The sequence below is a fragment of the Neisseria arctica genome (assembly GCF_022870905.1).
GTDB lineage: Bacteria > Pseudomonadota > Gammaproteobacteria > Burkholderiales > Neisseriaceae > Neisseria > Neisseria arctica.
In genome coordinates, this window is sequence record NZ_CP091510.1 from 173,015 (window position 1) to 230,685 (window position 57,671).

Annotated in this window: 52 protein-coding genes and 5 tRNA genes (2 of these 57 running past the window's edge); 37 read left to right on the forward strand and 20 right to left on the reverse strand. The window is 48.0% G+C overall.

Going from position 1 to position 57,671, the window contains the following annotated elements; translation table 11 throughout:
- From dprA to LVJ86_RS00830, 21 genes are all read left to right on the forward strand, one after another.
- Nucleotides 1–106 carry the end of a DNA-processing protein DprA gene (dprA, locus tag LVJ86_RS00730; RefSeq protein WP_047761918.1) on the forward strand. 1,079 nt of this gene lie to the left of the window's left edge, so 106 of the gene's 1,185 nt are visible here — the last part of the coding sequence; its start codon lies off the left edge, out of view; the stop codon is at nt 104–106.
- Nucleotides 107–124: 18 nt separating this feature from the next.
- Complete coding sequence (locus LVJ86_RS00735; protein ID WP_047761922.1) at nt 125–580, forward strand: Smg family protein; 456 nt, start codon at nt 125–127, stop codon at nt 578–580.
- 226 nt (nt 581–806) lie between these two features.
- Complete coding sequence (topA, locus tag LVJ86_RS00740; RefSeq protein WP_047761919.1) at nt 807–3,116, forward strand: type I DNA topoisomerase; 2,310 nt, start codon at nt 807–809, stop codon at nt 3,114–3,116.
- A gap of 189 nt (nt 3,117–3,305) precedes the next feature.
- Entirely contained in the window at nt 3,306–3,866 is a 561-nt protein-coding gene (rsmD, locus tag LVJ86_RS00745; RefSeq protein WP_047761920.1) for a 16S rRNA (guanine(966)-N(2))-methyltransferase RsmD, read from the forward strand.
- A gap of 128 nt (nt 3,867–3,994) precedes the next feature.
- Nucleotides 3,995–4,246 carry a YfhL family 4Fe-4S dicluster ferredoxin gene (locus LVJ86_RS00750; protein WP_047761921.1) on the forward strand — a complete coding sequence of 84 codons (252 nt, stop codon included), beginning with the start codon at nt 3,995–3,997 and terminating at the stop codon, nt 4,244–4,246.
- A gap of 98 nt (nt 4,247–4,344) precedes the next feature.
- Nucleotides 4,345–4,428 (forward strand) — tRNA-Tyr (locus tag LVJ86_RS00755).
- 40 nt (nt 4,429–4,468) lie between these two features.
- Nucleotides 4,469–4,542: transfer RNA gene (locus tag LVJ86_RS00760), tRNA-Gly, on the forward strand.
- Nucleotides 4,543–4,558: 16 nt separating this feature from the next.
- A tRNA-Thr gene (locus LVJ86_RS00765) sits at nt 4,559–4,633 on the forward strand.
- 51 nt (nt 4,634–4,684) lie between these two features.
- Nucleotides 4,685–5,869, forward strand: coding sequence for an elongation factor Tu (gene tuf, locus LVJ86_RS00770; RefSeq protein WP_047761939.1), 1,185 nt, complete (start codon nt 4,685–4,687; stop codon nt 5,867–5,869).
- A 9-nt stretch (nt 5,870–5,878) separates the two neighbouring features.
- Nucleotides 5,879–5,954, forward strand: a tRNA-Trp gene (locus LVJ86_RS00775).
- A gap of 57 nt (nt 5,955–6,011) precedes the next feature.
- Nucleotides 6,012–6,464: a preprotein translocase subunit SecE gene (secE, locus tag LVJ86_RS11025; RefSeq protein WP_082131274.1), complete on the forward strand. Its 453-nt coding sequence runs from the start codon at nt 6,012–6,014 to the stop codon at nt 6,462–6,464.
- A 2-nt stretch (nt 6,465–6,466) separates the two neighbouring features.
- Nucleotides 6,467–7,000: a transcription termination/antitermination protein NusG gene (nusG, locus tag LVJ86_RS00785; RefSeq protein WP_047761762.1), complete on the forward strand. Its 534-nt coding sequence runs from the start codon at nt 6,467–6,469 to the stop codon at nt 6,998–7,000.
- Nucleotides 7,001–7,127: 127 nt separating this feature from the next.
- Nucleotides 7,128–7,556, forward strand: a complete 429-nt coding sequence (gene rplK, locus LVJ86_RS00790; protein ID WP_047761761.1) for a 50S ribosomal protein L11 — start codon at nt 7,128–7,130, stop codon at nt 7,554–7,556.
- Nucleotides 7,557–7,558: 2 nt separating this feature from the next.
- A complete protein-coding gene (gene rplA, locus LVJ86_RS00795) occupies nt 7,559–8,254 on the forward strand; it encodes a 50S ribosomal protein L1 (RefSeq protein WP_047761760.1) in 696 nt (231 codons plus the stop codon).
- A 247-nt stretch (nt 8,255–8,501) separates the two neighbouring features.
- Nucleotides 8,502–9,002 carry a 50S ribosomal protein L10 gene (gene rplJ, locus LVJ86_RS00800; protein WP_047761759.1) on the forward strand — a complete coding sequence of 167 codons (501 nt, stop codon included), beginning with the start codon at nt 8,502–8,504 and terminating at the stop codon, nt 9,000–9,002.
- 52 nt (nt 9,003–9,054) lie between these two features.
- Nucleotides 9,055–9,423 carry a 50S ribosomal protein L7/L12 gene (gene rplL / locus LVJ86_RS00805; protein ID WP_047761758.1) on the forward strand — a complete coding sequence of 123 codons (369 nt, stop codon included), beginning with the start codon at nt 9,055–9,057 and terminating at the stop codon, nt 9,421–9,423.
- A 164-nt stretch (nt 9,424–9,587) separates the two neighbouring features.
- Complete coding sequence (gene rpoB / locus LVJ86_RS00810) at nt 9,588–13,769, forward strand: DNA-directed RNA polymerase subunit beta (protein ID WP_047761757.1); 4,182 nt, start codon at nt 9,588–9,590, stop codon at nt 13,767–13,769.
- Nucleotides 13,770–13,846: 77 nt separating this feature from the next.
- Nucleotides 13,847–18,025: a DNA-directed RNA polymerase subunit beta' gene (gene rpoC, locus LVJ86_RS00815; protein ID WP_047761756.1), complete on the forward strand. Its 4,179-nt coding sequence runs from the start codon at nt 13,847–13,849 to the stop codon at nt 18,023–18,025.
- Between the two features lie 164 nt (nt 18,026–18,189).
- Complete coding sequence (locus LVJ86_RS00820; protein ID WP_047761755.1) at nt 18,190–18,555, forward strand: roadblock/LC7 domain-containing protein; 366 nt, start codon at nt 18,190–18,192, stop codon at nt 18,553–18,555.
- Between the two features lie 53 nt (nt 18,556–18,608).
- Entirely contained in the window at nt 18,609–19,127 is a 519-nt protein-coding gene (locus LVJ86_RS00825) for a PAS domain-containing protein (RefSeq protein ID WP_235284624.1), read from the forward strand.
- On the forward strand, nt 19,120–19,863 hold the full coding sequence (locus LVJ86_RS00830; RefSeq protein WP_047761754.1) for a phosphate/phosphite/phosphonate ABC transporter substrate-binding protein: 744 nt from the start codon (nt 19,120–19,122) through the stop codon (nt 19,861–19,863). Before LVJ86_RS00825 ends, LVJ86_RS00830 begins: the two co-directional genes overlap by 8 nt.
- A gap of 100 nt (nt 19,864–19,963) precedes the next feature.
- Here the strand turns inward: LVJ86_RS00830 and LVJ86_RS00835 are convergent, their stop codons facing one another.
- From LVJ86_RS00835 to LVJ86_RS00860, 6 genes are all read right to left on the reverse strand, one after another.
- Nucleotides 19,964–20,758, reverse strand: a complete 795-nt coding sequence (locus tag LVJ86_RS00835) for a thiazole synthase (protein ID WP_047761753.1) — start codon at nt 20,756–20,758, stop codon at nt 19,964–19,966.
- Nucleotides 20,755–21,156: a GFA family protein gene (locus LVJ86_RS00840; RefSeq protein WP_047761752.1), complete on the reverse strand. Its 402-nt coding sequence runs from the start codon at nt 21,154–21,156 to the stop codon at nt 20,755–20,757. The genes LVJ86_RS00835 and LVJ86_RS00840 overlap by 4 nt, the downstream gene beginning before the upstream one ends.
- Nucleotides 21,157–21,177: 21 nt before the next feature.
- Nucleotides 21,178–21,372 (reverse strand): sulfur carrier protein ThiS, encoded by a 195-nt coding sequence (gene thiS / locus LVJ86_RS00845; protein WP_047761751.1) that lies wholly within the window; start codon nt 21,370–21,372, stop codon nt 21,178–21,180.
- A gap of 284 nt (nt 21,373–21,656) precedes the next feature.
- The gene (locus LVJ86_RS00850; RefSeq protein ID WP_047761750.1) at nt 21,657–22,760 is read right to left on the reverse strand and encodes an FAD-dependent oxidoreductase; all 1,104 of its coding nucleotides are present in this window, start codon (nt 22,758–22,760) and stop codon (nt 21,657–21,659) included.
- 25 nt (nt 22,761–22,785) lie between these two features.
- Nucleotides 22,786–23,076: a hypothetical protein gene (locus LVJ86_RS00855; protein ID WP_047761749.1), complete on the reverse strand. Its 291-nt coding sequence runs from the start codon at nt 23,074–23,076 to the stop codon at nt 22,786–22,788.
- Between the two features lie 221 nt (nt 23,077–23,297).
- Entirely contained in the window at nt 23,298–24,728 is a 1,431-nt protein-coding gene (locus tag LVJ86_RS00860; protein ID WP_047761748.1) for a cryptochrome/photolyase family protein, read from the reverse strand.
- Nucleotides 24,729–24,890: 162 nt separating this feature from the next.
- On the opposite strand from LVJ86_RS00860, the gene LVJ86_RS00865 reads away from it, so the two are divergent.
- The gene (locus LVJ86_RS00865) at nt 24,891–25,292 is read left to right on the forward strand and encodes a YiiD C-terminal domain-containing protein (RefSeq protein WP_280520239.1); all 402 of its coding nucleotides are present in this window, start codon (nt 24,891–24,893) and stop codon (nt 25,290–25,292) included.
- A gap of 60 nt (nt 25,293–25,352) precedes the next feature.
- Here the strand turns inward: LVJ86_RS00865 and LVJ86_RS00870 are convergent, their stop codons facing one another.
- The gene (locus LVJ86_RS00870; RefSeq protein WP_047761765.1) at nt 25,353–25,796 is read right to left on the reverse strand and encodes a TlpA disulfide reductase family protein; all 444 of its coding nucleotides are present in this window, start codon (nt 25,794–25,796) and stop codon (nt 25,353–25,355) included.
- A gap of 311 nt (nt 25,797–26,107) precedes the next feature.
- Between LVJ86_RS00870 and arsC the strand changes: the two genes are divergently transcribed.
- The 8 genes from arsC (at nt 26,108) to LVJ86_RS00910 (ending at nt 31,843) form a co-directional block, all read left to right on the forward strand.
- A complete protein-coding gene (gene arsC / locus LVJ86_RS00875) occupies nt 26,108–26,470 on the forward strand; it encodes an arsenate reductase (glutaredoxin) (RefSeq protein WP_047761746.1) in 363 nt (120 codons plus the stop codon).
- Nucleotides 26,471–26,482: 12 nt separating this feature from the next.
- Nucleotides 26,483–27,142, forward strand: coding sequence for a YdcF family protein (locus tag LVJ86_RS00880; RefSeq protein WP_047761745.1), 660 nt, complete (start codon nt 26,483–26,485; stop codon nt 27,140–27,142).
- 85 nt (nt 27,143–27,227) lie between these two features.
- Nucleotides 27,228–27,650: a CopD family protein gene (locus tag LVJ86_RS00885; protein ID WP_047761744.1), complete on the forward strand. Its 423-nt coding sequence runs from the start codon at nt 27,228–27,230 to the stop codon at nt 27,648–27,650.
- Nucleotides 27,651–27,677: 27 nt separating this feature from the next.
- Nucleotides 27,678–28,154 (forward strand): CYTH domain-containing protein, encoded by a 477-nt coding sequence (locus LVJ86_RS00890; protein WP_047761743.1) that lies wholly within the window; start codon nt 27,678–27,680, stop codon nt 28,152–28,154.
- A 325-nt stretch (nt 28,155–28,479) separates the two neighbouring features.
- Nucleotides 28,480–29,997, forward strand: a complete 1,518-nt coding sequence (locus tag LVJ86_RS00895; protein ID WP_268777909.1) for a sodium-dependent transporter — start codon at nt 28,480–28,482, stop codon at nt 29,995–29,997.
- Nucleotides 29,997–30,089: a methionine/alanine import family NSS transporter small subunit gene (locus tag LVJ86_RS00900; protein WP_047761741.1), complete on the forward strand. Its 93-nt coding sequence runs from the start codon at nt 29,997–29,999 to the stop codon at nt 30,087–30,089. The genes LVJ86_RS00895 and LVJ86_RS00900 overlap by 1 nt, the downstream gene beginning before the upstream one ends.
- 174 nt (nt 30,090–30,263) lie before the next feature.
- Nucleotides 30,264–31,544, forward strand: a complete 1,281-nt coding sequence (gene hemL / locus LVJ86_RS00905) for a glutamate-1-semialdehyde 2,1-aminomutase (protein ID WP_047761740.1) — start codon at nt 30,264–30,266, stop codon at nt 31,542–31,544.
- Nucleotides 31,545–31,767: 223 nt separating this feature from the next.
- Nucleotides 31,768–31,843, forward strand: a tRNA-Phe gene (locus LVJ86_RS00910).
- Between the two features lie 329 nt (nt 31,844–32,172).
- Here LVJ86_RS00910 and glnA read toward each other — a convergent pair.
- Complete coding sequence (gene glnA, locus LVJ86_RS00915; RefSeq protein WP_047761739.1) at nt 32,173–33,591, reverse strand: type I glutamate--ammonia ligase; 1,419 nt, start codon at nt 33,589–33,591, stop codon at nt 32,173–32,175.
- Between the two features lie 451 nt (nt 33,592–34,042).
- Here glnA and aroE point away from each other — a divergent pair, with 451 nt between their 5' ends.
- Both aroE and mtgA read left to right on the forward strand, forming a co-directional pair.
- A complete protein-coding gene (aroE, locus tag LVJ86_RS00920) occupies nt 34,043–34,858 on the forward strand; it encodes a shikimate dehydrogenase (protein WP_047761738.1) in 816 nt (271 codons plus the stop codon).
- A 5-nt stretch (nt 34,859–34,863) separates the two neighbouring features.
- Nucleotides 34,864–35,547, forward strand: a complete 684-nt coding sequence (gene mtgA / locus LVJ86_RS00925) for a monofunctional biosynthetic peptidoglycan transglycosylase (RefSeq protein WP_047761737.1) — start codon at nt 34,864–34,866, stop codon at nt 35,545–35,547.
- 322 nt (nt 35,548–35,869) lie between these two features.
- Here mtgA and dapB read toward each other — a convergent pair whose 3' ends face one another.
- Nucleotides 35,870–36,682 (reverse strand): 4-hydroxy-tetrahydrodipicolinate reductase, encoded by an 813-nt coding sequence (gene dapB / locus LVJ86_RS00930; protein ID WP_047761735.1) that lies wholly within the window; start codon nt 36,680–36,682, stop codon nt 35,870–35,872.
- Nucleotides 36,683–36,694: 12 nt separating this feature from the next.
- Nucleotides 36,695–37,075: an outer membrane protein assembly factor BamE gene (locus LVJ86_RS00935; RefSeq protein ID WP_047761764.1), complete on the reverse strand. Its 381-nt coding sequence runs from the start codon at nt 37,073–37,075 to the stop codon at nt 36,695–36,697.
- A gap of 149 nt (nt 37,076–37,224) precedes the next feature.
- Here LVJ86_RS00935 and fur point away from each other — a divergent pair, with 149 nt between their 5' ends.
- The 3 genes from fur to dapD all read left to right on the forward strand — a co-directional run bounded on the left by fur (nt 37,225) and on the right by dapD (nt 39,383).
- Entirely contained in the window at nt 37,225–37,653 is a 429-nt protein-coding gene (gene fur / locus LVJ86_RS00940) for a ferric iron uptake transcriptional regulator (RefSeq protein ID WP_082131271.1), read from the forward strand.
- An 86-nt stretch (nt 37,654–37,739) separates the two neighbouring features.
- Nucleotides 37,740–38,465, forward strand: coding sequence for a leucyl/phenylalanyl-tRNA--protein transferase (aat, locus tag LVJ86_RS00945; RefSeq protein WP_047761733.1), 726 nt, complete (start codon nt 37,740–37,742; stop codon nt 38,463–38,465).
- A gap of 99 nt (nt 38,466–38,564) precedes the next feature.
- Entirely contained in the window at nt 38,565–39,383 is an 819-nt protein-coding gene (dapD, locus tag LVJ86_RS00950) for a 2,3,4,5-tetrahydropyridine-2,6-dicarboxylate N-succinyltransferase (protein WP_047761732.1), read from the forward strand.
- Between the two features lie 123 nt (nt 39,384–39,506).
- Here dapD and LVJ86_RS00955 read toward each other — a convergent pair whose 3' ends face one another.
- The 4 genes from LVJ86_RS00955 to LVJ86_RS00970 form a co-directional block, all read right to left on the reverse strand.
- Nucleotides 39,507–40,091, reverse strand: coding sequence for a uracil-DNA glycosylase family protein (locus LVJ86_RS00955; protein WP_047761731.1), 585 nt, complete (start codon nt 40,089–40,091; stop codon nt 39,507–39,509).
- Between the two features lie 74 nt (nt 40,092–40,165).
- The gene (gene alr / locus LVJ86_RS00960) at nt 40,166–41,410 is read right to left on the reverse strand and encodes an alanine racemase (RefSeq protein ID WP_047761730.1); all 1,245 of its coding nucleotides are present in this window, start codon (nt 41,408–41,410) and stop codon (nt 40,166–40,168) included.
- A gap of 184 nt (nt 41,411–41,594) precedes the next feature.
- Nucleotides 41,595–44,150 (reverse strand): tetratricopeptide repeat protein, encoded by a 2,556-nt coding sequence (locus LVJ86_RS00965; RefSeq protein ID WP_244702582.1) that lies wholly within the window; start codon nt 44,148–44,150, stop codon nt 41,595–41,597.
- A gap of 24 nt (nt 44,151–44,174) precedes the next feature.
- On the reverse strand, nt 44,175–46,469 hold the full coding sequence (locus LVJ86_RS00970; protein ID WP_047760041.1) for a Tex family protein: 2,295 nt from the start codon (nt 46,467–46,469) through the stop codon (nt 44,175–44,177).
- A gap of 230 nt (nt 46,470–46,699) precedes the next feature.
- Here LVJ86_RS00970 and LVJ86_RS00975 point away from each other — a divergent pair, with 230 nt between their 5' ends.
- Complete coding sequence (locus LVJ86_RS00975; protein WP_047760040.1) at nt 46,700–48,463, forward strand: acyl-CoA dehydrogenase family protein; 1,764 nt, start codon at nt 46,700–46,702, stop codon at nt 48,461–48,463.
- 113 nt (nt 48,464–48,576) lie between these two features.
- Here the strand turns inward: LVJ86_RS00975 and pyk are convergent, their stop codons facing one another.
- Both pyk and LVJ86_RS00985 read right to left on the reverse strand, forming a co-directional pair.
- Complete coding sequence (gene pyk / locus LVJ86_RS00980) at nt 48,577–50,046, reverse strand: pyruvate kinase (protein WP_047760039.1); 1,470 nt, start codon at nt 50,044–50,046, stop codon at nt 48,577–48,579.
- A gap of 511 nt (nt 50,047–50,557) precedes the next feature.
- The gene (locus LVJ86_RS00985; protein WP_047760038.1) at nt 50,558–51,124 is read right to left on the reverse strand and encodes a gamma carbonic anhydrase family protein; all 567 of its coding nucleotides are present in this window, start codon (nt 51,122–51,124) and stop codon (nt 50,558–50,560) included.
- 203 nt (nt 51,125–51,327) lie between these two features.
- Between LVJ86_RS00985 and argE the strand changes: the two genes are divergently transcribed.
- A complete protein-coding gene (argE, locus tag LVJ86_RS00990; RefSeq protein ID WP_047760037.1) occupies nt 51,328–52,485 on the forward strand; it encodes an acetylornithine deacetylase in 1,158 nt (385 codons plus the stop codon).
- Nucleotides 52,486–52,653: 168 nt separating this feature from the next.
- On the opposite strand, the gene dnaJ is transcribed toward argE, so the two are convergent.
- The 4 genes from dnaJ to LVJ86_RS01010 form a co-directional block, all read right to left on the reverse strand.
- Complete coding sequence (gene dnaJ, locus LVJ86_RS00995; protein ID WP_047760036.1) at nt 52,654–53,784, reverse strand: molecular chaperone DnaJ; 1,131 nt, start codon at nt 53,782–53,784, stop codon at nt 52,654–52,656.
- 426 nt (nt 53,785–54,210) lie between these two features.
- Nucleotides 54,211–55,644, reverse strand: a complete 1,434-nt coding sequence (locus tag LVJ86_RS01000; protein WP_047760034.1) for a tetratricopeptide repeat protein — start codon at nt 55,642–55,644, stop codon at nt 54,211–54,213.
- Between the two features lie 208 nt (nt 55,645–55,852).
- The gene (locus tag LVJ86_RS01005; protein WP_075968064.1) at nt 55,853–57,145 is read right to left on the reverse strand and encodes a capsule biosynthesis protein; all 1,293 of its coding nucleotides are present in this window, start codon (nt 57,143–57,145) and stop codon (nt 55,853–55,855) included.
- Nucleotides 57,146–57,193: 48 nt separating this feature from the next.
- On the reverse strand, nt 57,194–57,671 hold the 3' portion of the coding sequence (locus tag LVJ86_RS01010) for a capsular polysaccharide biosynthesis protein (RefSeq protein WP_075968063.1). The gene runs 1,556 nt beyond the window's last position; the window shows 478 of its 2,034 coding nt (coding positions 1,557–2,034); its start codon lies beyond the right edge, outside the window; the stop codon is at nt 57,194–57,196.

The following is a 57,671-nucleotide window of genomic DNA, read 5'->3' on the forward strand; positions in this document are numbered from 1 at the left end:
CTTGCCGGCAGATGAGATTTATGCACGCCTGCTTGAGTTGGAATTAGAAGGTGTGATCGCATCTATGCCGGGTGGGCGTTACCAACGTATAAAGAGAAATCATTAAGGAAATATAATGGCAGAAATGGCTGAGGTCATCGCCTTTTTAATTGAACAGTATCAGGATTTTGAGGCTTGCCCGCCTCCTGATGACTTAGGGCGGATTTTAGAAGATGTGGGTTTTGATGAAGCACAAATCCATAATGCCCTGATGTTATTAGGCGTGTTGTCCGATAGTGAAGGATCTACGGTTCATGCATATCGTTCTGATGCCTTACGTATCTATACTGCGGAAGAGGCGGATGTGTTACCCTCGGACGTGATGGGCTTGCTACATTTCTTGCAAGCCGAAGGTGCGGTAAATGGGGAGCAGCGTGAGTTTGTAATTCATGCTCTTTTGCATATGCCGCCGGAAGAAATTACGGTGGATATGGCTAAGGTGTTAACCTTGCTGGTGTTGTGGGCGCATAAATCAGAACTTCCGGTATTGATTGGTGATGAATTGATGATGGCACTGCACGGTAAAGCCGTGATGCATTAAATTTAGGTCAGGCGTCGCCTAAATACAGATAATTTCAGACGGTCTAGGTATATAAAAAGGCCGTCTGAAACCAAATTGGGTACAAGCAAAATCAAGTATTTAAAGTGCATTGGCGAAAATACCGCTGCTGCGATTGATTTGATTATATTAAAGATGTGAGTTGCGCTGCTTGATATTTCCTTCTAAAGATAAAGCAACTCCGAACGAAGAAACCTGAGAACAGAGAATGGCTAAAAAATTATTGATTGTCGAATCACCTTCAAAAGCCAAAACATTGAAAAAATATTTAGGCAGTGATTTTGAAATCCTTGCCTCTTATGGTCATGTGAGAGATTTGGTGCCGAAAAACGGGGCCGTTGATCCTGACAATGATTTTGCAATGAAATATCAATTGGTGGCTCGAAACAGTAAGCATGTCGATGCTATTGTGGCTGCGGCTAAAGAGGCCGAAAGCTTGTATCTCGCAACCGACCCGGATAGGGAAGGTGAGGCTATCTCTTGGCATTTGCAGGAAATTCTAAAAAGCAAGCGCGGTTTGAAAAATATCAAACCGCAGCGAGTAGTGTTTCATGAAATCACCAAAAATGCCGTTTTGGATGCGATTGCGAATCCTCGTGAATTAGAGGTTAACTTAGTCGATGCCCAACAGGCACGACGTGCGTTGGATTATTTGGTTGGTTTTAATCTTTCTCCGCTGTTGTGGAAAAAAATCCGTCGAGGCCTTTCTGCTGGGCGTGTGCAAAGCCCAGCCTTGCGTTTGATTTGTGAGCGCGAAAACGAAATTAAAGCATTTGAAGAGCAAGAGTATTGGAGTATTCACTTAGATAGTCATAAAGGCCGCGGTAAGTTTACGGCTAAATTGGCACAATATAAAGGCGAAAAAGTTGAGCAGTTTACATTTGTCGATGAGGCTGCTCAGGCGGGAGTATTGAAAAATCTTGAGGGATTTGATGCCCAAGTTGTTGGCGTAGAAAAGAAAAAACGCAGTCGAAATCCTTCGGCCCCTTTTACTACCTCTACTATGCAACAAGACGCAGTCCGTAAGCTAGGTATGACAACCGACCGCACTATGCGTACCGCACAGCAATTGTATGAAGGTATAGATGTCGGGCAAGGGGCAATCGGTTTGATTACCTATATGCGTACCGATAGCGTAACGCTGTCTGATGAAGCGCTCACCGAAATCCGCCATTACATTGAAAATAAAATAGGTAAGGATTATCTTCCCAGTAGTGCCAAACAATATAAAACTAAGTCGAAAAATGCCCAAGAGGCACATGAGGCTATCCGTCCGACATCGGTATACCGTACCCCTGAAAGCGTAAAACCTTTTTTGAGTGCAGATCAATTCAAATTATATCAAATGATTTGGCAGCGCACTGTCGCTTGTCAGATGGCTCCGGCTAAGTTTGATCAAACTACAGTTGATATTGCTGTAGGTGAAGGTGTGTTCCGCGTAACCGGCCAAGTACAGACATTTGCAGGTTTTCTGAGCGTTTACGAAGAAGGTACTGATGAAGGTAATGAAGGTGAAGATGAGAAAAAGTTGCCTGAAATGAAAGAAGGCGACAAGTTGCCGGTTGACCGCCTTTATGGAGAGCAGCATTTCACCAGCCCGCCTCCGCGTTATAACGAAGCGACTTTGGTGAAAGCATTGGAAGAATTCGGTATTGGTCGCCCTTCTACTTATGCCAGTATTATTTCAACGTTAAAAGAACGTGAATATGTTACGCTCGATCAAAAACGTTTTATGCCTACGGATACTGGAGATATCGTCAACAAATTCTTAACCGAGCATTTCGCCCAGTACGTTGATTACCATTTTACCGCTAAGCTTGAAGACCAATTAGATGATATTGCTAACGGTAAACGCAAGTGGGTGCCGGTCATGAGCCAGTTTTGGAAAGGCTTCAGTAAACAAGTTGAAGAAAAAGAAGGTATCGAGCGAGCTAAATTTACAACCGAAGAGTTGGATGAGATCTGTCCTAAATGCGGCAACCACAAATTGCAAATCAAATTTGGGCGTATGGGGAGGTTTGTTGCCTGCGCGGGTTACCCCGAATGTAGTTATACCCGTAATGTTAATGAAAATGCGGAACAGGCGGCGGAACGTATAGCCAAAGAAGCTGAGGAGCAGGCCGAATTAGACGGACGTGAATGCCCGAAATGCGGAGGCGGTTTAGTATATAAATACAGTCGAACCGGCAGTAAATTTATCGGGTGTTCAAACTATCCGAAGTGTAAGCATATAGAACCTTTAGAGAAGCCTAAAGATACTGGTGTTGCTTGCCCGCAATGTCAAAAGGGCCACTTGGTTGAGCGGAAGTCGCGCTATGGCAAATTGTTTTATAGTTGTAGCACTTATCCTGATTGTAACTATGCAACATGGAATCCGCCGATTGCGGAGTCTTGTCCAAAGTGTAATTGGCCGGTGTTGACGATTAAGACAACGAAACGTTGGGGAGTTGAAAAGGTTTGCCCGCAGAAAGAGTGTGGTTGGAAAGAACAGATAGAAGCTCCTGAATCGAAAGAATAAATAACCACGTATTATAAGGCCGTCTGAAATTTCAGACGGCCTCGTTGTGAAAGCAGTATGCCAGTAAAAATTGGTAAGTAATTTTTCAATATGAAATATGAGGGGTTGATGAATGTGCTAAATAGTGCATCAAACTGTTTGGCAGGCAAAAGCCCCTTTCTGATTCGTTGTTTAAGCGAGTAGTTTATTATGAAAAATATTAAACATAACAATCAAGTGCGAATTATTGGAGGCCAGTGTAGAGGGAGGAAATTAAATTTTTCTGATGCAGAGGGATTGCGCCCTACCCCGGATATGGTGAGGGAGAAGTTGTTTAATTGGTTAGGACAGGATTTAACTAACAAGCGTGTTTTAGATCTTTTTAGTGGTAGCGGAGCTCTTGGCTTTGAAGCCGCATCTCGTTGTGCCAATACAGTGGTGATGGTAGAAAAGAATCAGAAAACTGCCGCACAGTTACGAAAAAGCATAGTGGATTTGCAACTGCATCAAGTCGAAATAGTATGTGCAGACGGGTTAGATTATTTAAAAAGACCTACTATAGGAAAATTTGATATGGTGTTTTTAGACCCTCCGTTCAGCTGGTCTCGGTGGCCATTGCTATTTAACTTGCTAAACAACTGCTTGAACGAGGATGCCATGGTATATATTGAGGCGGGGAGCTTTCCGGAATTGCCTGGATATTTGCAAGCGTACCGTCAAGGGCGGTCTGGGAAAAGTTTTTTTGAGTTATTAATCTATAGCGGCAAGTGACTGAATAAATAGCATTTAATAACTATTCTCAAATTGAAATAATCATTAAATCGAGCTATTGGCTAGTTAGAATATGATATAATCCACCGTTAATCGGTTTTGAATTATTTCTATAAAAAGGAAAAGCAATGTCGCTTTTTATTACAGACGAATGCATTAATTGTGATGTATGCGAGCCAGAGTGCCCTAATGATGCTATCTATCAGGGTGAGGAAATTTACGAAATTAACCCTAATTTGTGTACTCAATGTGTGGGGCATTACGATGAGCCTCAATGTCAGCAGGTGTGTCCGGTTGATTGTATTTTAGTGGATGAAGAGAATCCGGAGACTCCGGAGCAACTTCAGGCTAAATATGAACGCATCGTGGCGGAAAAATAAATTATTTAAAAATATTGAGTTATAAAGTTTCTTTGTTGAAATTTAAAAAACATACTTGACGTGTGTTTTAAGAGTCTATATTATTGCGTTTCTCTTTTGGAGGGATTCCCGAGCGGTCAAAGGGGGCAGACTGTAAATCTGTTGCGTAAGCTTCGAAGGTTCGAATCCTTCTCCCTCCACCAAAATCCAATCTAGTTTTGGAGCAGAGAAACTGGTAAGTATGCGGGTGTAGCTCAATGGTAGAGCAGAAGCCTTCCAAGCTTACGGTGAGGGTTCGATTCCCTTCACCCGCTCCAAATTACAGCATAGAATGCCCATGTAGCTCAGGGGTAGAGCACTCCCTTGGTAAGGGAGAGGTCGGCAGTTCAAATCTGCCCATGGGCACCATCAAGATTATAAATTTATCCAAACTTAAAGCTTAGGAATAGGAAGATTGCCATGGCTAAAGAAAAATTCGAGCGGAGCAAACCGCACGTAAACGTTGGCACCATCGGTCACGTTGACCATGGTAAAACCACTCTGACTGCTGCCCTGACCACCATTTTGGCTGAAAAATTCGGCGGTCAAGCCAAAGGTTACGACCAAATTGACAATGCCCCGGAAGAGAAAGCCCGTGGTATTACCATTAACACTTCTCACGTAGAATATGAAACCGAAACCCGCCACTACGCACACGTAGACTGCCCGGGTCACGCCGACTATGTGAAAAACATGATTACCGGTGCCGCTCAAATGGACGGCGCTATCTTGGTAGTATCTGCTGCCGATGGTCCTATGCCGCAAACTCGCGAGCACATTTTGTTGGCCCGCCAAGTAGGCGTTCCTTACATCCTCGTGTTCATGAACAAATGCGACATGGTAGACGATGCCGAGTTGTTGGAATTGGTTGAGATGGAAATCCGCGACCTGTTGTCAAGCTACGACTTCCCCGGTGATGACTGCCCGATCGTTCAAGGTTCTGCATTGAAAGCTTTGGAAGGTGATGCTGCTTACAAAGAAAAAATCTTTGAACTGGCAGCTGCTTTGGACAGCTACATCCCGACTCCTGAGCGTGCTGTGGACAAACCGTTCCTGTTGCCGATCGAAGACGTATTCTCTATTTCAGGCCGCGGTACAGTAGTAACCGGTCGTGTAGAGCGCGGTATCATTCATGTAGGCGACGAGATTGAAATCGTTGGTTTGAAAGAAACCCAAAAAACCACTTGTACCGGTGTGGAAATGTTCCGCAAACTGCTGGATGAAGGCCAAGCCGGTGATAACGTAGGCGTATTGTTGCGCGGTACCAAACGTGAAGAGGTTGAGCGTGGCCAAGTATTGGCTAAGCCCGGCACCATCACTCCGCACACCAAGTTCAAAGCCGAGGTGTATGTATTGAGCAAAGAAGAAGGTGGTCGTCATACTCCGTTCTTCGCTAACTACCGTCCGCAATTCTACTTCCGTACTACTGACGTTACCGGTGCGGTAACTTTGGAAGAAGGTGTGGAAATGGTAATGCCGGGTGAAAACGTGGCTATTACCGTAGAGCTGATTGCTCCGATCGCGATGGAAGAAGGCTTGCGCTTTGCGATTCGCGAAGGTGGCCGTACTGTAGGTGCAGGTGTTGTTTCTACCGTAATCGCTTAATCTAGTTTGAGGCCAGTAGCTCAATTGGTAGAGTATCGGTCTCCAAAACCGAGGGTTGGGGGTTCGAGACCCTCCTGGCCTGCCAAATAAAAAACTAACCGGCCTTATGCCGGTTAGTTTTCTTTTTATAAATGGGTGCAGAATGACAGACAATACGCCGCCGGAAGATGGTTTGGTACCTAGAGGCCCAGTGAGAGTTGATAGTCGGTCAGTAGATCGACAAGAACCTCGGGGGGCGGGCAAACTGGTTGATATCTTTAAGCTTGGTATTGCAATTGCTTTGGTTTTGGGTGGTTTGTGGGCTTTTTATGGTTTTGCAAATTATCCAAATTATATTAGGGCATTATTTCCTGTATTTGGTGTAGTGCTTGGTTTGATTATAATTTTTTATTGGTGCGGTTTTGGCCGAAGCTTTATCCGGTATGTACATGATTCGGTATCGGAGTTTAAAAAGGTTGTTTGGCCGGCGCGTAATGATGCAGTTCGAATGACTATGTTTGTCATTGCATTTGTTGCCGTGTTGTCAGTCTTTATCTACTTGGTAGATGCGCTGATTTCTTGGTTATTTTTTGATATTCTGTTGAAGAGGGGATAAAAATGTCTAAACGTTGGTATGTTGTGCAGGCTTATTCCGGCTTTGAAAAAAATGTGCAAAAAACCTTAAAAGAACGTATTGCTCGAGAGGGTATGGAGGATTATTTCGGGCAGATTTTGGTTCCTGTTGAAGAAGTTATTGATATTAAGAATGGCCGTAAAACCATTAGTGAGCGTAAATTTTTCCCGGGTTACGTACTTGTGGAGATGCAAATGACTGATGATTCTTGGCACTTAGTGAAGAGCACACCTCGAGTTTCAGGTTTTATTGGCGGTACGGCTAATCGACCTACTCCGATTTCTCAGCGTGAAGTTGATGCTATTTTGCAACAAGTACGTTCCGGTGTTGATAAGCCGAAACCTAAAGTTGAGTTTGAAGTTGGGCAGCAAGTGCGTGTCAATGAAGGACCTTTTGCAGACTTTAATGGCATAGTTGATGAAGTTAATTACGAGCGTAATAAATTGCGTGTATCTGTACAAATTTTTGGGCGAGAAACTCCTGTTGAACTTGAATTTAATCAAGTTGAAAAAATTTGAACTAAAAGTTTGTTTGAATGAGTAGTTGTTTTGCTTGAAAAAAGATTGAATATATTCTATAATTTTCGGTCTGTTTTTGGGGAGCGAGTGTCTCGCGTTATACCCGTTTATTTAGGAGTAATTTAAAGTGGCAAAAAAAATTGTAGGCTACATTAAGCTGCAGATCCCTGCAGGCAAAGCCAATCCATCACCTCCGGTTGGTCCTGCTTTGGGTCAGCGTGGTTTGAATATTATGGAGTTTTGTAAAGCATTTAATGCTGCAACTCAAGGTATGGAGCTTGGCTTGCCAATACCTGTTGTGATTACTGCCTTTGCGGATAAATCATTTACTTTTGTAATGAAAACCCCTCCCGCTTCTGTTTTGTTGAAAAAGGCAGCAGGTTTGCAAAAAGGCAGCTCTAATCCGCTAACTAATAAAGTTGGTAAGGTAACTCGTGCTCAGTTGGAAGAAATTGCTAAAACGAAGCAGCCTGATTTGACTGGTGCTGATTTAGATGCGTGTGTGCGTATCATTGCAGGTAGCGCCCGCTCAATGGGCTTGGATGTGGAGGCTTAATCATGGCGAAGGTATCTAAACGCTTAAAAGCATTACGCGCTTCTGTTGAAGCAAATAAGCTGTATTCGATTGATGAAGCTATTTCATTAGTAAAATCAGCAGCAACTGCCAAGTTTGATGAATCTGTAGACGTTTCGTTTAATTTGGGTGTTGATCCGCGTAAATCTGATCAAGTTATCCGTGGTTCGGTTGTGCTGCCTAAAGGTACGGGTAAAACCACTCGTGTCGCTGTATTTACTCAAGGTGCTAATGCTGATGCAGCTAAAGAAGCTGGTGCAGATATTGTAGGTTTTGAAGATTTGGCGGCTGAAGTAAAGGCTGGTAATCTGAATTTTGATGTTGTAATTGCTTCTCCAGATGCAATGCGCATTGTAGGTCAGTTGGGTACTATTTTAGGCCCCCGTGGCTTAATGCCGAACCCTAAAGTAGGCACGGTAACGCCTAATGTTGCAGAAGCAGTTAAAAATGCGAAAGCTGGCCAGGTTCAATACCGTACTGATAAAGCAGGTATTGTGCATGCAACTATTGGTCGTGCGTCTTTTGCCGAAACTGATCTGCGTGAAAACTTTGATGCCTTGCTTGATGCTGTTGTTAAAGCCAAGCCAGCTGCAGCTAAAGGTCAATACTTGAAGAAAGTGGCTGTATCTAGCACTATGGGTTTGGGTGTTCGTGTTGATACTTCAAGTGTTAACAGTTAATTTCTTAATTTAAGAATTTTCAAGCGGCTTTTTCATTGGATAGAGTCGCTTGTTATGGGCTACTTAAAAATTTTAAGTAGATGTCCAAGACCGTAGGGATCTTTCTTTGATTTAATTGCTTGCGCCCTACGCAGACGGTAGTCCTGAATCAAACCACTTCACTTGTGAAATGTCAAATTTAGGTTGCCGCGCTGGTGAAATACTATAAAAAATGGTATTTCTTTTTTTAAACAGTGGGAGGTAGACCTTGAGTCTCAATATTGAAACCAAGAAAGCAGCCGTAGAAGAGATTAGCAATGCTATTGCAAATGCTCAAACTATGGTGATTGCTGAATATCGCGGTATCAGTGTTGCCAATATGACTGAGCTCCGCGCTAATGCTCGTAAAGAGGGTGTATATTTACGCGTCCTAAAGAATACATTAGCTCGTCGTGCGGTTGAGGGTACTTCATTTGCAGCTTTGGCGGATCAAATGACTGGTCCGTTGGTGTATGCTGCATCAGAAGATGCCGTGGCAGCAGCAAAAGTACTGCATCAGTTCTCGAAAAAAGACGATAAAATCGTTTTGAAAGCAGGTTCTTACAATGGTGATTTGCTGGATGTAGCTCAAGTAACAGAGCTTGCATCTATCCCGAGCCGTGAAGAGCTGTTGTCGAAACTGTTGTTTGTTATGCAAGCTCCTGTTTCTGGCTTTGCACGTGCATTGGCTGCGTTGGCTGAGAAAAAAGCTAGCGAAGAAGCTGCATAATCGTTTGTTACACTGAGATTATTTTTAATACAATATTTGGAGTTTAAATAGCATGGCTATTACTAAAGAAGACATTTTGAATGCAGTTGAATCTTTAACCGTAATGGAATTGAACGAGCTGGTTAAAGCTTTTGAAGAAAAATTTGGTGTTTCTGCTGCTGCCGTTGCAGTTGCTGGCCCTGCAACTGCTGGTGCTGCTGCTGAAGAGAAAACTGAGTTCGACGTGATCTTGGCTTCTGCTGGTGATCAAAAAGTTGGCGTAATTAAAGTAGTACGTGCAATTACTGGTTTGGGCTTGAAAGAAGCTAAAGATATGGTTGACGGTGCTCCTAAAACTGTTAAAGAAGGTGTTTCTAAAGCTGAAGCTGAAGATATTCAGAAACAACTGGAAGAAGCAGGCGCTAAAGTCGAAATTAAATAATTTGATTTTATGTATTGAGGCTGGCAGAAATCTGCCAGCCTTCTTTCGCTTTTAAATAATAAATATTCGGATATTTACATTTATTTACGTTTAAATCAGTTTTAGATTGTAAATAAATGTAAGTGTCTGTTTGTTGTTATTCTTTCTCTTTTGGAGAGTTGTCCATGAGTTATTCGTTTACCGAGAAGAAGCGTATTCGTAAAAGTTTTGCGAAGCGTAAAAATGTTTTGGAAGTTCCGTTTCTGCTGGCAACCCAGTTAGATTCTTATGCTAAATTCTTACAATTAGAAAAGCCTTTTGACCAGCGTACCGATGAGGGTTTGCAGGCTGCATTCCAGTCAATTTTTCCAATTGTCAGCCACAATGGTTATGCACAACTAGAGTTTGTACATTATGTTTTGGGTGAGCCGCTATTTGATATTCCTGAATGCCAATTGCGTGGCATAACTTATGCGGCTCCTTTGCGCGCCCGTATTCGTTTGAAGATTTTTGATAAAGAAACTTCTAAGCCGAATGTTGTAAAAGAAATCCGTGAAAATGAAGTATATATGGGTGAGATTCCATTGATGACACCCAGTGGTTCATTTGTAATCAATGGTACGGAGCGTGTGATCGTGTCTCAGTTGCATCGCTCGCCTGGTGTATTTTTTGAGCATGACCGCGGTAAAACACATTCTTCAGGTAAGCTGTTGTTTTCTGCACGCATTATTCCTTATCGTGGTTCGTGGCTTGATTTCGAGTTTGATCCGAAAGACTTACTGTACTTCCGTATCGACCGCCGCCGCAAAATGCCGGTAACAATTCTTTTGAAAGCGTTGGGTTACTCCGACGAGCAAATTTTGGATACTTTTTACGATAAAGAGAATTTCTATTTATCGAAAAATGGTGTGCAAACGGATTTTATTGCAAGCCGTCTGAAAGGTGAAACAGCTAAATTAGATATCGTTGATAAAGACGGTAATGTATTAGTTGCCAAGGGTAAACGTATCACGGCTAAAAATATCCGTGATATTACCAATGCTGATTTGAGCCGTTTGGATGTAGATGCAGAAAGTTTGCTGGGCAAAGTATTGGCGCGTGATGTTATTGTTTCAGATACCGGTGAGGTTTTAGCTACAGCCAATGAGGAAATTACGGAAGAGTTATTGGCCAAGTTGGATATCCACGGTGTATCTGAAATTCAAACTTTGTATATCAATGAATTGGATCAAGGCGGTTATATTTCCAATACGTTGCGTACCGATGAAACTGCAGATCAACAGGCAGCCCGTGTTGCGATTTATCGTATGATGCGCCCAGGTGAGCCCCCTACTGAAGAAGCTGTTGAATTGTTATTTAACCGCTTGTTCTTTAATGAAGAGAGTTATGATTTGTCTCGTGTGGGTCGTATGAAGTTTAATACCCGCACTTATGAACAAAAACTAACTGAGGCACAAAATGCTTCATGGTACGGGCGCTTGCTGAATGAAACATTTGCAGGAGCTGCCGATAAAGGTGGCTATGTACTGAGCGTTGAGGATATTGTTGCTTCAATTGCGACTCTGGTGGAGTTACGCAACGGCCACGGCGAAGTGGATGATATTGATCATTTGGGTAATCGACGCGTCCGTTCGGTGGGTGAGCTGGCAGAAAATCAATTCCGTAGTGGTTTGGCGCGTGTAGAGCGTGCAGTTAAAGAGCGTTTGAATCAGGCTGAGTCTGAGAACCTGATGCCTCATGATTTGATTAATGCGAAGCCGGTATCTGCTGCAATTAAAGAGTTTTTCGGTTCAAGTCAGTTGAGCCAGTTTATGGATCAAACCAATCCCTTGTCTGAGATTACCCACAAACGCCGTGTGTCTGCCTTGGGACCGGGTGGCTTAACTCGGGAGCGTGCGGGCTTCGAGGTACGCGACGTACATCCGACACACTATGGTCGCGTATGTCCGATTGAAACACCTGAGGGTCCCAACATTGGTTTGATCAACTCGCTGTCTGTCTATGCGCGCACCAATGAATATGGTTTCTTGGAAACCCCGTACCGCCGTGTGGTAGATGGTAAGGTAACCAATGAAATTGACTATCTGTCGGCAATTGAAGAAGGTCGTTTTGTGATTGCACAGGCCAATGCCGAGTTGGATGCGGAAGGTCGCTTGGTAGACGAATTGGTCACTTGCCGTGAAAAAGGCGAAACCATTATGTCAACTCCTGATCGCGTTCAATATATGGATGTGGCAACAGGTCAGGTTGTATCGGTAGCGGCTTCATTGATCCCCTTCTTGGAGCATGACGATGCGAACCGTGCATTGATGGGTGCAAACATGCAACGTCAGGCAGTTCCTTGTTTGCGTGCTGAAAAACCAATGGTAGGTACCGGTATCGAACGTTCGGTAGCAGTTGACTCTGCAACTGCCATTGTTGCCCGTCGCGGCGGTGTCGTGGAATATGTGGATGCTAACCGCGTGGTTATCCGTGTACATGATGATGAGGCAGTTGCCGGCGAGGTTGGTGTAGATATCTATAACTTAGTGAAGTTTACCCGTTCCAACCAATCTACCAATATCAATCAGCGTCCTGCAGTCAAAGCAGGTGATGTACTGCAACGTGGTGATTTGGTGGCCGACGGTGCATCTACCGACTTGGGAGAACTGGCGCTTGGTCAAAACATGACTATCGCATTCATGCCTTGGAATGGTTACAACTATGAAGATTCGATCCTGATTTCTGAAAAAGTTGCTGCAGATGACCGCTACACTTCTATTCATATTGAAGAATTGAATGTGGTGGCACGTGATACAAAACTGGGTGCGGAAGATATTACCCGAGATATCCCGAATCTCTCAGAGCGTATGCAAAACCGTTTGGATGAGAGTGGTATTGTTTACATCGGTGCGGAAGTTGAGGCCGGTGACGTCTTGGTTGGTAAGGTAACGCCTAAAGGCGAAACCCAGCTTACGCCTGAAGAAAAATTACTGCGTGCGATTTTCGGTGAGAAAGCGTCCGATGTAAAAGATACATCGTTGCGTATGCCTACCGGTATGAGCGGTACGGTAATTGACGTACAAGTATTTACCCGCGAAGGTATTCAGCGTGATAAACGTGCCCAATCAATTATTGATGCTGAGTTGAAACGCTATCGCCAAGACTTAAGTGACCAATTGCGTATTTTCGATAACGATGCTTTCAGCCGTATCGAGCGCATGATTGTTGGGCAAAAAGCTAATGGCGGCCCGATGAAGCTTGCGAAGGGAAGCGAGATCACTGCCGAATATTTGGCAAGCTTACCGAGCAAGCACGACTGGTTCGATGTGCGTGTTGCAGATGAAGAACTGGCTAAGCAACTGGAGTTAATTAAACTGAGCTTGCAGCAAAAACGCGAAGAGTCGGATGCATTGTATGAAGTTAAGAAGAAAAAACTGACCCAAGGTGATGAATTGCAGCCTGGCGTACAAAAAATGGTGAAAGTATTTATTGCCATCAAACGCCGTTTGCAAGCCGGTGACAAGATGGCTGGCCGTCACGGTAATAAAGGTGTGGTATCGCGTATTCTACCGGTAGAAGATATGCCTTATATGGCGGATGGCCGTCCGGTTGATATCGTATTGAACCCGCTGGGCGTACCTTCCCGTATGAATATCGGTCAGATTTTGGAAGTGCATTTGGGATGGGCGGCCAAAGGCATCGGACAACGCATCGATGCTATGTTGGCTGAGCAGCGTAAAGTTGGCGAAATCCGTGAATTCCTTAACAAACTGTATAACAGCAGTGGTAAACAGGAAAATCTGGATGAGTTAAGTGATGAAGAAATTCTCGCTTTGGCACACAACTTGAAACGCGGTGCGACTTTTGCATCTCCGGTATTCGATGGCGCGAAAGAAGCAGAGATCCGGGAAATGCTAGATCTGGCTTATCCGAGTGATGATCCGGAAGTACAAAAATTGGGATTCAACGATACTAAAACCCAAATTACCCTATACGATGGCCGCTCAGGCGAAGCGTTTGACCGCCGCGTTACTGTGGGTGTGATGCACTATTTGAAACTGCACCATTTGGTTGATGAAAAAATGCACGCCCGTTCTACCGGCCCGTACAGTTTGGTAACACAACAGCCGTTGGGTGGTAAAGCACAATTCGGTGGCCAGCGTTTCGGTGAGATGGAGGTGTGGGCATTAGAGGCATACGGTGCGGCTTACACGCTGCAAGAAATGCTGACTGTGAAGTCGGATGATGTAACAGGACGTACTAAAATGTACGAAAACATCGTTAAAGGCGAACACAAAATTGATGCAGGTATGCCCGAATCCTTCAACGTATTGGTTAAAGAGATTCGCTCATTGGGCTTGGATATCGATCTGGAACGTTACTAAATACCGGAACGGTTTTCAGACGGCCTATATTGAAAACTTAGGCCGTCTGAAAACAGGCCGTTCCACAAGGAGCAAAAATGAATTTGTCAAACTTATTTAATCCGTTGCAGTCCGCAAGCATGGAAGAAGAGTTTGATGCCATTAAAATCGGCATCGCTTCTCCTGAAACCATTCGTTCGTGGTCATACGGTGAAGTTAAAAAACCGGAAACCATCAACTATCGTACTTTCAAGCCCGAGCGTGACGGTTTGTTCTGTGCCAAAATCTTTGGCCCGGTAAAAGATTACGAATGTTTGTGCGGTAAATACAAACGCTTGAAGTTCAAAGGCGTAACTTGTGAAAAATGCGGTGTTGAAGTTACTTTGTCAAAAGTGCGCCGCGAGCGCATGGGCCATATCGAATTAGCCGCACCGGTTGCACATATTTGGTTCCTGAAATCACTGCCGTCGCGCTTGGGTATGGTACTTGATATGACCTTGCGTGATATCGAGCGTGTTCTGTATTTCGAAGCATTTGTAGTAACCGATCCCGGCATGACTTCGTTGCAGCGCCGCCAACTTCTGACTGAAGACGATTATTACAACAAAATCGACGAGTTCGGTGATGACTTCGATGCGAAAATGGGTGCCGAAGGTATCCGTGATTTGTTGCGTAATTTGGATATTGCAGCCGAAATCGAAATTCTGCGCCAGGAGCTCGAAAGCACTGGTTCGGATACCAAAATCAAAAAAATCGCCAAACGTCTGAAAGTATTGGAAGCATTCCAACGTTCAGGTATGAAGCTTGAGTGGATGATTATGGACGTTTTGCCCGTATTGCCGCCGGATTTACGCCCGTTGGTACCACTGGACGGCGGCCGTTTTGCTACCTCTGATTTGAACGACTTATACCGCCGCGTAATTAACCGTAACAACCGTTTGAAACGCTTGTTGGAGCTGCATGCGCCCGACATTATCGTACGCAATGAAAAACGCATGTTGCAAGAGGCCGTCGATTCGTTGTTAGACAATGGCCGTCGTGGTAAAGCCATGACCGGTGCTAACAAACGCCCGCTGAAATCATTGGCAGATATGATTAAAGGTAAGGGCGGCCGCTTCCGTCAAAACCTGTTGGGTAAACGTGTGGACTATTCAGGCCGTTCGGTGATTACCGTAGGCCCTTACTTGCGTTTGCATCAGTGCGGTTTGCCGAAGAAGATGGCTTTGGAATTGTTTAAGCCGTTTATTTTCCATAAATTGGAAGTGCAAGGCTTGGCCAGTACGGTGAAAGCTGCGAAGAAGTTGGTAGAGCAAGAAGTGCCTGAAGTGTGGGATATTCTCGAGGAAGTAATTCGCGAACATCCGATTATGCTTAACCGTGCGCCGACTTTGCACCGTTTGGGTATTCAAGCTTTCGAACCGATTCTGATCGAAGGTAAAGCGATCCAATTGCATCCGCTCGTATGTGCGGCATTCAACGCCGACTTCGACGGTGACCAAATGGCAGTACACGTTCCGTTGAGCTTGGAAGCGCAAATGGAAGCCCGTACTTTGATGTTGGCTTCGAATAACGTATTGTCACCTGCTAACGGCGAACCGATTATCGTGCCGTCGCAAGATATCGTATTGGGTCTGTACTACATGACCCGCGACAAGATCAACGGTAAAGGCGAAGGTAGCTTGTTTGCCGATGTGAAAGAAGTACACCGTGCTTACCATACCCAACAAGTCGAATTGGGTACTAAAATCACTGTGCGTTTGCGTGAGTGGGAGAAAAACGATCAGGGCGAATTCGAGCCGGTGGTGAAACGTTATGAAACTACCGTAGGCCGCGCGTTGCTGAGTGAAATTCTGCCCAAAGGCTTGCCGTTCGAATATGTAAACAAAGCTTTGAAGAAAAAAGAAATTTCTAAGCTGATTAACGCATCGTTCCGGTTGTGTGGCCTACGTGATACTGTTATTTTCGCCGACCATCTGATGTATACCGGTTTCGGCTTCGCTGCTAAAGGTGGTATTTCGATCTGTGTTGACGACATGGAAATTCCGAAAGAGAAAGCAAGCCTATTGGCCGAAGCAAATGCCGAAGTGAAAGAAATCGAAGACCAATACCGCCAAGGTTTGGTAACAAACGGTGAGCGTTACAACAAAGTTGTAGATATCTGGGGTCGCGCCGGTGACCGCATTGCTAAGGCGATGATGGATAACCTCTCGAAACAAAAAGTATTGGATCGAGATGGTAACGAAGTCGAGCAAGAATCATTCAACTCGATTTATATGATGGCCGATTCCGGTGCGCGTGGTTCTGCCGCCCAGATTAAACAGCTTTCCGGTATGCGTGGTTTGATGGCCAAACCGGACGGATCGATTATCGAAACGCCGATTACTTCTAACTTCCGCGAAGGCTTGACGGTATTGCAATACTTTATTGCGACCCACGGTGCGCGTAAAGGTTTGGCGGATACGGCATTGAAAACCGCTAACTCGGGTTACTTGACTCGCCGCTTGGTAGACGTAACCCAAGATTTGGTAGTAGTTGAAGATGATTGCGGTACTACCGATGGTTTCATTATGAAAGCCGTAGTACAAGGCGGTGATGTAATCGAGGCTCTGCGTGACCGCATTTTAGGGCGCGTAACCGCTGCCGATGTGGTAGATCCTTCTACTAATGAAACGTTAGTGGAGGCAGGTACGTTGCTCAATGAGCAATTAGTTGATCTGATTGACCAATCCGGTGTGGACGAAGTTAAAGTACGTACGCCGATTACTTGTAAAACCCGCTATGGTTTGTGCGCGCACTGTTACGGTCGCGACTTGGCACGCGGTAAACTGGTCAACGCGGGTGAGGCTGTAGGTGTGATTGCCGCCCAGTCTATTGGTGAGCCGGGTACTCAGCTGACAATGCGTACATTCCACATTGGTGGTGCGGCGTCTCGAGCTGCTGCTGCAAGCCAAGTAGAAGCCAAATCAAACGGTACCGCGCGTTTCAGCAGCCAAATGCGTTATGTTGCCAATAATAAAGGCGAGTTGATTGTTATCGGCCGTTCGTCTGAAGTAGTTATTCATGATGATATCGGTCGTGAACGCGAGCGTCACAAAGTTCCTTACGGTGCCATTTTGCTGGTGCAAGACGGAGAAGGTGTGAAAGCAGGCCAAACTCTGGCTACTTGGGATCCTCATACCCGTCCGATGATTACCGAGCATGCCGGCTTGGTACGCTTCGAAAACGTCGAAGAAGGCGTAACTGTTGCCAAACAAACCGATGATGTAACCGGTTTGTCTACATTGGTGGTTATTGACGGTAAACGTCGCGCATCGAGCGCCAGCAAGCTGTTGCGCCCGACCGTGAAACTATTGGATGAGAACGGCCTGGAAGTTTGTATTCCCGGCACCAATACCCCGGTATCTATGGCATTCCCTGTAGGTGCTGTGATTACCGTGCGTGAAGGCCAGGAAGTAGGTAAGGGTGACGTATTGGCCCGTATTCCGCAGGCTTCTTCGAAAACCCGCGATATTACCGGTGGTTTGCCGCGTGTGGCCGAGCTGTTCGAAGCGCGCATCCCGAAAGATGTCGGCATGTTGGCGGAAGTAACCGGTACTATTTCGTTCGGTAAAGAGACCAAAGGCAAGCAGCGTTTGATTATTACCGACGTAGACGGTGTGGCTTATGAAACGCTGATTTCGAAAGAAAAGCAGATTCTGGTCCATGACGGCCAAGTGGTAAACCGTGGTGAAACCATTGTAGATGGCGCTGTAGATCCGCATGATATTTTGCGTTTGCAAGGTATTGAAGCGTTGGCGCGCTATATCGTACAAGAGGTACAAGAGGTTTACCGCTTACAAGGCGTGAAGATCTCCGATAAGCATATTGAGGTGATCATCCGCCAGATGTTGCGCCGCGTAAATATTGTGGATGCAGGCGAAACAGGCTTTATTACCGGTGAGCAGGTAGAGCGCGCCGATGTAATGTTGGCAAATGAAAAAGCATTGGCAGAAGGTAAAGAGCCGGCACGTTTCGAAAATATCCTGTTGGGTATTACCAAAGCGTCGTTGTCTACTGACTCCTTCATTTCAGCCGCTTCGTTCCAAGAAACTACGCGCGTATTGACTGAAGCTGCCATTATGGGCAAACAAGACGAATTGCGCGGCTTGAAAGAGAACGTGATTGTAGGTCGTCTGATTCCTGCCGGTACCGGTCTGACTTATCACCGTACCCGCCGTCAGCAATGGCAGGCGCATCATGAAGCAGAAGTAGCCGAACAGGTTGAGGAAGCAGAATAAGGTAAATCTAGTTACCTAGTAAATGCCCCGTGTGAATAACACGGGGCATTTTTTTATCACTATAGAAGTGATTTTTTAAGCTAAATCAAATAAATTTTGCAGAGAGAGCTATATTATTGCGTAAATAGTAACAAGTGTAATTAAATTATATAAAGGTATTCAATATGGATATGCAAAAAGTAGAAGAGACGTTGAGAAGCCTCATCCGCCATAGTGGCATTTCGGCATCCGTACTTGTCTCCAGTGACGGTTTACCTATTACCTCGGCCTCAAATAAGGCCATAGATGAAGAATTAATCGGTGCTATGGTCGCGGCCATGATGGCGGTGGGAACACGTTCATCTAAAGAAGTTCTTCATGGCGTTTTGGAATATTCCATTATCCATACAGATAACGGCTATATGCTGCTGTTCCAGGTAACCGATTCGATACTTTTGGTTATTACAACAAATCCCAATACCAAGCTGGGTATGGTATTGCTTGCTGCAAAACATGCGTTATCGAAGTTGGTGCCTCAATTTGATTTTTGAGTACTGAATTTTTAGATAACGTTGGCCACATAATATTTTTAGAGAGGGTCTGTATGATGGTAAGTATTCATGACGAAAAGCTAAAAGTACCGTATCCGGGCGGTAGCGAAGTTGTAGAACATATACAGCAATACCATGATGATCCCGGTGAGCGGATTATTTACACTACTGATAAAGAGCACATGTTTCCCGAAGGTGCATTAATTGTTTCCCGCACTGATTCGAACGGCATCATTACACATGCTAATGATGTTTTTGTAGAAATTAGCGGCTGGTCGCGGGAAGAATTAATCGGAGCCCCCCATTCGATATTGCGGCACCCCGATATGCCGCAGGCGGCTTTTGCAGATTTATGGGCCACTATCAGAAGAGGAGAACCATGGGTCGGTTACGTCAAGAATTTATGTAAAGACGGAGGATTTTACTGGGTATACGCCAGTGTTTTACCGAATATCCGAAAAGGTAAACTGCTTGGATACAGTTCGATTCGCCGTAAGCCCTGCCGCGATAAGATACGAGAACTAGAGCCAGTTTATGCGGCGATGTTGGCAGAGGAGAAAAGCCATGCTTAGTCTGATGGTAGTTCCCAACTATATGCCTGAAGAATTTGGCGCTTGGTATATGCTGAATACTTGGTTGCAGGGGCAAAGCGGCCTGCCTATTAATTTAGTAATGCCGGAAAGTTTTGCAGCAGTTGCCCAGCATCAGCAAACCAAACCGAGTGCAATGGTTTATGTGAACCCTTTCGCCGCAAAAACATATGTAAGGCAACAAGGCTACTTACCATTGGTACGCCCTAATACAACCGATGAAATTGTTTTGATCTGCCGGGCAGACTCTGAAATCAATCGCGTAGAAGACTTAAAAGAAGCATTTACACTTGCGGTTAGCGCCAACGAAGATGCCAATTATGTAGCTTTACGCCTGCTTGAGCCGGCAGGCGTGGATGAAGCAAATATAAAATTGGTGCAACAAGACAATTATTTGGCAGTTGCTCTGGCGGTTGCACGCAGTATTGCTGATATCGGTGTGGTATCTGCGAGGGTGGCCGCACACTTCAGCAGCATTACTCTTAGCCGTTTAAAAATTATTTTGCACAGCCGTATTAATGAAATCCATCATGTATGGCTGTATCAGCCGCAATGGCAGAGAGAGGCCGACAAACTACGCCCCTTGCTGGTAAATCTGAATAAGCATCCCAAAGGCTTGGCGCTCTTATCTTCGTTAGGTATTCCGGAAGGTTTTTCTACGCTGCAAGAGGAGGACTTGGAATTCATGATTGATGTAGTCGACACTTTGCGGAAATAAATATTTATTCATGTTGCCCGTTTAAGAGCTTCAATAGATAGGCCGTCTGAAATATATTTCAGACGGCCTATGTGTGTATTAAGAGCATCAAAAGAAAATTTTAATATTCTGCCGAATGCCAAAACGGTTGTCCTACCGTGGGCGTGCTGGCTTGGGCTTGCTCGCGAGGTATAATCGGTGCGGCTTCATATGCCAAGCGGCCGGCTTCGACCGCACAGGCAAACGCACGCGCCATATCAATGGGATTACCGCTGCGAGAAACGGCGGTATTCAGCAAAACGGCGTCATAGCCCCACTCGATAACTTGGGTGGCTTGAGAGGGCAGTCCTAAGCCCGCATCAATAATCAAGGGCGTATCGGGCAGGCGTTCGCGCAATACCCGTAAAGCATACTCATGTACTACGCCCAAGCCGGTGCCGATAGGGGCTGCCCAAGGCATAAGAGCCTCGCACCCGGCATCCAACAGTCTGCGGCAGGCGATCAAGTCTTCCGTGCAGTAGGGTAGTACTTTGAAACCCTCTTTAATCAAAATGGATGCCGCCTCTACCAGCTGGAACACATCCGGTTGCAGCGTATCGTCATCACCTATCAGTTCAAGTTTAACCCAGTCGGTTTCGAATACTTCGCGCGCCATTTGTGCGGTGGTTACCGCTTCTTGTACGCTTTGGCAGCCGGCGGTATTGGGCAGAATAGGAATCCGCATTTCTTGCAGCAGCTGCCAAAAAGCCTGACCGTGTGCTTGTCCATCGCTGCTTTGCCGTCGTAACGATACGGTAATCATAGCCGGAGAAGCGGCCTCGATAGAGGCGCGCAGGATTTCCATAGTCGGATATGCCGCCGTACCCAGCAATAGGCGGCTGGTGAAATTTTGCTGGTAAAGAGTCAACGTACTCATGTTTGTTTTTCAGGCGGCCATTGTGTGTGTTGGGGAAGATCGCTTGATGAGGCCGTCCAAGGACAGTCGTCTTGCGTCCAGATGTGATAGGAAGGGCGCAAACCCGGATCTTCATCAAGCGTAGTAACTCGCAGAGCGATATGGGGCAGGCTTTCGCGGTCGCTCATAATCGGTGTGCCGCATACGGAGCAGAAGCGGCGGTATTTTCCCGGGCTGGATTCGTAGGCCGACAGTAAGTGTTCGCCGGAGAGCCAGCGGAAATCGCTACGCAGTACCGCGCCGCCGGCGATATAAGGCGCACCTTGGGCTTTTTGGCAAGTACGGCAATGGCAGAGTTGGATGTATTGGATACGGTCTGCTTCATATCGCACCGCACCGCACAAACAGCTTCCTTGCATATTTTTCTCCCGAGAGGACGTTCAGCCACCGACAACCGGACGCACAATATCTACATGGTCGCCTTCGCAAAGCGGATGTCCGTGATAGTTGCTTTTAGGAACAAAGGCCGTATTGACGGCAACGGCAAAGGGAAGGGCGGGCTGCCGCTCTGCCAGCAGGTCGGCAACGGTATGCCCTGAAAAATCAATGATTTCACCATTGAGTAGGATATTCATAGTTCACCCGAGTGAATGGATGGTAGACGCAAATACAGAGTTTGTTTGAGGTAACGATTAATCCCCGATTTTTTTTGGGCTTTTTCTAGTTGTGGGTGGCTTTTTTATTTATATAAATTAATGCTTTGTAAATTTAATTTCCAAGAAAATCCATTTTAACAAAGAGAACCATTTTTTATATTTTCAAACTTTTAAAAGGTCTATGCTATTGGCGTGAGCCGATTGGTATTATAAGACAATAATCGGTTGTATTCTAATAATTTTTTCTGTACTTATTTTGTGCCCTATGGATTGTTCCGATTACGTATGGGAATATAAAGCAGCCCGCTTTCGGAATCTTGTTCAGGTATGTTTTGCTGATGTTGTAATGCGCCAATCAGGCGGGCGGCGGCGGCGGTAACGGCGGGGGCAATCATAAAACCATGTCGGAAAAGGCCGTTGATTTCTACTAGGCTGCGATCGGTTCGGTAGCGGATTTCGGGATTATGGTGGTTGAGGGTGGGGCGTAGTTTGGCGGCAAATTCTAAGATTTGCGCTTCTCCGAATGCGGGGTGGACGGCATAGAGGGCCGATAGTAATTCCAAGCCTGAGCGTACGCTGGCGGGCGCTTCGCTTTCACTTTCGATTTGGGTGGCGCCGATAACGAATACGTTGTTTTGTTTGGGGGCAATATATAGAGGATAGCGCGGATGCAGTAACCGAACGGGGCGGTTGAGCGATACTTCGGGCGCATATACCCGTGCTACTTCGCCGCGTACACCGCGTAGGCGGCTGCCGTTTTCAGACGGCCTGTTCCATGAAGATTTGGCACCTATACCCCGGCAGTCGATAACGCAGGCGAATTGTTTTTGTAAAGTTTCGATATCGGTTGTCCGGTGCCAATGGCATTGTACGCCGAGTTGTTCCGCCTGATTTGCAAGTGCGGCGAGTATTTGGCGGTTGTCTAGCTGGCCTTCTTCGGGCAGATAGAATCCGGCTTGAAAACGCCCGCGCAATTGGGGTTCGGCAGCGGCAATATCGGCGGCCTGCCAGTATTGTAAGCCGGTGCCTGCACGGTGAAGGTGTTGTTCGAATTGTCGGGCCAGCGGTTTGTCTTGGCTGTGCCAGACAATCAGGCTGCCGTTTTGCTGCATAAAAACGGGTGTGTCCAAACGTTCGATGATAGCGCGCCATATAGGCAGACTTTGGTATCCGAGCGCAATCACCTCCGGGGTTGCCTCTACTGATTCGGCGGCAGGCGCCAGCATGGCGGCGGCGATGTAGGCGGCGGCATTTTCTCCGTTTCGGCTGCCTTGTTCGAATAAGGCCGTCTGAATCCCTTGTTCGGCTAATCGGATGGCGAGAAGCCGGCCGCAAAGGCCGCCGCCGAGAATCGCGGTTGTAGGCATGGTATTTCCTTCGGGAATGTTTGAATCAGCCGGCCTGATGGTAAATTTTAGCCATCAACACCAGCGGGAAGCCGATTTGCCAAAGCATCAGCAACAGGCTTTGGATGGCCGTACCGCTGTCGCGCAGCCGTAGGGCCAATACGACGGCCGCAATGGCGACAATAGCGCCGGCAAAGAGAAATACGACTGCCGCAAAAGCGGCGATGTCTTGGCTTTGGCTGTGCCGTGCTAACAGTAGGGTGCCGGTAACGGCGGTAAATACGGCGATATTTCTGTAGAGTTTCGGTTGCAGCCAAATCGGGGCGGGTGAATTCATGGGCTTTCCATTATCGGTGGTTACAAGGCGGGAAGGCTTATTTTAACCTGTCTGAAAATGGTGTTAACACGGTTGCCAGTGTTTTTTGCCGGTTGTTGGCTTGCCTGTTTTCAGACGGCATTGTAAAAGCCATGGCTTATGCCGCGTGCTCTTGATATGGCCGGTACGGGGCGGCTGGTTTGGTTTCTTTTAAATATTTTTTAACAACATGAAACATGAGTTTATGCGTCAGATGCCGTCTGAAAACGTTGGGCAGCATCTTTAAATAAGGCAAGGGCTTTTTCGCGCTGGGTGGCATGGTCGACTATCGGGGCGGGGTAGCCGTGGGTATTGATGCTGTTTTTGGCTAGCCAAGGGGCATGGATAACATCTTTCCCCAAGTGGGCGAGTTCCGGAACATAACGGCGGATAAACGTGCCGTCGGGGTCGAATTTTTGCGATTGGGTAACCGGGTTGAAAATACGGAAATAAGGCTGGGCATCGCAGCCCGTACCGGCCGCCCATTGCCAACCGCCGTTGTTGGCCGCCAAATCGAAGTCGAGCAGGTGGCGGGCAAACCAGGCTTCGCCCAGCCGCCAGTCGCATAATAGGTCTTTCACCAAAAAATTGGCGGTAATCATGCGCAGGCGGTTATGCATATAGCCGCTGGCAGCCAGTTGGCGCATGGCGGCATCAACAATCGGATAGCCTGTTTGCCCGTTTTGCCAACGTTCTAAAAAACCTTCGGGATTCGGCCAATCGATATCACGGTATTCGTCCCGCCAGCTCTCGTGTGCGACGCGGGGATGGTGGAACAGGAATTGTTGGTAAAATTCGCGCCAAATCAGTTCGGTGAGCCAGGTTTGCGCACCTTCGTTATCGGCTTGGCGTGCCAGATAAACCAAATGGCGGATCGACAGTGTGCCGAAGCGTAGATGCGATGCCAGATAGGAAACGCCTTTTTTCGCCGGAAAGTCGCGGCTGATATGATAAAGGGCGATGCGCTGCATAAAATCGGTCAACATGGTTTGTGCGGCGGTTTCCCCGCCGGTTATTGCCAGAGGTTGGGGAGTAAACCCTAAGTCGGCTAATTCGGGTATCGGTGGCGTGCGTTGCGCGGCTTCGGGTAAGCGGGACTGAAGTTGCGACAGTGTTTGCCAGTCGTCTGCGGGCTGCCAGCCGGCGTAATGTTGCGCATAAGCGGCCAGCCAAGCTTTTTTATAAGGTGTGAATACACTGTAAGGGCGGCCTTGTTGGTTCATGACGGCGGCTTTGGCCAATACGACCTGATCGGTTACCCGTATCAGGCTGCGTCCTTCGGCATCAAGTTTGCGCCAAACATGGTTATCACGCATGATGGCCTGGGGTTCGTAGTCTTCGGCGCACACAACCGAAGCCGCTTGAAGCCGTTCGGCAAGGGCGGGAATTTCATCCTCCGCACGTCCGTATAAAACCCATAGGGGAACATTTTTTTCAGCCAGCGATTGGCGCAGTTCTGTCAGACATTGGCGGATAAAGGTGAGGCGGCGGTCATCGGCGGGCAGGCCGTTGAGAATATCGGTATCGAATACGAAAACACCCACCAGCGGTAAGCCTCGGCGGATGGCGGTTTGTAGGGCGGTGTGGTCGAAAAGGCGCAAATCTCGCCTGAACCAAACAAGTGTGGTGTTCATCAACTGCTTGCCGTGGGCGGAAAAATATTTTTATTTTAGCGTAAAATAATGACTTATCAAGTATTCAGACGGCCTTCGGGATAAACTTCCCGAATCTTCTGGCCGGAAACGGAGTCAGCAAATGAACGCGCAGCAATTGGAATATTTTTTCTTCATACGAACATCTCTGCCAGCCGTGCTTTAGGTATTACCGTGGGCAGTTGTGCGCCAGATAGCGTGGTGTTGGATGTTCCTTTCGTCGCCAATTGCAACCATCACCACAGCATATTCGGCGGCAGTATGGTTTTATCGGCTACTTTATGTGCGTGGGCTTTGGTGCATATCAGGCTGCCCGAGGCCGAAGGTAAAATCGTGGTGCAGGAAAGTAATATCCGTTATCTGAAACCGGCGAAGAATAATTTGCGGGTGGTGTGCAAGGTGGAAGCTAGCGATGAAGTCGCGTGGCAAAAGTGCAGGCAGATGTTGGAGGAGAAGGGAAAAGGGCGGATAGAGCTGGCGTGCGGTTTGTACGACGGGGCCGATTTGGCTGCCGAGTTTGTCGGGCGTTATGTGGTTTGGATGTAAATATTACCGATGCCGTCTGAAATAATGCAAAGTTTCAGACGGCATTGTTTAGTATTAGCCTTAGCGACATTTTTGTTTTGCAGTATTTAATGCCTCATCGAGCTTGCGGGCGTTGGCTTCTCCCAAAAAGGCTTGGCGGTAGCCGCATTTGGGAACTTCTATCAGGGTGAACGGCAGTGCGCCCGTATTATTGCCGAATTTTTTCATAAAGCCGCGGCTGTCGTTGCCGGTATAGCGCCAGATGGGATAGCTGACAGGCGTTTGGCGGAGGAAGGCTTGAATATTTTCTTGACGGTCAAGTGCGATACCGACCATATCCACGCTGCCTTTTTTCTGTTTGCGGTACCAGCCTGACATTTCGGGCATTTCTTTACGACAGGGTGCGCACCATGTTGCCCATAAATTAATAATGCGTACGGGGGCTTTGAGATGGCTCATATCGCGGGGCGTCCCGCTCTCCCATTCCTGTAGTTCCGAGGCAAAGGAGGAGCAGCTTAATGACATTAAAATGGCACATAAGGGCAGTATTTTTTTCACAGCTTCTTCCTTATTCGGATAAGAGGTTTGGGAGCTGTTATTGTAACGCTTCAGACGGCTTGTTTAGAAGCTGTTAATCATCGGTTGGATAAAAGCAGAGTAATCTCTAAGGATGATTTCGGTTGTCGGATACAGAGGATTGGTAAATATCTTTCTACAACAGTCGCTATCCTGCGATGAAGCGGTTTACAATCGGGCTGGAAAAGCGCATGATGACTAAGCGGCAGTTTTTAGAGAAAAACGGCCGGTTTGGGCGACTTGGTCGGAAAGGAATTACCATGCCTTCAGATGTAACGCTTTATCATAACAACCGGTGCAGCAAATCACGCGCGGCATTGGCTCTTTTACAGATGCGCGGTTTGCGGACTAAAGTCGTCGATTATTTAGATACACCGCTTTCAATCACCGATTTGCGCGATTTAATGGATAAACTGGGTTTGTCCGATGCCCGTGCCATGATGCGGGTGAAAGACGATCTATACCGCGAGCTGGGTTTGGAGCAGCCGGATATAGATAATCACGCTTTGTTAAAAGCCGTTGAGAAATACCCGCAATTGCTCGAACGGCCGATTGCAGTGGCCGGCTGCCGTGCCGCGATAGGCCGGCCCTTGGAAAATATCGAGGCGATTTTGCCCGAGTGAGTTTTTGGAAATATGGTTTTTTCGCTTACCCGCAGCCGTAACGGTTTGCGTTATGCCTTATTGCGCGGATTTTTACTCAGCCTTTTTTTGGTGTCGGCCACATTTGCCTATTGCGTGTGGCAGGTTTGGCACATCGGTAATCAAACGTTGGCGGCAGATGCGCGCGCAGATGCTGCGGTTGTGTTGGGAGCGGCGGCTTGGGATACGCGCCCTTCGCCTGTATTTCGCGAACGCATCAACCATGCTTTGGCACTATATCAGAGCGGCAGGGTGGAAAAGCTGGTGTTTACCGGAGGGTCCCCGAAGCCGGGCTTTATGACAGAGGCCGAAGTAGGACGCCGCTATGCGATCAAACAAGGCGTGCGCAGCCGCGATATCATTTTTGAAAACACCTCGCGCGATACTTACCATAATTTGTTCAATATCCGCCCTTTGCTACGCAGCCATGATATCCAAACCGTGGTGATTGTCAGCGATCCTTACCACTTGGCCCGTGCCGCTGCGATTGCCGATGATTTGGGTATAAATGCTTATACTTCTGCAACTCCTACCAGCCGTTACAGCGAGTCGCGAAAGAAAAGAGAATTTCTGATGCAGGAAAGCTATGCGCTTTTTTTATATTACGGCAGCAAACTGGCCGATGATATGTTGGGCTGGCTGAGGATTTCCTGAATATCAATCCGATACCCACATGCTGCTGTAATCCTATCTGTTTTAACGCTACAATACGCCCATCTTTTCCAAGAGGCCGTCTGAAATGTATCCGTGGTTTAAACTGCTGCATGTCTTTTTTATTATCGCTTGGTTTGCGGGCTTGTTTTACCTGCCGCGTATTTATGTCAACCTGGCTCAGGTGGAGGCGGGCAACCGTGGGGAATACCAACGCCTGTTGGGTATGGCGGAGCGTTTGTTTAAATTTATGACGCCTTTGGGTATCGGCGCGGTGCTATTTGGCTTTGCCATTCCGTTTGTTACGGGCTGGTGGGGTTCGGGCTGGGTACATACCAAAGTAACGCTGAGCGTCATATTGCTCGGCTATCACTTTTACTGCTACCGCTTGTTGGTAGACTTTAAAGAAAACCGTAACCGCTATTCGCATAAATGGTATCGAGTATTCAATGAGATTCCGGTAGTAGTGATGGCGTTGGCATTGTATTTGGTTATCTTTAAACCTTTCTAAATTTTTCTATCAAGGCCGTCTGAAAATATGACTGTAGAAATCGAGCGCCGTTTTTTATTGCAAAACGATCATTGGCGTACGCTGGCCGGCGCGCCTAAGATATTGCGGCAGGGCTATTTGAGCGTGGAGAAAGAACGAACCATCCGTGTGCGTATTATCGGCAACCGGGCATGGTTGACTTTAAAAGGCTATATTTCGGACGTTTCGCGCAGTGAGTTCGAGTATGAAATTCCTTTGGAACATGCCGAGGTGATGATGGATACTATGTGTCCGTTTAAATTGGAAAAATACCGTTATGAAATCGAATACGCGGGTTTTGTTTTCGAAATAGACGAATATTTTGGCGAGAACGCACCGTTGGTCGTGGCCGAATTGGAATTGCCGTCTGAAAGTACCCCTTTCGAACGCCCTGAGTGGCTGGGTGAAGAGATTACTGCAAACGGCATGTTTACCAATGCCTATTTAAGCAAACATCCTTATTCCACATGGCCTCGAAGCCAATAAATTTACGCCGACTAGTATTTGAAATTACACAAAAAACCGCCAAAGAGACGCTGCATCGTACGTTTGGCGGTTTTTTGTTGCATAATCATTTTTTTTGCTGCAAACTTTTGCAAAGAAAAGCACGGAATCTGCCGGGCAGATTCCGTGCTTTTCTTTTATGTGTGGCCGAGCAAGATACAAAGGGGAAGGTGATTCAGGCTGGCAGGATGCTAATGTAGTGCTGCATAGCCGAAAGAAGTACCGTTTGATTTTGAACGGCTATAAAAACAACAAAATTTCAAAGTGAAAGAGTGCGCTTGAAAAGGCGTAACCTCGGAGGTGTATCGTGTCAAAAACACAACAACAATCAGAACGTGCGACTTTCTCCAGCCGGCGGATGTTTATGTTCGCAGCCATCGGTTCGGCAGTCGGTTTGGGCAATATTTGGCGTTTTCCTTATGTCACCTATGACAACGGCGGCGGCGCCTTTATTCTGCCGTATCTTGTAGCCCTGCTAACCGCCGGTATTCCGCTTTTATTCTTGGATTATGCGATCGGGCATAAATACCGCGGATCCGCACCGTTGGCCTTTCGACGTTTGAGTAAAAGTTTTGAAACTTTCGGTTGGTGGCAGGTATTGATCAATGTCATTATCGCCATTTACTACGCCGTGATTATCGGCTGGGCGGCCAGTTATACCTACTATGCTTTTAACAGCGGCTGGGGTGCCGATCCTGCTGCATTTTTCTTCGGCGATTTTCTAAAGATGTCGAAAGAGGTGGGGATAGGTTTTGATTTTGTCGATACTATCGTAGGCCCGTTGTTGGGCGTATGGATTGCCGTATTGCTGATTATGGCTTTGGGCGTGCAGAACGGCGTGGGTAAGTCTTCGGTGTTCTTTATGCCCCTGCTGACCGTGATGTTTATCATTTTGGTACTCAGCTCATTGACGCTAGACGGCGCAGCCAAAGGTTTGAATGCGCTGTTTACGCCGGATTGGAGCAAGTTGGCCGAACCAAGCGTATGGATTGCCGCCTACGGACAAATCTTTTTTTCACTGTCTATTTGCTTCGGTATTATGATTACCTATGCCTCATACCTGAAAAAGCAAACCGATCTGACCGGAGCCGGCTTGGTTGTGGGATTTGCCAATAGTAGTTTTGAGTTGCTGGCAGGTATCGGTGTCTTTGCCGCTTTAGGTTTTATGGCGGTTTCGACGGGCAAAGAGGTGAGCGAAGTGGCAACTTCGGGTATAGGTTTGGCTTTCATCGCATTTCCGACCATTATCGATAAAGCCCCTTTTGGCTCGGTAATCGGTGTGTTGTTTTTCGGCTCGCTTGTTTTTGCAGGCCTCACTTCTCTGATCTCGATTTTGGAAGTTATCATTGCTGCGATTCAAGATAAGTTGCGCTGGGGGCGTATTACTGCAACGTTTGCAGTCGGTTTGCCCCTGATGGTGATATCGACCATTTTATTCGGCACGACTACCGGCTTGCCTGTTTTGGATGTGCTGGATAAATTCGTCAACAGCTTTGGTATTGTGGCGGTCGGTTTTGCTTCTATCTGCTGCATCATGCTGACCAAACGTTTTGATATGCTGGCAGCCCACGTTAATTCGGTTTCTTCGCTGAAGTTAGGAGCGGGCTGGAAGTTGTTTGCCGGCATTATCACGCCGATCGTATTGGCCTATATGTTGGTATCTGAGGTTTTCAAGCTGGCCAAAGAGGGCTATGAAGGCTATCCTGCTTGGTTTGTCGGTACGTTTGGCTGGGCTATGGCTGTCGGCTTGGTGGTGCTGGCTTTTATCTTGTCAAAATTGGCTTGGCACGACGGTGCTGATAATTACCGTGAAGGAGAAGAATAATGAGTACCGGTGCAATCGTGATGATGGTAATTGCTTTGGTAGTGATTTGGGGCGGTTTGATTGTGTCCGTTCTGCGCCTTCCCAAAGAATAAATTGATATCCCTAACCTGCCTGCAAAGGCAGGTTTTTTATTTGCTGTTTGGTGGCAAAGTGGCGCTGCTGCTAAAATAGCGATTTAATACTGAATATACAGGCCGTCTGAAGCGTGTAACGGATAGGGATCGGAATTTTATTTTCAGACGGCCTAAATCAAATAAGGAATCATGATGAACCGTAACGAACAACTCTTCAACCGTGCAAAAGCCATTATTCCGGGCGGAGTTAATTCTCCCGTGCGCGCATTCGGTAGTGTGGGCGGCGTACCGCGTTTTATTACCAAAGCCGAAGGAGCTTATGTATGGGATGCCGAGGGTAAACGTTATATTGATTATGTCGGCTCGTGGGGGCCGGCAATTGTAGGTCATGCGCATCCCGAAGTGGTTGAGGCTGTGCGTGAAGCGGCATTAGGCGGACTGTCTTTCGGAGCGCCTACCGAAGCGGAAATCGTGATTGCGGAAGAAATCGCTAAAATCGTACCGAGCGTTGAACAGTTGCGTTTGGTCAGCTCTGGTACTGAAGCTACCATGAGCGCCATCCGTTTGGCGCGCGGTTTTACCGGCCGCGATAAAATCATCAAATTCGAAGGCTGCTATCACGGTCATTCCGATAGCCTGTTGGTAAAAGCAGGCAGCGGCTTGCTGACTTTCGGCAACCCCAGTTCTGCCGGTGTTCCTGCCGATTTCACCAAACATACGTTAGTGTTGTCATATAACGATGTCGCACAATTGGAAGAAACTTTCACCGCTGTTGGTGATGAGATTGCCTGTGTGATTTTGGAACCTTTTGCCGGCAATATGAATCTGATCAGGCCGTCTGAAAACTTTATCCATACTTTGCGCGCATTAACGGAAAAACACGGCGCAGTATTGATTTATGATGAAGTGATGACCGGATTCCGCGTAGCATTAGGCGGTGCACAATCGCTGCATGGTATTAAGCCCGATTTAACCACCATGGGCAAAGTTATCGGCGGCGGCATGCCTTTAGCGGCATTTGGAGGCCGAAAAGACATTATGGCTTGTATTTCACCTTTGGGCGGGGTTTATCAGGCAGGTACATTGTCGGGTAATCCGGTTGCCGTTGCGGCAGGTTTGAAAACCTTGGAAATTATCCAACGCCCCGGCTTCTATGAAACATTGGCTGACCGTGCTCGACAGCTGACTCAGGGTTTGGAGGAGGCTGCCAAAGCGGCCGGGGTAACTTTCAGTACCGATTTCATCGGCGGTATGTACGGTTTGTATTTTGCGGCGGAATGCCCGAACAGCTATGCGGATATGACACGTTCGGATATCGAAGCCTTTAAACGTTTCTTCCATGGAATGCTGGATAAAGGTGTAGCTTTCGGCCCCTCTGCATACGAAGCTTGCTTTGTTTCTGCCGCACATACGCCGGAGTTGATAGAAGAAACCGTAGCCATCGCACGGGAAGTGTTCGGCCAATCTGTTTGACATTTGTTTACAGGGGCAGGTATCAAGAATAAAACAGCGGGAGTCAGGCTGAATTGACTGTCCGCACGGTTTTTACTTGAATTGCCTGTCTGTATATAATGAATGAGCGTGAAATTATTTTTATAAAAAATAGCCGTTTAGAATTTTAGTTTGCTTTTTTTTTAGATAAAAGCTTGCGGATGGCGGGAAATTCTGTTTTAATACGCATCTCTCAGAGAGACAAGGCCAGATAGCTCAGTTGGTAGAGCAACGGATTGAAAATCCGTGTGTCGGCGGTTCGATCCCGCCTCTGGCCACCAAATAAACCGCTTTTTAAAAGCGGTTATTTTTTTTGCCTTTTATTTATGTGGTAGAGGATAGAAATAAAGCTTCTGGCTGGAAGTATACTCCTAACTTTTCAGACGGCATATTTAAGTATTCAACCTTATTGTTGCGAGAAAGATTTGCTTAAACCATTTGATGTCGTATCAGAAAATACCTTTATACGGCATAAATATTCTAACAAGCCGTCTGAAAGTTTTCAGACGGCTTGTCGGCAAAAAATGAAGATTACAATTTTGAGATAAAAAATATTTGAATAACAAAAAAACCGGGCGGTGTACGCCCGGTTTTTTTATACCGCTTTAGATTACAGAGAATAATACATTTCGAATTCGAGCGGATGAGGTGCCATGCGGATACGTTTCACATCTTCTTCTTTGAAGGCGATGTAGCTGTCAATCCAATCTTGGCTGAATACACCGCCGCGAGTCAGGAACTCATGGTCTGCCTTCAGGGCGGCCAGCGCTTCTTCTAAAGAAGCGCATACGGTCGGCACCAATGCATCTTCTTCAGGCGGCAGGTCATAAAGGTTTTTATCAGCAGGATCGCCCGGATGGATTTTGTTTTGGATGCCGTCTAAACCGGCCATCAACAGGGCGGCAAAGCACAGATAGGGGTTGGCCATCGGATCGGGGAAGCGTGCTTCGATACGACGGGCTTTGCTGCTGGCAACGTGCGGAATGCGGATGGAAGCCGAGCGGTTTTTGGCCGAGTAAGCCAGCTTGGTCGGTGCTTCGAAATGAGGAACCAAACGTTTGTACGAGTTGGTGGAAGGATTGGTAATGGCATTCAGAGCTTTGGCATGCTTGATAATGCCGCCGATGTAATAGAGTGCCATTTCGGACAGGCCGGCATAACCGTCGCCCGCAAACAGGTTTTTGCCGTCTTTCCAGATTGATTGGTGAACGTGCATACCTGAGCCGTTGTCGCCCATAATCGGTTTGGGCATGAAGGTGGCTGTTTTGCCGAAATTATGTGCTACGTTGTGGATAACGTATTTCATGTCTTGAGTCCAGTCGGCGCGCTTGGTGAGCGTGCTGAACTTGGTGCCGATTTCCATTTGGCCGGCAGTCGCCACTTCGTGGTGGTGTACTTCGACAGGAATACCGATTTCTTCGAGAATGTTTACGCAGGCAGAGCGCAGGTCTTGCCCTGAATCTACGGGGGCAACCGGGAAGTAGCCGCCTTTTACTGTCGGGCGGTGGCCGGTATTTTGGCCGTCGTAAGAAGTGCCGCTTGACCAAGCCGCTTCTTCGGAATGGATTTTATAGCGGGTGCCTTGCATAGAGGTTTCCCACTCGATGCCGTCGAATACGAAGAACTCGGGCTCAGGGCCGAAGAATGCGGTGTCGCCCAAGCCTGAAGATTTCAGGTAGGCTTCGGCGCGTTTGGCGATAGAACGGGGGTCGCGGTCATAGCCTTGGCCGTTTGCGGGATCAATCACATCGCAAGTAATGACAATGGTGGCATCATCATAGAAGGGGTCGATATAGGCGGTATCGGCATCGGGCTTTAAAACCATGTCTGATGCTTGGATGCCTTTCCAACCGGCGATAGAAGAGCCGTCGAAGGCTTGGCCGTTTTCGAACCATTCTTCCGGATCTTCCAGTACGATGCGGGCGGGTACGGAAACGTGTTGTTGTTTGCCTTTAGTGTCGGTGAAGCGCAGGTCGACGAAGCGGACTTCGTTTTCCTCGATCAGTTTGACAACATCTTTTACAGACATGGTTTTGCTCCTGATTGTTGGGAAGTATTACGATAAAAAGGCTGTTGCATACCGCTATTGTGCCACAAGCATGTCGTTAGAGGCACAGAGATTATGTAAAACATACCGCCGTGAGGTTTTTGTAATTAAACTTCATTTAAGCGGTTTTTGTATTTCAGACGGCCTTTTTCTCCGAAGCCGCCGTCATTCAAATGTTTAAAAGAAATATAAATTCCACTAGAAAAATTGTCAACAATTTATTCAAAAATTTTTATTGTATTACGCGGAGTGATTTTCGTTGGATTTAGTTAAACTACACGAAAGGATAGTGATAAAATCAAACCGCTTTCCATGCGGCAGTTTTATTCAAAAATAATGTAACGACCAAATTAGTGCGGCAAATTTTTTAACGTGCTCTGGTAGGCTAACTTGGTCAGCCTCCTTGCCGATATTCATTAAAGAGAGAAAATTAATGGCGAACCATAAGCCTCGTTATGCTGTTTTCGGCAATCCGATTGCCCATAGTAAATCACCGCAGATTCATGCCCGTTTTGCTTTGCAAGAAGGGGTGGAAATCGAATACGAGCGTATTTGGGCTGATGAAAGCGGTTTTGCAGAGGCAGTGGAAGCTTTTTTTGCAGCAGGAGGTTTGGGGGCAAATGTAACAGTGCCTTTTAAAACCGATGCTTATCACTGGGTGGATGAGCTTTCCGAGCGTGCCCGGGCGGCGGGGGCGGTAAATACGTTGATTCCGTTGGGCGGCGGGCGGTTTCGCGGTGATAATACGGACGGCATAGGTTTGGTGAATGATATCGTGCACGGCTGCGGTGTGGATTTGGCCGGTAAAAAGATTTTGATATTGGGTGCAGGTGGTGCGGTACGCGGCGTGATTCAGCCTATATTGGAGAAAAAACCGGAGGAAATTGTGATTGCCAACCGTACTGCGGCTAAGGCGGATAATTTGGCACGGCAGTTTGGTGTGACATCTTCAGGCTTAGCCGATTTACCCCATGCTTATTTTGATATCGTGGTAAACGGCACTTCAGGCGGTTTGAGCGGGCAACTACCCGAAATAGACGGGCGTGTGTTTGCCGCTTGTACCTTGGCTTATGATATGGTTTACGGTGCGGCGGCAGAGGCGTTTCTCGAATTTGCCCGTGCCAGTGGTGCCCGCCAAACAGCTGATGGATTGGGTATGTTGGTTGGCCAGGCTGCAGCGGCCTATGAGCTATGGCGAGACTTTGCCCCGGATGCCGATGTGGTTAAAGAATATATGCGGAAAGGTTGAAGGGGATGTTGAAATGGTTGTTGGCACTGCCTTTTGCGGCGGTGATCCTGTTTAATGCCTATGTTTATGGCAACATCATTACATATCGGGCAGTTGCGCCGCAGGCCAGCTCTTTCATGACGATGCGTATGAGTGAGTATCGTCAGGCAGGGAAACAAGTGGCTTTGGATTACCGTTGGGTGGCCTATGACGATATTTCCACTAATTTGAAAAAAGCCTTGATTGCTTCTGAAGATGCCAAGTTTGCCGAACACGGCGGCTTTGATTGGAGCGGGATCCGAAATGCGATAAAGCGTAACCAGCGCAGCGGGCAGGTTAGGGCCGGCGGTTCGACCATCAGCCAGCAGCTCTCGAAAAATCTTTTTTTGAATGACAGCCGCAGTTATATACGTAAAGTGGAAGAGGCTGCGATTACGGCCATGCTGGAGGCGACAACGGATAAAGACCGCATTTTCGCACTGTATCTGAATATGATCGAATGGGGGCCGGGTGTGTTCGGAGCGGAAGCCGCTTCACAGTATTTCTTTAAGAAGCCTGCCGCGGGATTGACCAAACAGCAGGCGGCCCAATTGGCGGCGCGTGTGCCGCGGCCTTTGTATTATGCGGAAAACCCGCGCGACCGCACATTACGCAACCGGACTAATATTATTTTACGGCGTATGGGCTCGGCGGAACTGCCTGAAAATTAAAATGCCGCCCTTTGAGAAGATAAGGCCGTCTGAAAGTTTCAGACGGCCTTAATTGATTCGTAGATTGTATTAGAAAAGCTGATAAACGGTTGGCCGCATAAAACGGATACTTGGTGTTGAAAGATTGTAAAACCGTATTTTGAGTAAAATGGCGCCGTGTTGGCCGGTGAAGTATAGAAGCGGTCGGAATAATCTGTTTGGCTGCGGTCTGGCGGATTTTGGGATATTAACCGGTAGTGCCCAAACTCCCGTGGGTTTTTAGCCGCAAAAAAGCCGTCTGAAAGTTTCAGACGGCTTTTCATGATGCATATCCATAGCAAGCTTAACTGTTTTTCAGCCCTAAAACGTCTTGCATATCAAACAAGCCTTTATCGTGGGCTCGCAGCCAAACCGCTGCGCGTACCGCGCCGGAGGCAAAAGTCATGCGGCTGCTGGCTTTGTGGGTAATTTCTACCCGCTCGCCGTCGGTAGCGAACAATGCCGTATGGTCGCCGACAATATCGCCTGCGCGCACGGTGGCAAAGCCGATGGTCGATGGGTCACGAGGGCCGGTATGGCCTTCGCGGCCATAAACGGCGCATTCTTTCAAATTACGGCCTAGCGCAGCGGCAATCACTTCTCCCATTCGCAGAGCGGTACCGCTGGGGGCGTCGACTTTATGGCGGTGGTGGCCTTCAATGATTTCAATGTCGTAACCTTCGTTGAGTACGCGGGCGACAGTGTCGAGTACGTGGAAAGTCAGGTTGACGCCCACGCTGAAATTGGCAGCAAATACAATGGCGGTTTTTTCCGCCGCCGCTGCAATCGCAGCTTTGCCCGCATCATCGAAGCCGGTGGTGCCGATAATCATCTTCACACCGTGTTGCACACATTTTTGCAGATGGCCGAGTGTAGGCTCGGGACGGGTGAAGTCGATTAATACGTCGCTTACGGCCAAAACGGCATCAACATCGCTGCTGATGGCAACGCCGGTTTTAATGCCTATAGCGTAGCCTGCATCAAGGCCGAGGGCTTCGGAGGCGGTATGTTCGAGTGCACCGCTCAATACGGTATCGGGATGTTTGCTGACGGCTTCAATCAATACGCGGCCCATACGACCGTTCGCGCCGGCAATGGCGATTTTCAACTGAGTCATAAAAATTCCTGTTTACGGATTGGCCTCGGAGGCAGTTTCGGTTTTTAACTGCTCGATGGCATATTCGATGGCATTACCTTCGGCACGGGTCAATCGGTCGTCGGTGAAAAAGAGTGTAAGGGTACGCTGTTCTTCCAAAACACCATTACGTGCGGTGTTGTAAGTGTAGTCCCAACGGTCGGCATGAAACGGATCGCGCAGCAGCGGGGTACCGAGCAGTAGTTGCACTTGGTCGCGGCTCATACCCGGTTGCAGGGAAACCACCGCGCGCGGATCAAGCTGGTTTCCTTGCACGACTTGCAGCTTGTAAGAGGGGAAGTTGGAAACACGCTCAACGGAGCAGGCAGCCAGGCCGAGAAGGGCCGCCAAAGCTAGGCATAAGGGTTTGTTCACGATGTTACCTTTCATGCGGTAGATGAGGTTTTAGGTTAGCGCGTATCGAAAAGTTCGACAATTGAAAACCTTTATCATCTGATAGTGGGCAAAGCTGCTAAAAATGCGTATTATAACGACAATTACACTACACGGGTATGGAAACCATTATGGACAGCAATATCGCTCAATTAAAAGACAGTGGCCTGAAAGTGACCGGCCCGCGTTTGAAGATTTTGGATTTGTTCGAGCAGCATGCCGAAGAGCATTTGAGTGCCGAAGACGTTTACCGTATTTTGTTGGACGAAGGCATTGAAATCGGTGTGGCGACTATCTACCGCGTACTGACCCAATTCGAACAGGCCGGTATTTTGCTGCGCCATCACTTCGAAACTGGCAAAGCGGTATATGAATTGAATGCCGGCGGTCACCATGATCATATCGTTTGCGTAAAATGCGGTAAGGTTACCGAATTCCACAACGACGAAATCGAAAAACTGCAAGATAAAATCGCAGAAGAAAATGGTTACCGCATTGTTGATCATGCGCTGTATATGTACGGCGTATGCAGCGAGTGTCAGAAAAAAGACAAACGCTGAGCCTGTATTGTGCAAATGTTTCAGACGGCCCGGGCGGAACGGTTCAGGCCGTCTGAAAATATATTGGTAAGGCCCGATTGGAAACTATGGATATTCCTGTGTTGGATCCCGGCATACCGTTCTTTCCCGATGCGGCGGAGGCAGTGGCACGGAGAGAGGGTTTGGTGGCGGTGGGCGGAAGTTTGCGCCCCGAATGGCTGCTGACGGCTTATCCGCAAGGTATTTTCCCGTGGTTTTCAGAGGGCGAACCGATTTGCTGGTGGGCGTTGGCACCGCGTACCGTGCTTTATCCTGATAAACTGCATATCGGCCGTTCATTGGCTAAAACACTGCGTAACAAGCCTTATGCGGTTACTGTTAACCGTGCGTTTGCCGAAGTGGTTGCCGCTTGTGCCGCCGCGTCCAGGCCGGGGCAAAACGGTACTTGGATTACCCGTCGGATGCGTCAGGCTTATGAGGAGTTGCACCGTATCGGACACGCCCATTCTTTCGAATGCTGGTATCCTGATGGGGAAGGCTGTTTGAAATTGGCAGGCGGACTATATGGCGTACAAATCGGCAGCGTGTTTTTCGGTGAGTCTATGTTTGCCGCTGTTTCCGATGCCAGTAAAATAGCTTTTGCCCGAGCCGTACCTTATTTGGCGCAATGCGGTGTAAAAATGATTGATTGCCAAATGGATACCGAGCATTTGGCACGGTTCGGTTCTGAAAACGTCGGCTTCGAATATTTTCAGACGGCATTGCAGCAGCTGACCGTGCAGCCGTTACAGCGTCCACTGCTTACCGAGACCATATTTTCCAACATCGGTTAAGTGGAAAAATTTTACCCGGCGGCTATTTAGCCGCTCAATAATACGATTTAAAAACAAGCACATTGTGCTTTTGATTAATCTCATTTCCAAGGAAGATTTATGTCATTACAAAATATTATCGAAACCGCGTTTGAAAACCGCGCCGATATCACTCCGGCCAGCGTTAGCGCCGAAGTCAAAGAAGCCGTATTGGAAACCCTGCGTCAGCTTGATTCGGGCGCGTTGCGTGTGGCCGAGAAAAAAGACGGCCAATGGGTTGTGAACGAATGGGCGAAAAAAGCCGTATTGCTTTCTTTCCGTATCCAAGACAACGAAGTCCAAAACGACGGCGTAAACAAATATTTCGATAAAGTGCCGACTAAGTTTGCCGATTGGAACGAAGAAGAGTTTAAAGCCGCCGGTTTCCGTGCCGTACCCGGTGCAGTTGCCCGTCGCGGCAGCTTCGTAGCCAAAAACGTTGTATTGATGCCTTCATATGTGAATATTGGTGCCTACGTAGACGAAGGCACGATGGTTGATACTTGGGCTACCGTAGGTTCTTGCGCCCAAATCGGTAAAAACGTACACCTTAGCGGCGGCGTGGGTATCGGCGGTGTATTGGAACCGTTGCAGGCTTCCCCCACCATCATCGAAGACAACTGCTTTATCGGTGCGCGTTCGGAAATCGTGGAAGGTGTGATCGTTGAAGAAGGCAGCGTGATTTCTATGGGCGTATACATTGGCCAATCTACTAAAATTTACGACCGTGAAACCGGTGAAATCCACTATGGCCGCGTACCGGCAGGTTCGGTAGTGGTATCCGGCAGCTTGCCCAGCAAAGACGGCAGCCACAGCTTGTATTGCGCCGTGATTGTGAAAAAAGTAGACGCGCAAACCCGTGCTAAAACCAGCGTAAACGAATTATTGCGCGGCGTGTAATATCTGTATTGCACAGCAATGATGAAAAAATGCCGTCTGAAAACTTTTCAGACGGCATTTTCAATGAGAAGTTGGTTAACCAAACCAATTCTAATGGCACGGTTTGAAAATATACCGGGAAATTTACAGCAAACCCACAGCTCTAAAAAATGCTGCATACGCTTCGGCTTTTTTCACCAAAGGCAAAGGATAGGCTCGCGAAGAAGAGGGCAAACGGAATAACTGCAATGCACGCCCGGCAAATACCGTTTCCGAGCATTGACCTATAACAGGCTTAGCCGTTTCAGGCGGCATCATTGTCAGCAGCGTTTCGGTTGCCAAATCGCCGGTTGTCATCACCGCCTTGCATTGTGGTATGGCAGTCAATAACGCCGCCAAATCCACAGGTTCGACAATCTGTAAAAACTTATCCGCCGCATTGCCCTGCAAACGCCGTACCCGATAGCCCGTATCGCTGATGGCAATGCCTTTTTCAATGAGAAAATCCCGAATCAGTGCCTCTTTAAAAGCCTTGCCGCCTGCTTCGACGAAATAATCTTTGTCTGCAAAAAATACCAAGCCGAAAATCCGCCACATATCGTTTTGGAAGTTCGGATAATAAAAATCCATTTTCCAGCGCGTACGCGGCGGCGGAAACGAGCCGAGCATCAGCAATTTGGCATGAGCAGGCAGAAAGGGGGGTAAGGGATGGGTTTCGGTTTCGTTCATTTTTTTCAGACGGCCTGTTGCCGATTTCTCGGCAGCTCCGCTATGTCGATATTGTTTCTAAAAATCACCAAGGCTTACTGTTCGGCGGGTTTGGGCAGTTTGGGGTTGGAGTTGCCCCATACGGTGTATAAATCAGCCAACAGGGCGTCGTTGATTTCCTCTACTTCGCTTTGCGTGATTTCCGCGTTGCCTTGTTTGCCGAAAATCACCACTTCGTCATCCGCTTGGATATCGGGAAAATCGGTTACATCAACCATCGTCGTATTCATAGATACTTTGCCGACTACCGGCACTTTATGGCCGCGGATCAACACATGGCCTTTGTTGGTGAATACGCGGCGGTAGCCGTCTGAATAGCCGAAGGGCAGGTTGGCCAGACGTGAATCGCGTGTTAGGGTGAAGGTGCGGTCGTAGCCTACCGTGCTGCCTTTGGGATATGAGTTGACGCTGCCGACTTTGGTTTTGAACGACATAATATATTCATACTCCGGCCGCTCGTATACCGGTTCGCCAAACAAAATGCCCCCCGGGCGCACCATATCGTACCAGCCCTCTGGCACTTCCAAAGATACAAACGAATTGGCGGCGTGAATGGTTAATTTTTTACGGTCGAGTTTGGCATGCCGTACCAACCATTTCCAATCGCGGTCGAAAACCTTCAAGCCTTTTTTCACATCGTCTTTATCCTCTACCGGAAAATGCGTCATGATGCCGGTGATTTGCAGGTTCGGCAGTTTCGTGATGGCTACGGCTTCTTTTTTGCCGGCGGCAGACGACATATCCAAGCCGTTACGGTCCATGCCCGCCGAGTTTAGCGACAGATGGAAACGCAGTTTCTTACCCGCTTGTGCCGCCAACCGGTCTGCGGCTTGCGCTTGGTTTAAATTGCCGAACAGCTCTTCCATATCATATTGCAGGCCGTCTTTGATTTCACCCAAAGAAGCCGTGCGTACCCGTGCGATCACGCCTTGGTAACCGTGCGCACGCGCAACCCGTGCTTCTTCGTTGCTGGCGATGCCGATGCAGGGGATATCGTGTTTGATGATTTCGGGCATCAGCAAATCAATGCCGTTGCCGTAAGCGTCGGCTTTTAAAATAGCGCAGATTTTTGCTTTGCCGTTGAGGTGTTTTTTCATGGCTTCGAGATTACGCCCATAAGCGGCAGTATCGATTTCCAGCCAAGCGTTGGTATTGTCGCGGGTAACTTTCGAGGGCTGCTCGGAGGCAACAGTAAGCGGCGGGGCAGCCAATGCAGGAGCGCCAAGCAACGCAGCGCTGATGCAGACAGCCAGAATTTTCGGTAAATAGGGTGCAGACATCGTGTTTCTCCTTTTTAAAATAGAAAATAGGTGAAATGATTGGCAATATGGTATGAAAATAATTTTGGAAAGCCTGATGGGCAATCTTGCAGAATACCGTACTAACTTAAGAGGTTAACGGATAGCGCAATTAATCTCTTTTCCAATGTTATTCTGATGTTATTCTGATTCTTCGCATATGCGGCTATGCCTTACCGCGAAACGGATTATGTGAAATACATACTTTCGCTTTATCTTCCAGTATCTTGCGGAAAAAATCTTCATGGTTGCGCGCACCGGGAGAAAGATACATTTTATCCAGATGCGTTTTCACATCCGGTTCATATTCAACGTACATTTGGCTGTTTTCCCAATTGATGCGGATTTTATCATCGGATAACGAAGTGATATAAATCATACGGCACTCTTGCTCTTCTTCAAAAGCCGAATGCTTAATCAGATACTGCATCGGCTGCAAAATAAATGCCAGAATTTCTGTGGCTTTTTGCAGATTTGATGGTTTATCTTTGATATCTGCCTCATCTTGTAAGGCTTTCACTTCCTCTTTAATTTCCTTCAGCAAATCTCCAACCTGCTTCTCCATCTCTTGTATTTTTTCTTGATAGTCTTGCCAAGCCTTAGTGGATTTTTCCGAAGTATCAGAGTTTGAATAATGCTCGCGATAAAAAGTTACTTTATCTCGGTGGGCAAGGGCTAGGTATCCGCTTTCCGGCTCTAGATATATGCAGCGATACAAAGCCTGCTTGGGAAGATATGAAGAAGTATTTTTTTTAGCCGGCTTATCTTCATTATTTTCCTGTAGAGGTATTGTGTTTAAGATGGATGTATTGGTTGCTTGAGAGGCAATGAATTTCACCCTGTTTACATTACTATCTTTATCAAAGAAAGTTTGCTTAAGCACTAAGCTCACCCCGGAAGCCTCAAGCCCTTGTTCTTTACCATACAAACGAAACTGGTTGAGGCTGTCGTGATTAAAGGTAAAGCAGCTGATAAACACGCTCTCTTGAAAGTTATCCAGCTGTTGGTAGATTTCCGTATTAATACAGTCTTGATTGCGCAAATATTGATAGAAAACCAAACCCTCCATCGGATCATTAACATTTTTAATCGTATTTAAACGGAAATGGGAGGGTTTGGCATTATCCAAATTATTAAGCACATTCCATGCAATACCGGGGCGTGTATAGTGTGCGACTTTTGATTCTTCTGATGTGGCTTCCCCTTTAATTTGTAAAAGGCCTAATAGCTTGCGAATAAAATCTAAAATATTTTTAAAATGACTTTTTGCAGGATCAGTAAGTTTGGAATCCAACACCTGAATCATAGCTTTAGCTTCATAATAAAACAGATTTTTACTTTTCTCGAGAGCTTGAATTGCTCTATCTGCATCACCTTTCTGTGTTAAGGCAAGGCCAAGGTTAAACTGTGCTATTGCATAGAGTTCTGGAAAATCTTCCTGCCGAACCTTTTGGTAGGCAGTGATCGCTCCTTCCGTATCACCTTTCTGTTCTAAGGCAAGGCCAAGGTTAACCTGTGCTTTGGAATATTCCTCTTTTGAATCTTCCTGCCGAACCTTTTGGTAGGCAGTGATCGCTCCATCCGTATCACCTTTCTGTGTTAAGGCAATGCCAAGGTTAAACTGTGCTTTGGCATATGCTTCTTTTGAATCTTCCTGCCGAACCTTTTGGTAGGCAGTGATCTCTCCCTCCGTATCACCTTTCTGTATTAAGGCAAGGCCAAGGCTAACCTGTGCTTTTGCATACAGTTCAGGCGAATCTTCCCGCCGAACCTTTTGGTAGGTAGTGATCGCTCCTTCCGTATCACCTTTCTGTTCTAAGACAAGGCCAAGGTTAAACTGTGCTATTGCATAGAGTTTTGGAAAATCTTCCTGCCGAACCTTTTGATAGGCAGTGATCGCTCCTTCCGTATCACCTTTCTGCTTTAAGGCAAGGCCAAGGTTAACCTGTGCTTTTGCATATGCTTCTTTTGAATCTTCCTGCCGAACCTTTTGGTAGGCAGTGATCGCTCCCTCCGTATCACCTTTCTGTGTTAAGGCAATGCCAAGGTTAAACTGTGCTTTTGCATACAGTTCAGGCGAATCTTCCCGCCGAACCTTTTGGTAGGCAGTGATCGCTCCCTCCGTATCACCTTTCTGTTCTAAGGTAATGCCAAGGCTAAGCTGTGCTTTGGCATATTCCTCTTTTGAATCCTCCTGCCGAACCTTTTGGTAGGCAGTGATCGCTCCCTCCGTATCACTTTTCTGTGTTAAGGCAATGCCAAGGTTAAACTGTGCTTTTGCATATGCTTCTTTTGAATCTTCCTGCCGAACCTTTTGGTAGGCAGTGATCGCTCCCTCCGTATCACCTTTTTGTATTAAGGCAAGGCCAAGGCTAAGCTGTGCTTTGGCATATTCCTCTTTTGAATCCTCCTGCTGAACCTTTTGGTAGGCAGTGATCGCTCCCTCCGTATCACCTTTTTGTATTAAGGCAAGGCCAAGGTTAACCTGTGCTTTGGCATATTCCTCTTTTGAATCCTCCTGCTGAACCTTTTGGTAGGCAGTGATCGCTCCCTCCGTATCACCTTTCTGTGTTAAGGCAATGCCAAGGTTAAACTGTGCTTTTGCATACAGTTCAGGCGAATCTTCCCGTTTTATTTGTCTCCAAAGAGCAATCGCTTTATCCAATTTCCCTTGTTCAGCCAATGTTTTGCCTTGGTTTAATAAATAGGCTGCTTTCTCCATTTATTTATTCTCCTCAAAAATCCCTTATCTTTTTAACTTTGCAAACGCATCCGCCATAGCCGAGTTTGCAAGGGCGTTGTTGCGTTCGTTTTTTAAGCCGCCGGAGTGTTTTTGGTGGCGGTTTCGGGTTTCAGACGGCCTTTCGCTGTGTTTGCCCGATGTTCCGGCTTCATCATCCAGCCGCATAGTGAGTGCGATGCGTTTGCGGGCGGCATCTACTTCGACTACTTTCACTTTTACTACGTCGCCGGCTTTTACCACTTCGCGCGGATCGGAAACGAATTTGTTCGAAAGGGCGGAGATGTGGACGAGACCGTCTTGGTGTACGCCGATATCGACGAATGCGCCGAAGTTGGCAACGTTGCTTACCACGCCTTCGAGAATCATTCCGGGCTTTAAATCGCTGATTTCGTTGATGCCTTCGGCAAATGTGGCCGTCTGAAACTCGCCGCGCGGGTCGCGCCCGGGTTTTTCTAGTTCGGCGAGGATATCCATAACGGTGGGCAGGCCGAATTGTTCGGTAGTGTACTGGGTGGGTTTGATTTGTTTGATTTTTTCACGGTTGCCGATCAGGTCTGCGGCTTTGATGTGCAGATCATCGAGCATACGGGCGACTAAGGGATAGGCTTCGGGGTGGACGGCGCTGGCATCCAGCGGTTCTTTGCCGCCGTTGATGCGTAAAAAGCCGGCGGCCTGTTCGTAGGTTTTTTCACCGAGGCGCGGTACTTTCAGCAGTTGGCGGCGGCTGTCGAATGCGCCGTGTTCGTCGCGGTAGGCAACGATATTTTGGGCAAGCGTGCTGTTGAGGCCGGAGATGCGGGCAAGCAGCGGTACGGAGGCGGTATTCACATCCACGCCGACGGCGTTAACGCAGTCTTCTACGACGGCATCCAGCGATTTGGCAAGTTGGCTTTGGTTGACGTCGTGTTGGTACTGGCCGACGCCGATGGATTTGGGGTCGATTTTCACCAGTTCGGCCAGCGGGTCTTGCAGGCGGCGGGCGATGGAGACGGCGCCGCGCAGGGAAACGTCTAAATCGGGGAATTCTTTGGCGGCCAGCTCGGAGGCGGAGTAGATGGATGCGCCTGCTTCGGAAACAACGATTTTATGCAGCTGCATTTCGGGCAGGCCTTTTACCAGCTCGGCTGCGATTTTATCGGTTTCGCGGCTGGCGGTGCCGTTGCCGATGGCGATCAGTTTCACTTGGTGTTTTTTAATCAGGTTTGCCAAAGCAGCCAACATATTGTTTTCTTGGTGCAGATATACGATGACGGTATCCAAGAGTTTGCCGGTATCGCTGACAACGGCGCATTTCACACCGTTGCGGTAGCCGGGGTCTAGGCCGAGGGTGGTCAGGCGGCCGGCGGGGGCGGCCAGCAGCAGATCTTTGAGGTTGCGGGCGAATACGGTGATGGCATCGGTATCGGCGTTTTCTTTCAGGCGGTTGAAGGCTTCCAGCTCGAGGGAGAGGAAGATTTTGGCGCGCCAGGCCAAACGCACGGTGTCGCGTAACCATTTGTCGGCGGGGCGGCCTTTATCGTCGATGTTGAAGTGTCGGGCGATCAGTTGTTCGTATTCGCTTTGCTCGGTAATCGGGGTTTCGTCGGGTTGGTATTTCAAGGTCGTCTGAAGAATGCCTTCGTTGCGTCCGCGTAATACGGCTAAGGCGCGGTGGCTAGGCATGGTGCGGACGGCTTCGCGGTGGTCGAAGTAATCGGTGAATTTTTCGCCTTCGTTTTCTTTGCCGGCGATTACTTGGGCGTGGATCTCGGCTTCGGCCCACAGTTTTTCGCGCAGACGGCCGATGAGCTCGGCATCTTCGGCAAATTGTTCCATCAGAATGGCGCGTGCGCCGTCCAGTGCGGCTTTGGTATCGGGTACGTTGTCGCCCAAATAGGCTTGGGCGGCGGTTTCGGGGTTTTCAGACGGCGTGTTTAAGAGTAGGTCGGCCAAGGGCTGTAAGCCGTTTTCACGGGCGATTTGCGCTTTGGTGCGACGCTTGGGTTTATAGGGTAGGTAGAGATCTTCAAGGGTGGTTTTATTGTCGGCGGCTTCGATGGCGGCTTGCAGTTCGGGCGTGAGTTTGCCTTGTTCTTCAATGCTTTTTAATACGGTGGCTTTGCGCTCTTGCAGTTCGCGCAGGTATTGCAGCCGCTCGGCTAGGGTGCGTAGTTGGCTGTCGTCCAACCCGCCGGTGGCCTCTTTGCGGTAACGGGCGATAAAGGGAACGGTGGCGCCTTCGTCCAGCAGTTCGACGGCGGCAGTGATTTGGGCAGTGGTGGCGGAAAGTTCGTTGGCAAGGATTTGGGTAATGTTCATTATCTGAATTAATAGTGTTATTGGAAAAAAGTAAGCATAACGGGCAGGGCGGGATTTGTCATCTGCAAGAGGCCGTCTGAAAAATACATTTTTATCGGTGCTTGACGGCAAGATTAAAACTAGAGATCTGACTCCAAAAAAGTTGTGAAAAATGCGGGTGTTCGGCTTTGCAGGCGGTAGGTTTGCGGCTAAAGTATCCGGCATCCTAAGAATAAGTTATCGGAGAAATGATGAATTACCAAGTGCCTTTAAATGAATTGCGTTTTGCCCTGCGGGTGCACGGCAGTTTGCCTGAAGTGTTGGCTTTGCCTTCTTCAGACGGCCTCGATGCCGACACGGTGGATGCGGTGTTGGAGGAGGCCGCTAAGTTTGCAGAGCAGGTGTTGGCGCCGACCAACCGTACGGGCGATTTGAACGGTGCCAAGCTGGTGTCGGGCAAGGTGGAGACCCATCCCGATTTGGTGCGCGCTTATGAGGAATACCGCGACGCGGGTTGGATCGGTTTGCGCGCGCCTGCCGAATATGAAGGGCAGGGGTTGCCGGCGGTAGTGGCGGCGGCTTGCGAGGAAATGTGGTGTGCGGCGAATTTGTCGTTCTCGTTGCTGCCGATGCTGACTTTGGGCGCAGTGGAAGCTTTGCTGAACCATGCCGACGAAGCGCAAAAGCAGACTTATCTGCCCAAGATGAGCCAAGGCTTATGGAGCGGCACCATGAATCTCACCGAACCGAATGCGGGTACGGATTTGGGGCAGGTGGCGGCAAAAGCCGTGCCGAAAGAAAACGGCGCGTATGCGGTGAGCGGTCAAAAAATCTTCATTACTTGGGGCGAGCAGGAAATTACCGAAAATATCGTGCATTTGGTGTTGGCACGCTTGCCCGATGCACCGGCGGGCGTGAAGGGCATTTCGCTGTTTATCGTACCGAAGTTTTTATTGGATGCCGAGGGTAATCCGGGTGAACGCAACCGGGTTTCGGTAGTAGGCCTGGAACATAAACTGGGTATTCATGCCAGCCCCACTTGCGTGATGCAGTTCGACGAAGCCGAAGGCTATTTGGTCGGTGAGGCAGGCAAGGGTTTGGCGTATATGTTTACCATGATGAACCATGCGCGCTTGGGTGTGGGCATCGAAGGGCATGCGGTGGCGCAGCGGGCTTACCAAAATGCGTTGGCCTATGCCAAAGAGCGCGTACAAAGCCGCGGCATCGGCGGGCAAAGCCAAGTACCGGTAGCGATTATCAACCACCCCGACGTACGCCGTATGCTGCTGGTGCAAAAAGCGACGCTTGCCGCGCAGCGTGCGCTGTATATGCGGGCAGCGGCCTGTATCGATACCATGCACGGGCATGAAGATGAGGCCGTGCGTGCCGAAGCTTCAGCCGTATTGGATTTTCTGATTCCGATTGTGAAGGCATGGAATACCGATAACGGTACGGTGTTGACTAATATGGCCATGCAGGTGTTCGGCGGTATGGGCTATATAGAGGAAACAGGCATGGCGCAATATGTGCGCGATGTACGGATTACGCCGATTTACGAAGGTACGAACGGTATTCAGGCTTTGGATTTGATCGGCCGAAAAACCGCCGCTAATAATGGAAAAACCGCCGAACTGCTATTGGCGGAAGGCGAAAGTGTTGCGCGGGAACTCGCCGCACAAGCCCCGGTAATGGCAGAATCACTCCGCCAAGCATTGGCTTTGGCACGGCAAAGCGTAGCCGCGGTTGTGGCTCAGATGGCGGAAACACCCGAATCGGCGGCAGCGGTTTCGCATGCCTATCTGCATCAGATGGGCTGTACTTTAGGAGCGGTGGCAATGGCGCGCCATTGGTTGGCAGCTCAAAACGAAGCGGTGGGGGATGAAGAGTTTTATGCGGCCGAGCGGCATACGGCGCAGGTTTACTTTGCTTATGTGCTGCCGCAGATACAAACTTATGCGGCGCAAGTGGTAAACGGCGGAGAAACTTTGATGGCCGTACCTTTGTCGGCGTTTTGATACTGGACAAGAGGCCGTCTGAAATATCAGATAGAGATTTCCCCATAAAAAAAGCAGGCTTGGATGCCTGCTTTTTCTTTTGCCATATTTTCAGACGGCCTGATCATGGTAATTTACAGAACGCGGAAAATTTGCAGCGTATCGGTGCTGCCGCTCTCGCGCATACGCGAGCCGCTGGTGATGATGTATTGGTCGCCGCTATGCAAAACATTGCGTTCCAATAGCATGGCTTCTACTTCGTCCAAGGCAGTATCGTGGTTGGTACTGGTTGCCAAACGCAACGGACGCACGCCGCGGTACATCGCCATACGGCGTTGGGCGGAAATGCTGGGTGTGAGTGCGTAAATCGGCAGCTGGATGCTGTGGCGGCTGATTTCGAAGGCGGTGCTGCCGCTTTCGGTCAGCGCGACAATCGCTTTGGCTCCGATGGCACGGGCGACTTGTACGGCTCCGCTGGCAATCGCCAAGTTGGGGCTGACGGCGGCTTCTTGGTGTACGTCTTCCACGCCGTTGAGAGAATCTTGTTCGGCTTCTGCGGCGGCACAGATAATCGCCATTTGGCGCACGGTTTCAAACGGATAGGCACCGATGGCGGTTTCGGCGGAACACATTACCGCGTCGGTTCCGTCCAGCACCGCATTGGCAACGTCGCTGACTTCGGCGCGCGTCGGTACGGGGTTGGTAATCATGCTTTCCATCATTTGCGTGGCGGTGATGCTGAAGCGGCGTAGTTCGCGGGCGCGTTTGATCATGCGTTTTTGCAGGGCGGGAACGGCGGCATTGCCTACCTCTACCGCCAAATCGCCACGGGCAACCATGATGCCGTCTGAAGCCAAAATAATTTCATCAAGGTTGGTAATGGCTTCCACACGCTCGATTTTTGCCACCAAGCCCGGGCGTACGGCATCGCTGCCTTGCATTTCCTGTTCGACCAAATTGCGGGCAATCTGCATGTCTTCGGCAGATTTTACAAAGCTGACGGCCAGATAGTCGCAACCGATGGAAACGGCGGTTTTGAGGTCGCGGAAGTCTTTTTCGGTAAGCGCGCCGGCGGAAAGTCCGCCGCCTTGTTTGTTGATGCCTTTGTTGGATTTCAGTTTGTGGCTGTTTTGTACGGTAGTGAGGATTTCATGGCCGCGTACTTCGTCTACGGTTAGTGTAAGCAGGCCGTCGTCCAGCAGCAGAATATCACCCGGTTTGACGTCGTCGGGCAGGTTGCGGTAATCAAGGCCGACGCGTTCGCGGTTGCCTTCGCCTTCCAGTGCGGCATCAAGCAGCAGTTTTTCACCAGCATTAAGTTCGATAAAGCCGTTTTCCAGCTTGCCGACACGGATTTTAGGGCCTTGCAGGTCGGCCATAATGGCGACTTCGCGCCCGGCACGGCGGGCGGCTTCGCGGACGATTTCGGCATTTTCGCGGTGGAATTCGGCGGTGCCGTGGCTGAAGTTGAAGCGGACGACGTTTAGTCCGCCGACGCGGATCATATCTTCGAGCAGCTCGACGTTGTTGCTGCCCGGGCCCAGTGTGGCAACGATTTTGGTGTTGTGGCGGATGCGGGTGAGGTCGCGGATAGGTTTGCTCATACGGCTATTCCTTCAATAGGACTCGGTTTGGGTTTGTGAGGTTTAATACACCGTTGCAATACGGTGCCAAATCATTTGGTTTTCTGATGAACTGCCATCGTAGCGGCATAGGTTTGTGCAACCGGTGGATGGCGAAAGTCCGTTTATATTTTGGCGGGATGTTTGATTGCCGGCGGGGTATGCGGGTTGCGTAAAATCTTGGTGAAATTTTAACCTGAAAATTTAGATTGTAGTTATAAAATTACAGTTTTTTATGATTTAGGCCAAGGTAGGCAAAAGAGTGGGGATCGAAAAAGTTTGGGTAATTCTATAATTTGAGAAAAAGGTATTTGTGTAATAGTGGGTTGTAGAGCAGATTGGGCAGGCTGTACGATATTGGGAAGTAAGACATTGTGTAATATTACTTCAATATTTTGTGGAGAGGCTCGGACACTTATCGACACACTAAAAAACCGGCGATGCTTATGATGAAGCATATGCCGGCTTTTTTGAGGAGTGGTCTGATAAACCCTTACTTATTTTCAAGGCCGTCTGAAGTTTGTTTGGCGGTTTTGAGATAGTTTTCCGATACGCGGATATAGTGGGCGGCAGAAGCAACCAATTTGCCTTTTTCTTCTTCGGTAAGCGGGCGGATTTGTTTAACGGGGGAACCGACATATAAAAAGCCGCTTTCCAACCGTTTGCGGGGCGGCACCAGGCTGCCGGCACCTATCATGACATCGCTTTCGATTACCGCATCATCTAGGATAATCGTACCCATACCCACCAATACGCGGTCACCTATGGTGCAGCCGTGCAGCATCACTTTATGACCGATGGTAACGTCTTCACCGATAATCAGCGGTGAGCCTTCGGGTTTGGCCGCCGATTTGTGCGAAACGTGCAGCATGCTTAAATCCTGAATATTGCTGCGTGCGCCGATAACGATGTGGTTTACGTCGCCGCGCAATACGGCGCAAGGCCAAACGGAAACGTGTTCGCCCAGTGTGACTTCGCCGATAATGACGGCGGCAGGGTCGATATAGCAATGTTCGGCAATTTGGGGTAGGTGATCCAGATAAGGGCGGATAGGATTCATTGATGGTCTCCGGTAGAGTGGGGCGCGCCGCATTCAAGCAGCGGCGGAAGCTCCGATGTCGGTTTTGTTCTTTTCAGGTAAAGACCGTAGGGTTTTCAGACGGCCTCAGGCAGATTGTAACAGCTGGAGGCGATGGAACAAGCTTATCGTAAAAGAAAGCATTATAATCAAAGTAGTTTATCCGCTTTTGAAATGAGTTTGCCATGAATACAGTCGACCGTCTCAGCCGCTTGATTGCCTTCGATACCACCAGCCGTTTGTCGAATCTGAATTTGATTCGCGATTGTGCCGATTATTTGGATTCTTTCGGGTTGAAACCGTGGCTGGCTTATAACGCCGACCAAACTAAAGCCAATCTGTTTGTTACCGTGCCGGCTGCAAACGGCAGTACGGAAGGCGGATTGATATTCAGCGGCCATACCGACGTTGTGCCGACAGACGGGCAAAAATGGTTGAGCGATCCTTATCAAGCGGATATTCGCGACGGCAGGCTTTACGGGCGGGGCAGTGCCGATATGAAAGGTTTTATCGCGTCCGTGTTGGCTGCCGTACCGGATATGGTGTCTGCCCGTTTGGATAAACCGCTGCATATTGCTTTGTCTTATGACGAGGAAATCGGTTGTTTGGGCGCGCCGGTGATGATTGGTGAGTTGCAGCGTCGGGGCCTTAGCCCGGAGTATTGTATAGTCGGCGAGCCTACTTCGATGCGTATGGTGGTGGCGCATAAAGGTATTCATACTTTCCGCTGCTGCGTGCACGGTAAGGCGGTTCATTCATCTTTAACGCCGCAAGGGGTGAATGCTATCGAATATGCGGCCAAGTTGATTGTGTTTATCAACGATTTGGCAGGCCGTCTGAAACAGCGTCATGATAACGACCCTGATTACGACGTACCGTTTTCCACACTAAGCGTGAATACGATTGGTGGTGGCATTGCCAGTAATATTGTGCCTCAGCTATGCGAGTTTGAATTTGATTACCGCAATTTGCCGCATATGACACCTGCCGATATTGTCGGGCCGATAGAAACCTATATCCGCGAAGTGCTTGAGCCGCAAATGAAGGTGATAGATGCGGCTTGCGGGATTGAAATGAAACATGGGGAAAATGTGCCGGCTATGCCCGAGGCTGAAGCACGGCTGCTGCATGATTTGATTAGCCGATTGGTAGAAGACTCCCGCCGTTTGAAAGTAGCCTATGCCACCGAAGGCGGGCAGTTTCAGCAGGCCGGTATCCATACCGTGATTTGCGGGCCGGGCAGTATCGAGCAGGCACATAAGCCGGATGAATATGTGGAGCTGGCGCAACTGGACCGTTGTGATGCATTTTTAAGAAAGCTGATTGCCGCATATAGCTGCTAGAGATGCGCTAAAGCAGAAGTAGGAAGTATATTTTTCAGGAAAAATGCCGTCTGAAAATTTTCAGACGGCATTTTATTATTTTAGCCCGAATAACTGTTTAGCTGCGCGATGATAAAAAACGGACGGTTTTGGCAAACCATCCGTTTGATGTAGCGGATATTTCGGATATTAGTCGAAAATATCACGAACTTTGTCAAAGAAAGATTTTTGACGCGGGGTTTGAGAGCGGTCAAGGCCGGTTGAAATTTTTTCAAATTCTTCCAGCAGCTCTTTTTGGCGCTCGGTCAGATTAATCGGCGTTTCCACTGCCACATGGCAATACAGGTCGCCCACCGCGCTGGAGCGCAGTGATTTGATACCTTTGCCCTTCACACGCATACGGCGGCCGGTTTGGGTTTCTTTGGGGATGCTCAATTTTACTTTGCCGTCTAATGTCGGTACTTCCACTTCGCCGCCCAAGGCCGCGATAGTGAAGCTGATGGGTAATTCGCAATGCAAATCCAAGCCGTTGCGCTCGAAGGTTTTGTGCTCTTTAACGCGCACGACAACATATAAATCTCCGGGAGGCGCGCCATTTAGGCCGGGTTCGCCTTCACCAGATAGGCGGATACGTTGGCCGTCGTCGATGCCGGCAGGAATGTTGACTTCAACCGTTTTGCTGGTTTTTACACGGCCTTCGCCACGGCATTTAATACACGGATCTTTGATTTCCTTACCTGAGCCGTGACAGGTTGGACAGGTTTGTTGCATTTGGAAAATGGCTTGGCGTACATGAATTGTGCCCGAACCGTGACAGGTTGAACATGTGCTTGCCGAAGTGCCGGGTTTGGCACCGGAGCCGTGGCAGACATCACACTCTTCGTATGTGGGAACGGTAATACGTTTTTTCACACCGAGGGCGGCTTCTTCCAAAGAGATTTCCACCGCATATTGTAAATCTGCGCCTTGGTAATTTTGTTGGCGTCCGCCACCGGCCGCCCCGCCGAACATTTGGCTGAAAATATCGCCGAAGTCGAAGCCTTGCGCGCCGCCGAATCCGCCAAAACCGCCGAATCCGCCCGCACCCATATTGGGGTCGACGCCCGCATGGCCATATTGGTCGTAGGCACTGCGTTTTTCTTTGTCTGAGAGAATGGCATAGGCTTGCTGGATTTCTTTGAATTTGGCCTCCGCCTCGGCATTATCCGGATTACGGTCGGGATGATATTTCATGGCAAGTTTGCGGTAGGCCTTTTTGATTTCTTCATCGCTGGCACTACGTGCAACGCCTAAGGTTTCGTAAAAGTCTTTATTGCTCATAATTGTTTCAAGATGTAAGGGTTTGATTGCGGCTGAATATGTGGGCTGATGGGAAAAACTCAAGGGGGCGGATAAATTTATCGTATTTTCAGACGGCATCTGATGATGGTGCCGCGCTGAATAGATGGCTTAACTTCTTGGATGGGTGTTTCGCAAACAGCTACTTAGATAAGAATTTGGTTTGGCAGGGGATTGTTTACCGTGCAGTGGGAAATATTGTCTGTGAGGTTTCACAATTTATCGGAAAGCATAAGCAAGCGGTTTGCATAATTTTAATATGGCTGACTTTAGATGCCGTCTGAAAATTGATATGCGGAATTATATTGTGCTTTGAATTTGAATTATTAAAGATCTGCACCGTTATTTTTCAGACGGCTTGTAGAGTGCTGAAACGGTGCAGTACTTAATCAGGGAATGGAATACAAATTATTTGGATATGATGCTTTGCCGCCATTTCTGAAGAAGTTTGAGCAAGGCTTCGGGGTGGGGGTGGCCGTTGTCAATTGCCTTTTGCAGCCAGATACAGGCAGTAGCGGTATCGGGGGAGACGCCGGCTCCGTGATAGTAAAGACATGCCAAATTGTATTGGGCCATGGTGTCGTTTTGGCGGGCGGCTTGCTCAAACCAATAGGCAGCTTGGGTCATATCGGTATCTACGCCTTGTCCGTTGTAATACATCATGCCCAAATTGGTTTGCGCTTTGTTGTGGCCTTGTTTCGCGGCCTCAAGATAAAGACGGTGGGCTTGGGCATAATCGGGAGGAGTAGAGAGGCCGTAGTGGCAAGAGAAAGCTTTTTGATAGATTTGTTCGATATGCTGGTGTTGTAATACCTGTTGTTTGGTTTGTTCGTAGGTGTTGTTTGCTTTTAATGCTTCTGCTGCCAGTTGTTTTTGGCGGGCAATTAAATCTCCCTGTTGTGCGGCTTGGTCGTAATATTGGTCGGCCAAGACTGTATCGGCGGTTACGCCCAAGCCGTAGCGGTAAATATCTCCCAACAGACGTAAGGCCAATGGGTGTTTGTGTTGTGCGGCATTTTCGGCATGGCTTCGGGCAAGGGCTGGGTTTCGTTCGGAATGCCGCCCGGTAAGGTATTGTTCTGCCAATATCGCATCGGCATGGGTATCGCCGTGTTCTGCCGCTTTTTTTAGCCACGCCAGTGCGGTTGCCGGATCGGCAGCAAGGCCATGGCCGCCGTGCAATAAGATTTCTCCAAGGGCGGTTTGTGCGGAAATAAGCTCCGCTTCCGCAGCTTGCCGAAAATGATAGGCTGCAGCTTCCCAATCGGTATGAACGCTTTGTCCGTAGCGGTATTGGTTGCCAAGTTGCCAATGTGCGGGCGGAAAGTTTTGCGCCGCCGCTTGCCGGTAGTATTGATGGGCTGCGGCGGGATCGGGCGTAGCTGCGTGTTGATAGTATTGGGCAAGGCTGTATTGGCCGTAAGGATGCCCTTGTTCGGCAGTCCTGCTGGCCCATTTAAATACTTGATCTGTATGGTGTTGTATTTGATAGTATTCGAGCAGGTGGAGCTGGGCGGCAAGCAAACCGGATTCGGCCAGTTGTTCATAAGAATCTAACAGATCTGCCGTATTGATGCCTTGGTTTTCCTGCCATTGCAGCAAATTATATCGGGCGAAAAGATGCCCTTGATTGGCAGCTTTTTCGAGTAGTTTGAGGGCCTCGGGTATGTCGGCAGCGATACCGTTGCCATAGAAGTAACAGCCGGCCAATTGGAATTGTGCTTCAGGGTGACCTGAAGCGGCTGCTTGTTGCAATAAAGGTAATGCCTGAAAGTAATCGGGAGGTGTGGTGCGTAGGTGGGCAAGAGCGTGTTGGAATAATTTTTCACTTGTTGTATTCATAATATATCAATAATGGCAGGGGGCGGCGGATATTAAAGTACTGTAATGATGAAATATACAGCCTCTCTTTGCTCATGCGGTATTAGAGTAAATTTGAAGATTTATTTCTGTATCTATGATTGTGCAGCAGTCGAAAGGTATTCGGAGGGTTACTTTAACGGATAGAACCATGAAGATTTAATGGGACATCATACAAAAAAACTGCTGCTTAGTCAGCAGCAGTTTCCACTGGAGCGTGGCATGTCGTATGGTTTTCCGAGATTGTGTGAGTTATATGGTCAGGCAGGTTGACACGGCTGTAAAAGCTGCCATTTATTTGGGTAACATTGATATGGTACATCCGATAGGCGTGGAAGTATTCAGCATTCGGCTTTTGGGGGTTTTTCCAAAAATCTGCTAATTTGTTTTGGTCTGTAATCCCGGGAATGTCATAACTGGCTCGCCCCATAATTTTGACCGGCATATTATGGATGAGTGCGGATAAACCGCTGGTGCTGTTGATGGTAATCATACCAATGCCGTAGCGGAGCAATACCGGTAACGGAACATCGCGCACATAAAAGATTTTATTACGGCGTTCGGGGTGTTTCTTTAAGAATTTTTTGATGTCTTTTTGATAATCGATAAAGCCTCTATCCATCGGATGGTGTTTAACGATCAAGGTGACGTCTTTCGGAGCATGTAAAGCGAATGAATCCAAAACATGGTAAAGAAAATTTCGTACGGATGAAAAATCACTGTGTACGCGTACTTGGCTGTCATTAAATACCTGCAACGGTAAAATGTAGAATCGGCCAAACTTTCCACTCTTTACCTGCTCTGCAAATTTGTGGTCTTTAAACCAATAGTTGGCACGTTTGAAACCGGATAAAGTCCAAGAGCGGATGTAGTGCCCGATATCGAAATGACGATGGTGGATATAGTTTGGGTATTTACGTTTGAACAGATTAGCTGCTGCGTAATAGATTATGGCCGCACGAGCCATAGGCAGGAATCCTCCGGGGACAGAGGGTGGTTCGTGGTAATTTTGTTCTTTTAATTTCGGATAGGCTTGTTTGAAAAAATCGACTTTCCGCGGCAGTGGGGAATAATCGTTTACGCCTTGTTCTTCTAAGGTAATATAAAAAGGTCGGAAATATCCTTCTTCAAAGGCCCAAAAGCTCAGATTTTCGGTGTGATCCGCCAATTCCTTAGCAATCAAATGGTAAGGACGTGTATCGCCGAAGCAGACAAGCGCATCGATTTGATGGCGTGAAATAAAATCGTTTAGAAATGTGTCGAAGGTTTGGTGGGTGCCTTGATAGCCGAATGTATCGGGTGTGGTTGCGGGATAAAATACTTCATCACCGTAGTTAAAGTTGATTTTAAAAACAGTTTTCCCTTGTTTTTTCAACCATTGGGCAAATTGATAGAAAAAGTCACCTAGCGGGCCTTGTAATAACAAGATACGGTTTGCCGATGAGGTTAATTTTTCTAAATTACTGGCAATGGAGTCAGGCATAACAAGCGGTTATAAAAATAGATGGGCGGTCTAATATATAACAAACTTTCATTTGAGTGAAAGGTAAAGCTGTTTTAATTTTCCCAATTGCTTGCTCAGCCAATTTCTATGTAGCAGATTGTTGCTTTTTTGCATACTTTTTTGTTTTTTAATAACTTCTATTGATATATCTGGTGTTATTAATCTACGGGTTTCTGGGTGGATGTAACTTGGATAGTGTATGAGCGTGCCTGCAATCAATTCTTCTAAACTCAATTTCCGACTGCGTCGGTCAATGGGTAAAAAATCATGTGTTAAGCCCCAGCCGGCATAGAAGGGTAGGCCGTAGCAATAAACCTGCTTGCCCCGTAAAAGCGCTTCAAAGCCGGTTAATGAAGTCATCGTATGTACTTCATCTGCATGTTCTAAGCAGGTGAGGATATCTATTTCCGCTACAATTTGGTCAGCATAAGATTTTGCATCCTTATCTGATACCCCACCGATACGGTTGCCGCTGACTACATCGGGGTGAGGCTTATACAAAATA

Coding starts and splice junctions, on each gene's coding strand:
- LVJ86_RS00735 (WP_047761922.1), top strand. CDS start 125: ATGGCTGAGGTCATCGCCTTTTTAATTGAACAGTATCAGGATTTTGAG.
- topA (WP_047761919.1), top strand. CDS start 807: ATGGCTAAAAAATTATTGATTGTCGAATCACCTTCAAAAGCCAAAACA.
- rsmD (WP_047761920.1), top strand. CDS start 3,306: ATGAAAAATATTAAACATAACAATCAAGTGCGAATTATTGGAGGCCAG.
- LVJ86_RS00750 (WP_047761921.1), top strand. CDS start 3,995: ATGTCGCTTTTTATTACAGACGAATGCATTAATTGTGATGTATGCGAG.
- tuf (WP_047761939.1), top strand. CDS start 4,685: ATGGCTAAAGAAAAATTCGAGCGGAGCAAACCGCACGTAAACGTTGGC.
- secE (WP_082131274.1), top strand. CDS start 6,012: ATGACAGACAATACGCCGCCGGAAGATGGTTTGGTACCTAGAGGCCCA.
- nusG (WP_047761762.1), top strand. CDS start 6,467: ATGTCTAAACGTTGGTATGTTGTGCAGGCTTATTCCGGCTTTGAAAAA.
- rplA (WP_047761760.1), top strand. CDS start 7,559: ATGGCGAAGGTATCTAAACGCTTAAAAGCATTACGCGCTTCTGTTGAA.
- rplL (WP_047761758.1), top strand. CDS start 9,055: ATGGCTATTACTAAAGAAGACATTTTGAATGCAGTTGAATCTTTAACC.
- rpoB (WP_047761757.1), top strand. CDS start 9,588: ATGAGTTATTCGTTTACCGAGAAGAAGCGTATTCGTAAAAGTTTTGCG.
- rpoC (WP_047761756.1), top strand. CDS start 13,847: ATGAATTTGTCAAACTTATTTAATCCGTTGCAGTCCGCAAGCATGGAA.
- LVJ86_RS00820 (WP_047761755.1), top strand. CDS start 18,190: ATGGATATGCAAAAAGTAGAAGAGACGTTGAGAAGCCTCATCCGCCAT.
- LVJ86_RS00825 (WP_235284624.1), top strand. CDS start 18,609: ATGATGGTAAGTATTCATGACGAAAAGCTAAAAGTACCGTATCCGGGC.
- LVJ86_RS00830 (WP_047761754.1), top strand. CDS start 19,120: ATGCTTAGTCTGATGGTAGTTCCCAACTATATGCCTGAAGAATTTGGC.
- LVJ86_RS00835 (WP_047761753.1), bottom strand. CDS start 20,758: ATGAGTACGTTGACTCTTTACCAGCAAAATTTCACCAGCCGCCTATTG.
- LVJ86_RS00840 (WP_047761752.1), bottom strand. CDS start 21,156: ATGCAAGGAAGCTGTTTGTGCGGTGCGGTGCGATATGAAGCAGACCGT.
- thiS (WP_047761751.1), bottom strand. CDS start 21,372: ATGAATATCCTACTCAATGGTGAAATCATTGATTTTTCAGGGCATACC.
- LVJ86_RS00850 (WP_047761750.1), bottom strand. CDS start 22,760: ATGCCTACAACCGCGATTCTCGGCGGCGGCCTTTGCGGCCGGCTTCTC.
- LVJ86_RS00855 (WP_047761749.1), bottom strand. CDS start 23,076: ATGAATTCACCCGCCCCGATTTGGCTGCAACCGAAACTCTACAGAAAT.
- LVJ86_RS00860 (WP_047761748.1), bottom strand. CDS start 24,728: ATGAACACCACACTTGTTTGGTTCAGGCGAGATTTGCGCCTTTTCGAC.
- LVJ86_RS00870 (WP_047761765.1), bottom strand. CDS start 25,796: ATGTCATTAAGCTGCTCCTCCTTTGCCTCGGAACTACAGGAATGGGAG.
- arsC (WP_047761746.1), top strand. CDS start 26,108: ATGCCTTCAGATGTAACGCTTTATCATAACAACCGGTGCAGCAAATCA.
- LVJ86_RS00880 (WP_047761745.1), top strand. CDS start 26,483: ATGGTTTTTTCGCTTACCCGCAGCCGTAACGGTTTGCGTTATGCCTTA.
- LVJ86_RS00885 (WP_047761744.1), top strand. CDS start 27,228: ATGTATCCGTGGTTTAAACTGCTGCATGTCTTTTTTATTATCGCTTGG.
- LVJ86_RS00890 (WP_047761743.1), top strand. CDS start 27,678: ATGACTGTAGAAATCGAGCGCCGTTTTTTATTGCAAAACGATCATTGG.
- LVJ86_RS00900 (WP_047761741.1), top strand. CDS start 29,997: ATGAGTACCGGTGCAATCGTGATGATGGTAATTGCTTTGGTAGTGATT.
- hemL (WP_047761740.1), top strand. CDS start 30,264: ATGAACCGTAACGAACAACTCTTCAACCGTGCAAAAGCCATTATTCCG.
- glnA (WP_047761739.1), bottom strand. CDS start 33,591: ATGTCTGTAAAAGATGTTGTCAAACTGATCGAGGAAAACGAAGTCCGC.
- aroE (WP_047761738.1), top strand. CDS start 34,043: ATGGCGAACCATAAGCCTCGTTATGCTGTTTTCGGCAATCCGATTGCC.
- mtgA (WP_047761737.1), top strand. CDS start 34,864: ATGTTGAAATGGTTGTTGGCACTGCCTTTTGCGGCGGTGATCCTGTTT.
- dapB (WP_047761735.1), bottom strand. CDS start 36,682: ATGACTCAGTTGAAAATCGCCATTGCCGGCGCGAACGGTCGTATGGGC.
- fur (WP_082131271.1), top strand. CDS start 37,225: ATGGACAGCAATATCGCTCAATTAAAAGACAGTGGCCTGAAAGTGACC.
- aat (WP_047761733.1), top strand. CDS start 37,740: ATGGATATTCCTGTGTTGGATCCCGGCATACCGTTCTTTCCCGATGCG.
- dapD (WP_047761732.1), top strand. CDS start 38,565: ATGTCATTACAAAATATTATCGAAACCGCGTTTGAAAACCGCGCCGAT.
- LVJ86_RS00955 (WP_047761731.1), bottom strand. CDS start 40,091: ATGAACGAAACCGAAACCCATCCCTTACCCCCCTTTCTGCCTGCTCAT.
- alr (WP_047761730.1), bottom strand. CDS start 41,410: ATGTCTGCACCCTATTTACCGAAAATTCTGGCTGTCTGCATCAGCGCT.
- LVJ86_RS00965 (WP_244702582.1), bottom strand. CDS start 44,150: ATGGAGAAAGCAGCCTATTTATTAAACCAAGGCAAAACATTGGCTGAA.
- LVJ86_RS00970 (WP_047760041.1), bottom strand. CDS start 46,469: ATGAACATTACCCAAATCCTTGCCAACGAACTTTCCGCCACCACTGCC.
- LVJ86_RS00975 (WP_047760040.1), top strand. CDS start 46,700: ATGAATTACCAAGTGCCTTTAAATGAATTGCGTTTTGCCCTGCGGGTG.
- pyk (WP_047760039.1), bottom strand. CDS start 50,046: ATGAGCAAACCTATCCGCGACCTCACCCGCATCCGCCACAACACCAAA.
- LVJ86_RS00985 (WP_047760038.1), bottom strand. CDS start 51,124: ATGAATCCTATCCGCCCTTATCTGGATCACCTACCCCAAATTGCCGAA.
- argE (WP_047760037.1), top strand. CDS start 51,328: ATGAATACAGTCGACCGTCTCAGCCGCTTGATTGCCTTCGATACCACC.
- dnaJ (WP_047760036.1), bottom strand. CDS start 53,784: ATGAGCAATAAAGACTTTTACGAAACCTTAGGCGTTGCACGTAGTGCC.
- LVJ86_RS01000 (WP_047760034.1), bottom strand. CDS start 55,644: ATGAATACAACAAGTGAAAAATTATTCCAACACGCTCTTGCCCACCTA.
- LVJ86_RS01005 (WP_075968064.1), bottom strand. CDS start 57,145: ATGCCTGACTCCATTGCCAGTAATTTAGAAAAATTAACCTCATCGGCA.